This is a genomic window from Streptomyces sp. URMC 126, assembly GCF_051386555.1.
Lineage (GTDB): Bacteria > Actinomycetota > Actinomycetes > Streptomycetales > Streptomycetaceae > Streptomyces.
Window position 1 is genome coordinate 1 of sequence record NZ_JBPQTX010000014.1, and the last position, 46,595, is coordinate 46,595.

The 46,595-nt window shown below is 74.3% G+C and carries 37 protein-coding genes; 22 read left to right on the top strand and 15 right to left on the bottom strand.

Going from position 1 to position 46,595, the window contains the following annotated elements:
* Positions 1-262 precede the first annotated feature (262 nt).
* Together ACSNOK_RS03310 and ACSNOK_RS03315 are read right to left on the bottom strand one after the other, a co-directional pair.
* Positions 263-5,029, bottom strand: a complete 4,767-nt coding sequence (locus ACSNOK_RS03310; RefSeq protein WP_436779008.1) for an ATP-dependent helicase — start codon at positions 5,027-5,029, stop codon at positions 263-265.
* A gap of 58 nt (positions 5,030-5,087) precedes the next feature.
* A complete protein-coding gene (locus ACSNOK_RS03315) occupies positions 5,088-6,038 on the bottom strand; it encodes a hypothetical protein (RefSeq protein ID WP_436779009.1) in 951 nt (316 codons plus the stop codon).
* Positions 6,039-6,228: 190 nt separating this feature from the next.
* On the opposite strand from ACSNOK_RS03315, the gene ACSNOK_RS03320 reads away from it, so the two are divergent.
* From ACSNOK_RS03320 to recX, 3 genes are all read left to right on the top strand, one after another.
* Entirely contained in the window at positions 6,229-6,423 is a 195-nt protein-coding gene (locus ACSNOK_RS03320) for a DUF3046 domain-containing protein (RefSeq protein ID WP_436779010.1), read from the top strand.
* 295 nt (positions 6,424-6,718) lie between these two features.
* Positions 6,719-7,837, top strand: coding sequence for a recombinase RecA (gene recA, locus ACSNOK_RS03325; protein WP_436779011.1), 1,119 nt, complete (start codon positions 6,719-6,721; stop codon positions 7,835-7,837).
* Positions 7,838-7,843: 6 nt separating this feature from the next.
* Positions 7,844-8,482: a recombination regulator RecX gene (gene recX, locus ACSNOK_RS03330; RefSeq protein ID WP_436779012.1), complete on the top strand. Its 639-nt coding sequence runs from the start codon at positions 7,844-7,846 to the stop codon at positions 8,480-8,482.
* A gap of 52 nt (positions 8,483-8,534) precedes the next feature.
* Here the strand turns inward: recX and ACSNOK_RS03335 are convergent, their stop codons facing one another.
* From ACSNOK_RS03335 to ACSNOK_RS03370, 8 genes are all read right to left on the bottom strand, one after another.
* Entirely contained in the window at positions 8,535-8,924 is a 390-nt protein-coding gene (locus tag ACSNOK_RS03335; protein WP_436779013.1) for a rhodanese-like domain-containing protein, read from the bottom strand.
* Positions 8,921-9,430, bottom strand: a complete 510-nt coding sequence (locus ACSNOK_RS03340) for a cysteine dioxygenase (RefSeq protein ID WP_436779043.1) — start codon at positions 9,428-9,430, stop codon at positions 8,921-8,923. The genes ACSNOK_RS03335 and ACSNOK_RS03340 overlap by 4 nt, the downstream gene beginning before the upstream one ends.
* Before the next feature lie 154 nt (positions 9,431-9,584).
* Complete coding sequence (locus ACSNOK_RS03345; protein WP_436779014.1) at positions 9,585-9,698, bottom strand: putative leader peptide; 114 nt, start codon at positions 9,696-9,698, stop codon at positions 9,585-9,587.
* 5 nt (positions 9,699-9,703) lie between these two features.
* Positions 9,704-11,527, bottom strand: a complete 1,824-nt coding sequence (locus tag ACSNOK_RS03350; protein ID WP_436779015.1) for an FAD-dependent oxidoreductase — start codon at positions 11,525-11,527, stop codon at positions 9,704-9,706.
* A gap of 166 nt (positions 11,528-11,693) precedes the next feature.
* Complete coding sequence (locus ACSNOK_RS03355; protein WP_436779016.1) at positions 11,694-12,569, bottom strand: amino acid ABC transporter permease; 876 nt, start codon at positions 12,567-12,569, stop codon at positions 11,694-11,696.
* Positions 12,566-13,216: an amino acid ABC transporter permease gene (locus tag ACSNOK_RS03360; protein WP_436779017.1), complete on the bottom strand. Its 651-nt coding sequence runs from the start codon at positions 13,214-13,216 to the stop codon at positions 12,566-12,568. Before ACSNOK_RS03360 ends, ACSNOK_RS03355 begins: the two co-directional genes overlap by 4 nt.
* Positions 13,217-13,309: 93 nt before the next feature.
* The gene (locus ACSNOK_RS03365) at positions 13,310-14,230 is read right to left on the bottom strand and encodes a glutamate ABC transporter substrate-binding protein (RefSeq protein ID WP_436779018.1); all 921 of its coding nucleotides are present in this window, start codon (positions 14,228-14,230) and stop codon (positions 13,310-13,312) included.
* Between the two features lie 95 nt (positions 14,231-14,325).
* A complete protein-coding gene (locus ACSNOK_RS03370; RefSeq protein WP_436779019.1) occupies positions 14,326-15,120 on the bottom strand; it encodes an amino acid ABC transporter ATP-binding protein in 795 nt (264 codons plus the stop codon).
* A 289-nt stretch (positions 15,121-15,409) separates the two neighbouring features.
* On the opposite strand from ACSNOK_RS03370, the gene ACSNOK_RS03375 reads away from it, so the two are divergent.
* Entirely contained in the window at positions 15,410-16,114 is a 705-nt protein-coding gene (locus tag ACSNOK_RS03375; protein ID WP_436779020.1) for a response regulator transcription factor, read from the top strand.
* Positions 16,115-16,121: 7 nt separating this feature from the next.
* A complete protein-coding gene (locus ACSNOK_RS03380) occupies positions 16,122-17,522 on the top strand; it encodes an ATP-binding protein (RefSeq protein WP_436779021.1) in 1,401 nt (466 codons plus the stop codon).
* A gap of 40 nt (positions 17,523-17,562) precedes the next feature.
* Here ACSNOK_RS03380 and ACSNOK_RS03385 read toward each other — a convergent pair whose 3' ends face one another.
* The gene (locus ACSNOK_RS03385) at positions 17,563-18,558 is read right to left on the bottom strand and encodes a TAXI family TRAP transporter solute-binding subunit (RefSeq protein ID WP_436779022.1); all 996 of its coding nucleotides are present in this window, start codon (positions 18,556-18,558) and stop codon (positions 17,563-17,565) included.
* Positions 18,559-18,736: 178 nt separating this feature from the next.
* On the opposite strand from ACSNOK_RS03385, the gene miaB reads away from it, so the two are divergent.
* Complete coding sequence (gene miaB, locus ACSNOK_RS03390; RefSeq protein WP_436779023.1) at positions 18,737-20,260, top strand: tRNA (N6-isopentenyl adenosine(37)-C2)-methylthiotransferase MiaB; 1,524 nt, start codon at positions 18,737-18,739, stop codon at positions 20,258-20,260.
* Between the two features lie 28 nt (positions 20,261-20,288).
* Complete coding sequence (locus ACSNOK_RS03395) at positions 20,289-20,996, top strand: class III extradiol dioxygenase subunit B-like domain-containing protein (protein ID WP_436779024.1); 708 nt, start codon at positions 20,289-20,291, stop codon at positions 20,994-20,996.
* A gap of 27 nt (positions 20,997-21,023) precedes the next feature.
* Here the strand turns inward: ACSNOK_RS03395 and ACSNOK_RS03400 are convergent, their stop codons facing one another.
* Entirely contained in the window at positions 21,024-21,278 is a 255-nt protein-coding gene (locus ACSNOK_RS03400) for an antitoxin (RefSeq protein WP_436779025.1), read from the bottom strand.
* A 40-nt stretch (positions 21,279-21,318) separates the two neighbouring features.
* Positions 21,319-21,597: a hypothetical protein gene (locus tag ACSNOK_RS03405; protein ID WP_436779026.1), complete on the bottom strand. Its 279-nt coding sequence runs from the start codon at positions 21,595-21,597 to the stop codon at positions 21,319-21,321.
* A gap of 182 nt (positions 21,598-21,779) precedes the next feature.
* On the opposite strand from ACSNOK_RS03405, the gene miaA reads away from it, so the two are divergent.
* From miaA to hflX, 6 genes are all read left to right on the top strand, one after another.
* Positions 21,780-22,718 carry a tRNA (adenosine(37)-N6)-dimethylallyltransferase MiaA gene (gene miaA / locus ACSNOK_RS03410; RefSeq protein ID WP_436779027.1) on the top strand — a complete coding sequence of 313 codons (939 nt, stop codon included), beginning with the start codon at positions 21,780-21,782 and terminating at the stop codon, positions 22,716-22,718.
* Between the two features lie 106 nt (positions 22,719-22,824).
* Entirely contained in the window at positions 22,825-23,295 is a 471-nt protein-coding gene (locus tag ACSNOK_RS03415) for a hypothetical protein (protein WP_436779044.1), read from the top strand.
* Between the two features lie 80 nt (positions 23,296-23,375).
* On the top strand, positions 23,376-24,260 hold the full coding sequence (dapF, locus tag ACSNOK_RS03420; RefSeq protein WP_436779028.1) for a diaminopimelate epimerase: 885 nt from the start codon (positions 23,376-23,378) through the stop codon (positions 24,258-24,260).
* Positions 24,261-24,450: 190 nt separating this feature from the next.
* Positions 24,451-26,595, top strand: a complete 2,145-nt coding sequence (locus ACSNOK_RS03425; RefSeq protein ID WP_436779029.1) for a RelA/SpoT family protein — start codon at positions 24,451-24,453, stop codon at positions 26,593-26,595.
* A 114-nt stretch (positions 26,596-26,709) separates the two neighbouring features.
* On the top strand, positions 26,710-28,179 hold the full coding sequence (locus tag ACSNOK_RS03430) for a M1 family metallopeptidase (RefSeq protein WP_436779030.1): 1,470 nt from the start codon (positions 26,710-26,712) through the stop codon (positions 28,177-28,179).
* Between the two features lie 152 nt (positions 28,180-28,331).
* Positions 28,332-29,819: a GTPase HflX gene (gene hflX / locus ACSNOK_RS03435; RefSeq protein ID WP_436779031.1), complete on the top strand. Its 1,488-nt coding sequence runs from the start codon at positions 28,332-28,334 to the stop codon at positions 29,817-29,819.
* A 63-nt stretch (positions 29,820-29,882) separates the two neighbouring features.
* Here hflX and ACSNOK_RS03440 read toward each other — a convergent pair whose 3' ends face one another.
* Positions 29,883-31,109, bottom strand: a complete 1,227-nt coding sequence (locus tag ACSNOK_RS03440; RefSeq protein ID WP_436779032.1) for a trypsin-like serine peptidase — start codon at positions 31,107-31,109, stop codon at positions 29,883-29,885.
* A gap of 253 nt (positions 31,110-31,362) precedes the next feature.
* Here ACSNOK_RS03440 and ACSNOK_RS03445 point away from each other — a divergent pair, with 253 nt between their 5' ends.
* The 3 genes from ACSNOK_RS03445 (at position 31,363) to ACSNOK_RS03455 (ending at position 37,410) form a co-directional block, all read left to right on the top strand.
* On the top strand, positions 31,363-33,351 hold the full coding sequence (locus tag ACSNOK_RS03445) for an aminotransferase class III-fold pyridoxal phosphate-dependent enzyme (RefSeq protein WP_436779033.1): 1,989 nt from the start codon (positions 31,363-31,365) through the stop codon (positions 33,349-33,351).
* Positions 33,348-35,303, top strand: coding sequence for an IucA/IucC family protein (locus tag ACSNOK_RS03450; protein WP_436779034.1), 1,956 nt, complete (start codon positions 33,348-33,350; stop codon positions 35,301-35,303). Before ACSNOK_RS03445 ends, ACSNOK_RS03450 begins: the two co-directional genes overlap by 4 nt.
* Before the next feature lie 94 nt (positions 35,304-35,397).
* Complete coding sequence (locus ACSNOK_RS03455; protein ID WP_436779035.1) at positions 35,398-37,410, top strand: ATP-dependent DNA helicase; 2,013 nt, start codon at positions 35,398-35,400, stop codon at positions 37,408-37,410.
* A 182-nt stretch (positions 37,411-37,592) separates the two neighbouring features.
* On the opposite strand, the gene lexA is transcribed toward ACSNOK_RS03455, so the two are convergent.
* On the bottom strand, positions 37,593-38,378 hold the full coding sequence (gene lexA, locus ACSNOK_RS03460; RefSeq protein ID WP_436779036.1) for a transcriptional repressor LexA: 786 nt from the start codon (positions 38,376-38,378) through the stop codon (positions 37,593-37,595).
* Positions 38,379-39,280: 902 nt separating this feature from the next.
* On the opposite strand from lexA, the gene nrdR reads away from it, so the two are divergent.
* The 6 genes from nrdR (at position 39,281) to ACSNOK_RS03490 (ending at position 46,362) form a co-directional block, all read left to right on the top strand.
* Positions 39,281-39,835 (top strand): transcriptional regulator NrdR, encoded by a 555-nt coding sequence (gene nrdR / locus ACSNOK_RS03465; RefSeq protein WP_436779037.1) that lies wholly within the window; start codon positions 39,281-39,283, stop codon positions 39,833-39,835.
* Between the two features lie 117 nt (positions 39,836-39,952).
* On the top strand, positions 39,953-42,826 hold the full coding sequence (locus ACSNOK_RS03470; protein ID WP_436779038.1) for a vitamin B12-dependent ribonucleotide reductase: 2,874 nt from the start codon (positions 39,953-39,955) through the stop codon (positions 42,824-42,826).
* Positions 42,827-43,260: 434 nt separating this feature from the next.
* A complete protein-coding gene (locus tag ACSNOK_RS03475) occupies positions 43,261-43,866 on the top strand; it encodes a YdbC family protein (RefSeq protein ID WP_436779039.1) in 606 nt (201 codons plus the stop codon).
* A gap of 131 nt (positions 43,867-43,997) precedes the next feature.
* Positions 43,998-44,657, top strand: a complete 660-nt coding sequence (locus ACSNOK_RS03480; RefSeq protein WP_436779040.1) for a histidine phosphatase family protein — start codon at positions 43,998-44,000, stop codon at positions 44,655-44,657.
* 11 nt (positions 44,658-44,668) lie between these two features.
* On the top strand, positions 44,669-45,583 hold the full coding sequence (locus ACSNOK_RS03485) for an ADP-ribosylglycohydrolase family protein (protein ID WP_436779041.1): 915 nt from the start codon (positions 44,669-44,671) through the stop codon (positions 45,581-45,583).
* Positions 45,584-45,633: 50 nt separating this feature from the next.
* On the top strand, positions 45,634-46,362 hold the full coding sequence (locus ACSNOK_RS03490; protein ID WP_436779042.1) for a ribonuclease HII: 729 nt from the start codon (positions 45,634-45,636) through the stop codon (positions 46,360-46,362).
* Positions 46,363-46,595 lie beyond the last annotated feature (233 nt).

The window sequence follows — 46,595 nt, forward strand, 5'->3', positions numbered from 1 at the left end:
GTGCGGGGCGGGCCTGGGTGGGTTTGTCGGGGTCGGCCGGATTGCTCCGGTCTTACTTCATGGGCTGGACCTCATGGTCATGGCCCCGGCCTCCTGGATCTGGCGTCAGGGGCCCGGGCTCATGGATCCGGTCCGGTCTCAGGGAGACCGGCTTAACGGGCCCGGCTTCGGGGGCTTGCCTCGTGGGCGGGGCCGAGGCTGAGGCCGCAGCCGATCCGGGCCGACTGCCCCCTGGCCGGAGCGGACGTATGCCCTGCCCCGGTCAGGGCGCCCGCAGCCGCAACCCCTTCGGCGTCGCGTGGAAGCCCGCCGACTCCAGCAGCCCGCTCAGCGGGGAACCGAGGGCCGGGGCCCCGTTGATCCGCTCCACGGTGACCGTGCCGAGCGCACCCGCGCGGGCCGCGCCGGCCAGGGCCTCGGCGGCCTCCCGCAGACCGGGGTCGTCGGCGTCCGCCGGTGCCGTGCCGTCCCCGCCCGCCGTGCCGGGCCAGGCCAGCAGGGTCTTCCCGCCGCGTTCCATGTACAGGGCGAGCGCGCCGTCGAGGAGGACGACGAGCGAGCCCGCCTTGCGGCCCGGTTTGTGCGAGGCACCCGCCGGCGGGTCGGGCCACGGGAGCGCGGCGCCGTAGGCGTTCGCGGGGTCGGCGGCGGCCAGGACCACCGCGCGGCGGCGGGCCGGACGGCCGGGCGCGGGCGGGACGGGGCCCGCCGCGCCGCCTTCGGCGCGCTCGCGGGCGGTGGCGGCGGCGCGCAGCCGGTCGATCGCGCCCTCCATGGCGAACTGGGCGGCGCCCAGGCCCTCGACGACGTAACCGCGGCGGGCCTGCCCGCTGTCCTCGAAGGCGGACAGCACCCGGTAGGCGGCGGAGAAGCCGCCCGCCACGCCCTCGGCGGCGACGGCGCCGCGGGTGACCACACCGTGCCGGTCGAGGAGGGTGCGGGCCAGGGCGTGGGCGCGGTGGGTGGTGTCGCCCTCGGGCTCCGGGAGCAGCGACCAGCGGCCGGCGACGGTCGGGGGGCCGCCGCGGGACGCGGTGGGCCGGCCGGTGGCGGCCAGGGCGGTGCGCGCGGCGAGCGCGCCGTAACGCCCGCGTGGCACCGCCCGTTTGGCGCGGTGCGCGGTCGAGCCCGCCGTGCGGCCCGAGCCGAGGAGCGCGCGCAGCGGCGCGAGCGTGTCGTTGGTGAGCCGGCCCGTCCAGGCGAGGTCCCAGACCACGTCGGCCAGCCGGGCGTCGCTCGGCGGCGATCCGTCGGGCTCCTGGTGCGCCGCGCGGACGCGGTCGGCGATCTGACGGAAGAACAGGCCGTAGCCGCCGGAGAGCGCGTCGAGCACCGCGCGGTGCAACGGCGTGAGCTCCAGCGGGTGCGGCTCGGGCAGCAGCAGCGGCGCCGTGTCGGCCGGCAGGAGGGAGACCCAGCCGTCCTTGCCGGGGAGGGCGCCCGCGCCGGCCCAGACGACCTCGCCGGCGGCGGTGAGTTCGTCCAGCAGCGCCGGGGAGTAGTCGGACACCCGCGCGGGCAGGACGAGCTTCTCCAGGGCCGACGCGGGGACGGGCGCGCCCTGCAACTGCTCGACGGCGCGCAGGAGTCCGTCGACGCCCCGCAGCTCGTGGCCCCCGATGTGCTGCCACTGGGGGAGGAAGGCGGCGAGCGCCGTGGGCGGCACGGGCTCCAGCTCCTGCCGGAGCGCCGCGAGCGAACGGCGGCGCAGCCGGCGCAGGACCGTGGCGTCGCACCACTCCTGGCCGATGCCCGCGGGGTGGAACTCGCCCTGGACGACCCGGCCGCCGGCCGCCAGGCGTTGCAGGGCCCCGTCCGTGACCGCGGTGCCGAGGCCGAAGCGGGCGGCGGCCTGGGCCGAGGTGAACGGCCCGTGCGTACGGGCGTACCGGGCGAGGAGGTCGCCCAGCGGGTCCTTGACGGGCTCGGTGAACGCTTCCGGGACGCCCACCGGCAGGGCGGTGCCCAGGGCGTCGCGGAGCCGCCCCGCGTCCTCGACGGCCGCCCAGTGGTCGCGTCCGGCGATCCGTACCCGCAGGGCGCGGCGGGTGGCGGACAGCTCGTCCGCCCACGCCGGTTCGGCGCCGCGCTCGGCCAGCTCCCCGTCGGTCAGGGGGCCGAGGATCCGCAGCAGGTCGGCCACGCCCTCGGCGTCCTTGACCCGGCGGTCCTCGGTGCGCCACTGGAGCTCGGCCTCCAGCTCGGCGAGGACGTCGGCGTCCAGCAGCTCGCGGAGCTCGGCCTGGCCCAGCAGCTCGGCGAGCAGCCGCGAGTCGAGGGAGAGGGCGGCGGCCCGGCGCTCGGCGAGCGGGGAGTCGCCCTCGTAGAGGAACTGGGCTACGTAGCCGAACAGCAGCGAGCGGGCGAACGGCGACGGCTCGGGCGTCGTGACCTCGACGAGGCGCACCCGGCGGGCCTCGACGTCGCCCATGAGCTCGGTGAGCCCGGGGACGTCGAAGACGTCCTGGAGGCACTCGCGGACGGCCTCCAGGACGATCGGGAACGATCCGAACTCGCTCGCCACCTCCATCAGCTGGGCCGCCCGCTGCCGCTGCTGCCACAGCGGGGTGCGCTTGCCGGGGTTGCGGCGGGGGAGCAGGAGCGCGCGGGCGGCGCACTCGCGGAAGCGTGCCGCGAACAGCGCGGAGCCGCCCACCTGGTCGGTGACGATGCCGCCGATCTCGTTGCGGTCGAAGACGACGTCGGCCGCCCCGACCGGGGACTGCCCGTCGTCGTACTCGGTGCCCTGCCGGGCCGGGTCGGTGTCGAGCAGGTCCAGGCCCAGCAGATCGGCGTCCGGCAGGCGCAGCACGATGCCGTCGTCGGCGTGCATCACCTGGGCGTCCATGCCGTAGCGCTCGGCGAGCCGGGCGCCGAGGGCCAGCGCCCAGGGGGCGTGCACCTGGGCGCCGAACGGGGAGTGGACGACGACCCGCCAGTCGCCCAGCTCGTCCCGGAAGCGCTCGACGACGATCGTCCTGTCGTCGGGCACGTGGCCGCAGGCGCGGCGCTGCTCGTCGAGGTAGGCCAGGACGTTGTCGGCGGCCCAGGTGTCGAGCCCGGCGGCGGTGAGCCGGGCGCGGGCCTCCTCCGGGGCGGCGCCGCCGATCTCGCGGAGGAACGCGCCCAGCTCCCGGCCCAGCTCCAGCGGGCGGCCCAACTGGTCGCCCTTCCAGAAGGGCAGCCGGCCGGGGACGCCCGGGGCGGGGGTGACGAGGACGCGGTCGCGGGTGATGTCCTCGATGCGCCAGGACGTCGTTCCCAGGGTGAACACGTCGCCCACCCGGGACTCGTACACCATCTCCTCGTCCAGCTCGCCGACCCGGCCGCCGCCCTTCTTGGGGTCCGAGCCGGCGAGGAAGACGCCGAAGAGGCCGCGGTCGGGGATGGTGCCGCCGCTGGTGACGGCCAGGCGCTGCGCGCCCGGGCGGCCGGTGACCGTGCCGGCGACGCGGTCCCAGACCAGCCGGGGCCGTAGCTCGGCGAAGGCGTCGGACGGATAGCGCCCGGCGAGCATGTCGAGCACCCCGGTGTAGGCGGACTCCGGCAGCGCGGCGAACGGGGCGGCGCGCCGCACCAGGGCGAGCAGTTCGTCGACGTCCCAGGTGTCCATGGCCGTGATGGCGACGATCTGCTGCGCCAGCACGTCCAGCGGGTTGGCGGGCACGCGCAGGGACTCGATGGCCCCCTGGCGCATCCGCTCCGTCACCACGGCCGCCTGCACCAGATCGCCCCGGTACTTGGGGAAGACCACACCCGTGGAGACCGCGCCGACCTGGTGTCCGGCGCGGCCGACGCGCTGGAGGCCGGAGGCGACCGACGGCGGCGACTCGACCTGGACGACGAGGTCGACGGCGCCCATGTCGATGCCCAGCTCCAGGCTGGAGGTGGCGACGACGGCGGGCAGCCGGCCCGCCTTGAGGTCTTCCTCGACCAGGGCGCGCTGCTCCTTGGAGACCGAGCCGTGGTGTGCCCGGGCGAGGACCGGCGGGGCGCCGTGGGCGGCGCCGGACTGGGCCATCAGCTCGGCGGGGGCGTGGTGCTCGGGCAGCGGCTCGCCGGTGGCGCGTTCGTGGGCGATCTCGTTCAGCCGGTTGCACAGCCGCTCGGCCAGGCGGCGGGAGTTGGCGAAGACGATCGTGGAGCGGTGCGCCTGGACGAGGTCGGCGATGCGCTCCTCGACGTGCGGCCAGATCGACGGCTTCTCCCGCTCGTCCCCCTCCTGGACGGGCGAGGCGCCCAGCTCGCCCAGGTCTTCCACCGGGACGACGACGGAGAGGTCGAACTCCTTGCCCGAGGGCGGCTGGACGATCTCCACCTTGCGCCGGGGCGACAGGTAGCGGGCCACCTCTTCCACCGGGCGGACGGTGGCGGACAGGCCGATGCGCCGGGCCGGGCGGGGGAGGAGCGTGTCCAGCCGCTCCAGGGAGAGGGCGAGATGGGCGCCGCGCTTCGTCCCGGCGACGGCGTGCACCTCGTCGAGGATCACCGTCTCCACCCCGGAGAGCGCCTCCCGCGCGGCGGAGGTGAGCATCAGGAACAGCGACTCGGGGGTCGTGATCAGGATGTCCGGGGGGCGGGTGACCAGGGCGCGGCGCTCGGCGGCCGGGGTGTCGCCGGAGCGGATGCCGACCCGGATCTCCGGCTCGGGCAGCCCGAGCCGGACGGCCTCCTGCCGGATGCCGGTGAGCGGGCTGCGCAGGTTGCGCTCGACGTCGACCGCGAGGGCCTTGAGCGGCGAGACGTACAGGACCCGGCAGCGCTTGGCGCGCTCGGCGGGCGGCGGGGTGCTCGCCAGCCGGTCCAGCGAGGCGAGGAAGGCGGCGAGCGTCTTGCCGGAGCCCGTGGGGGCGACGACCAGCACGTCCGAGCCCTCGGAGAGGGCCCGCCAGGCACCGGCCTGGGCGGCCGTGGGCGCGGGGAAGGCGCCCGTGAACCAGGAGCGGGTCGCGGGGGAGAAGCCGTCGAGGGCCGCGCCCCCCGCGGGGGGCGTCGCCGAACCGGCCGGGTCGGCCGCGTCTTCCGTCATGCCCCCCATCGTGCACCGAGGCACTGACAATGCCCCGAAGCCGCCGGGAAAGCGCAGGTCAGCGCCGTTCGGCGCAGGCCCGGGGGGCCGGCAGGCAGGCGCCGCGGCCGTGGGCCCGCAGGGTCAGGAGCGCCTCGATGGTGGCCACCGGACGCCCTTCCAGGGCGGTGCCGGGCGCCCAGGCGCGCCGCCGCAGCGGCCAGCCGCCGTCCTCCTGCTGGGCGGCGGCGAGGTGGTCCAGCGACCGTTCGAGCTCGCTGTCGGTGAACCACGGCCGGGCCCGGGAGTCGGGACTCCGCGCGAAGTCGTGCGGGTAGTGCGCGGGCGGCCGGGTGCCCTCCGCCGCGCCCGGCCGGTCCGGGTCCAGGACGGCCAGCCGCTGCTCCCGCACCACCCGGCCGAGCCGGTCGGCGGCGGCCTCGGCCCGCTTGCGGTCGGGGACGCCGTCGAGGAACGCGACCGCCGCCTCGACCTCGTACGGGTGCGGCCGGCCGCCGAGGGTGAGCGCCTCGATCGCGGCCCAGCAGAAGTCCGTGGCGCGGAACAGCCAGGCGTGCCACACGGCGTTGCGGTGCAGCAGGCCCACCACCGGGCCGGTGGTCAGCAGGGAGCCGGTGGTGGCCCGGGCACCGGCCGCCGGGTGCCAGGGGGCGGCCGGCCACCCGGCGGACGCGGGGTGCAGGGCGGGCAGGGCGCCGTCCGGGGTGGAGACCGCGGTGAGGAAGCGGCAGACGGCCTCGGCCCGGCGGTCCCCGCAGCGGCCGATCTCGTCCAGGACGCGCAGCGCGTGCGCGGTGTGGTGCGGCTGGCTCACCGGACCGCGCAGGTCGGGGTCGAGCGCGTGCCCGTAGCCGCCGTCGTCGCCCCGGTAGGCCGTGAGGGCCGCCTCGACGGCGTCGGGGCTGCCGTCGCGGAAGTGGTAGGCGAATCTGCGCTGTTCGAGGACGCGGGCGGTCAGCCAGATGAAGTCTTCGGCGCGGGCTGCGGGGGATGCTCCGGACGGTGCCATGGAACAGACCGTAGGGCCCGGAACGCCCCCGGTCAGCGGCTCGCGCCCGGCTGCACCCGCAGGGGCGTCGGACGCGGGGCACGCGGTTGACGTGCGGGGTCCCGGGGCCGCCCGGTGCGGCGGAACCGGGCGGCGGCCTCGGTTCGGTCGGCGTGTCCGGCTCCGGCGGGTGACGGCTTACCCTGCGTACATGCGGTTGACGGACTTCTGGCAGCGAATGGCCGACCACTTCGGGGCGGCGTACGCCGACTCCTTCGCACGTGACCACGTGATGTCGGAGCTGGGCGGCAGGACGGTGCGCGAGGCGCTCGACGCGGGCTGGGAGGCCAAGGACGTGTGGCGTGCGGTGTGCCGGGCGATGGAGATCCCCGCCGACCGGCGCTGAGCCCGCCGACGGGCGTGCCTGTTTCCGGGGCTCGCCCGGTCTCTGCCCTGCCTGCCCCCCGGCCCCGCCCCTGTGCCCACCTTCCTTCCGGCTCCGCACGCGCGCCGGATTCCCGTTCCCCCGGATCCGCGTGGCGCGTTTGACACAAAAATCGAACATCCATTCTCATGGATGGTCCGGGCCGGTGGATGCATGGTGTTTCTCCAGGTCAGCGCGGTGCCCGGGCCCGTTGTCAGTGGCAGGCGCTAGCGTCGTGGACGTGAAGCGATCGACTCAAACGAACCGGGTGGAACCCATGGCAGGCACGGACCGCGAGAAGGCGCTCGACGCCGCGCTCGCGCAAATCGAACGGCAATTCGGCAAGGGCGCCGTGATGCGCCTCGGTGAGCGTCCCAACGAGCCCATCGAGGTCATCTCCACCGGGTCGACCGCTCTCGACGTCGCCCTCGGCGTCGGCGGGCTGCCCCGGGGCCGCGTGGTGGAGGTCTACGGCCCGGAGTCCTCCGGTAAGACGACCCTCACTCTGCACGCGGTCGCCAACGCGCAGCGGGCCGGCGGCACGGTGGCCTTCGTCGACGCGGAGCACGCGCTCGACCCGGAGTACGCCAAGAAGCTCGGCGTCGACATCGACAACCTGATCCTGTCCCAGCCGGACAACGGCGAGCAGGCGCTGGAGATCGTCGACATGCTGGTGCGCTCCGGCGCGCTCGACCTGATCGTCATCGACTCCGTGGCCGCCCTGGTGCCGCGCGCGGAGATCGAGGGCGAGATGGGCGACTCGCACGTGGGTCTCCAGGCCCGGCTGATGAGCCAGGCGCTCCGGAAGATCACCAGTGCGCTCAACCAGTCCAAGACCACCGCGATCTTCATCAACCAGCTCCGCGAGAAGATCGGCGTGATGTTCGGCTCCCCCGAGACCACGACCGGTGGCCGGGCGCTCAAGTTCTACGCCTCGGTGCGCATCGACATCCGCCGCATCGAGACCCTGAAGGACGGCACGGAGGCGGTCGGCAACCGCACCCGCTGCAAGGTCGTCAAGAACAAGGTCGCGCCGCCCTTCAAGCAGGCCGAGTTCGACATCCTCTACGGCCAGGGCATCAGCCGCGAGGGCGGCCTGATCGACATGGGTGTGGAGCACGGCTTCGTGCGCAAGGCCGGTGCCTGGTACACGTACGAGGGCGACCAGCTCGGCCAGGGCAAGGAGAACGCCCGTAACTTCCTCAAGGACAACCCCGACCTCGCCAACGAGATCGAGAAGAAGATCAAGGAGAAGCTGGGCGTGGGCGTGAAGCCCGAGACGCCGGGCGGCGAGCCGGGCGCGGACGCGGCGGCCGCCGGTGCCGAGGCCGCCAAGGCCGTGCCCGCCCCGGCCGCCAAGGCCACGGGGAAGGCCAAGGCCGCGGCCAAGGGCTAGCCGCCCATGACACGGCGAAGCGACTGGCCCGAACAGGCCGTTGAGCACCGCGCCGGCCACCGCGGCCCGGGGGAACGCGGTGACCGTACGGGCGGTGGCGCCGCGTCCCCGTCGAGGGCCGGAGACGGGGCACCACCGCCTCCCGAGGAGCAGGCGCGGGCGATCTGTCTGCGCCTGCTCACCGGCAGCGCGCGCACCCGGAAGCAGCTCGCGGAGGCGCTGGCCAAACGGGGGATCCCCGACGAGGTGGCGGAGGAGGTGCTGTCCCGCTTCGAGGAGGTGGGGCTGATCGACGACGCCGCGTTCGCCGACGCCTGGGTGGACTCCCGGCACCGCGGCCGGGGGCTGGCCCGTCGCGCCCTGGCCCGGGAGCTGCGCACCAAGGGCGTCGACGCGGCGCTGGTCGACGAGGCCGTCGGCCGGCTCGACGCGGACCAGGAGGAGCGGACCGCCCGCGAGCTGGTCGAGCGCAGACTGCGCACGACCCGCGGTATGGACCGGGAGAAGCGGTTGCGGCGGCTCGTCGGCATGCTCGCCCGCAAGGGCTACTCCGAGGGCCTCGCCCTCCGGGTCGTGCGGCGGGCGCTGGAGGAGGAGGGCGACGACCCCGAGGCGCTGGACGCGTACCTGCCGGCGGAGGACTAGCGGAGGGGCGAACGGCGCGGCGGGCGCGCCCGCACGCACCCGGCTCGTCGGGTCAGCGGGCCACCGGCAGCCCCGCCGCCCGCCAGGCCCGGAAGCCGCCCACCAGGTCGGTGGCCCGGTACAGCCCCAGCCGCCGCAGGGAGACGGCGGCCAGCGACGAGGCGTACCCCTCGTCGCAGACCACCACCACCGGCAGGTCGTGCCCCGTGGCCTCCGGGGCCCGGTGCTCGCAGAGGGGGTCGAGCCGCCACTCCAGCTCGTTGCGCTCCACCACCAGCGCCCCGGGGATCGTCCCGTCGCGCTCCCGCAGGGCTGCGTAGCGGATGTCCACCAGCAGCCCGCCGGCCGCCTGGACGGCGGCGGCCTCGGCCGGGGACACCCGGTCCAGCTCCGCGCGGGCGGCGGCGAGCAGTTCCTCGACCCGCAGGCCCGGGCGCCTCACTCCCACTCCTCCGGCCGCTCGACCTGTTCCAGCCGCAGCAGCGACCCGGACCTGCCGTACCGCCGCATCATCGGCAGCGGCGGGTAGTAGGCGTGCGCGGACACCGCGTGCCCCGACCCCGGGTTGAAGACCTGGTGCACATGGTGCGGGCCGAACGCCCGGCCGTCCCGCTCGGCGAGCCTGCGCTCGCGGTCGATGCCGTCCGCCAGCTCCAGCGTCTTCCACCCCTCGGTGGGCAGCCGGGCGGCGAGCCACTGCTCGGTCAGGACGCCCCCGGCGGTCACGAAGGCACCGTACGAGCCCCCGTGGTCGTGCCAGCCGGTGCCGGCGCCGGGCGGCCAGCCGATGAGCCATGCCTCGCACCCGCCCGGACCGTCCAGCCGGATCCAGGTACGGCCGGCGGGATCGAGGGGGAGCGACGAGACGAGGGCGGAGTCGGCGGCCACGCTCCGTACGTAGGCGAGGAGTTCGGCCTCGGAGGGCGCGCCGGACCGGGGCGCGGGCATGCCCCGGGGCGCGGCGGGGAGGGCAGGAGGGCGGACAGGAGAAGGCAAGGAAACCGTCCTGGAAGATCGCGTGGAGGAGCGCGCCGGGGCCGGGACGCGCCCGCGCACGACGCGGGCGACCGGGCCGTCGGAAGCGGCGCGCGGGGTCGGCGGATCAGCAGGACGGACGACAGACACAGCCCGCGTAGCGGAGCAGGTCCACATGGACCCTCCGCCAGAAACGCGCGCCTCCGTCAGTCACGTTCCGGAGTGAACCACGACCGCCCATCCGGGTCAACGCTTGGCCGAAGCCTCACGAACGGCGGCCCCGGCGCCGTCCCCTTCGGGACGGACCTCGTCCGGGCGCGCCTCCACCGCGCCCGCCGGTCCGCTCCCTGACGCGCCCTCCGACGCCCCCTTGACGAGGTCCGTGCCCGCCGACGGGGCAGGCCCCGGCGCGCCGCCGCGCGTGGCGTCCGCGCACGCGTAGAGCTCCGCGGCCCGCACCCCCGAGAGCGCGGCCACCAGGTACCCGTCCGGCCGGACCACCAGCACGGTGTGCGCCGCGGCCCCCGGATAGCCCTCCGCCACCAGCAGTTCGGCCCGCATCGGCAGCCCGCCCACGGCGGCGGCCAGCCGGGGCATCAGCCCCGCGCCCAGCCAGTGCCGGCGCTCCCAGACCCCCGTCCCCGGGGCGATCAGCACCACGAGCAGATCGCCGTCGAGCCGGTCGTGCAGCCGGACGGACGAGCCGTCCGGAGCCGTCACCGGTACGTCCTCCACCGGCGCCCCGACCGGGGTGCCGACGGGGACCGAGCTCGCGGGCGGCGCCGACGGCGCCAGGGGCGTACGGCCGTACAGCACCGGCCCGGCCAGCGCCCCCCGCCCCAGGTGACCCTCCGTCAGGATCGCGTCGTGGCCGCGCACCGAGCCCGGTACGACGGTCCGCCGGACCGCGCGCCAGCCGCCCGCGCCCCGGACCGCGGGCAGCGCCCGGTCGGCGGACCGCAGCAGACAGCCGACCGCCTCCCTGCGCTCCACCTCGTAGCTGTCGAGCAGCGCCTCCGAGGCGCCGTGGTGCCAGGCCAGGGCGAGCTTCCAGGCGAGGTTCCCGGCGTCCCGCAGCCCTTCGTCGAGCCCCTGGGTGCCGAAGGTGCCCAGCAGGTGGGCGGCGTCCCCGGCGAGGAAGGCGCGCCCGTCGCGCCAGCGGCGCGCGAGGCGGTGGTGCACGGCGTACACGCCGGTGTCCAGCAGCTCGTAGGGGGGCACGTCCCCGCACCACGCCCCCAGTGAGTCGTGGACGTGGCCCAGCAGGGCCTCCGGGGTGACCAGTCCGCCGTCCGGCGGCAGCAGCCAGTCGAGCCGCCAGACCCCGTCGGGCAGGGGGCGGGCCGTCACCTCCACGCCGCGCAGCGGCGACCGCTGAAGCACGGCCTCGCCCGGCCAGGGCAGCTCGGTGCGCAGCGCCGCGACGGCGTACCGTTCGACGTTCGTACGCCCGGGGAAGCGCGCGTCCAGCAGCTTGCGCACGGTGGACCGGGCGCCGTCGCAGCCGACGAGGTAGCGCGCCCGCCACGCCACCCCGTCCTGGGTCTCCACGGTGACCCCGCCGCCGTCCTGCCGGAGCGCCGTCACCCGGCCGCCGGGGACGATCCGCGCGCTCGTGTGGGCGGCCAGCGCCGCCCGCAGCTCGCGGACCAGCGCGTGCTGCGGCAGGTGCAGCGGCGGCGGCTCGGCGGGGCCGCCGCCCGGCTCCCCGGCCGGCGCGCCCTCGTCGGCCGGATGCTCGTCGGCGGGGAACGCCTCGTCGTCCGCCGGGAGTTCGTCCCCCTTGCCCGTGTCGGGGCCGGCGAAGGCCACCCGGGCCACCGTCGACCGCCGGCGCAGGGTGCGCCAGCCGGTCCAGCGGGCGCCCTCCGCGGTGGTGCAGCCGAGCCGCTCCAGCATCGCGGCGGTGTCCGGCCGCAGCACGGCGGTGCGGGCGAGCCGCCGTTCCGCGAGGTCCGCGTCGTCGGCCGGTCTCTCGTCCAGGACGACGACGGGCACCTCGTGACGGGAGAGGGCCAGGGCGAGCGCGAGGCCGACGGGGCCGGCCCCGACGACGATCACCGGATCCACGGCGCGAGGGTGGTGAGGAGACGGAGCGCGATCACAGAACGTATGCAACCCATTGCCGGTGCTTGCGTCAAGTGATCAGTGGTCCTCCGGCGGCGCGCCGGTGGCGTACGCCCCCCGGTCCGCGCGGGGACCGGGAGCCGTCGCGTGCCACCGGGGCACCACCCGCTCAGGCGGCCGGACCTGCCCCGGGGGCGGTCCCGAGCTCCGCGGACGCGGGGGGAGCGGGAGGGGCGCCCTTACGGGAACGCTTCGTGCGCCGTTCGATCCAGTTGGCGATGCCGGACAGGGCGAGGCAGAGCAGGATGTAGATCGAACCGAAGACGATGACCATCGGGATGAACGGGTAGACCCCGCCCACCGGGTCCTGCTGCGACGCGAACTTCTTGCCCACGAAGAGCAGTTCCTCGTAGAGGATGATGAAGCCGAGGGAGGTGTCCTTGAGCGTCACCACCAGCTGGCTGATGATCGAGGGCAGCATCGAGCGGACGGCCTGCGGGACGAGGATGCCCGTCATGACCTGCGTCTTGCGCAGCCCGATGGCGTAGGCGGCCTCGCTCTGGCCCTTCGGGAGGGCCTTGATGCCGGAGCGGAAGATCTCGGCCTGGACCGACCCGTTGTACAGGGTCAGGCCGATGACCAGGGCCCACATGGGTTCGGTGGTGAAGACGGCCGCGGAGAGCAGGAAGATCATGATCAGCAGCGGCATGGCGCGGAAGAACTCCACGACCACGGTGGCCGCCCAGCGCACCGGCGCGTGGTCGGAGAGCCGCGCCGTGGCCAGCAGCGCGCCGAGCGCGAGGGAGAGCACCGCCGCGTAGGCGAACGTCTCCAGCGTGGTCAGCAGGCCTTCGAGGATGCGTTCCTGCGTGTCGTTGTACTGGTAGGTGTCCCACAGGCTGTGCTGGAACTGCCCGGTCACGTCCAGCCGGTGGACGACGAAGGCGAGGAGGCCGAGGATCGCGAGGGCCGCGACGGCGCCGTACACCCGGTTGCGGACGCGAGCCTTGGGGCCGGGGGTGTCGAAGAGGACGTTGGTGCTCATCGGGCCACCGCCATCCGGCTCTCCAGCAGCCGGAAGAGGCCGCTGATCACGAAGGTGATGATGAGGTAGCAGATCGCGATCCAGAGGAAGATGACGTAGATGTTGTACCCCTCGTCCGCGTTGAGCTGCTTCTGGAGGGCCCCGAGCTCGGCCACGTTGAAGCCCGAGGCGATGGCGGTGTTCTTGGCGAGCGCGATCATCAGGCTGCCGATCGGGGGTATCGCGGTCCGCAGCGCCTGCGGAAGCACCACCTGGCCCAGGGTCTGACTGAATGTCATCCCGATCGACCGGGCGGCCTCGGCCTGCCCCATCGGCACGGTGTTGATGCCGGAGCGGACGGCCTCGCAGATGAACGCCGAGGTGTAGCAGCCCAGCGCCAGCACGGCGAGCCAGAACGAGTCCCAGCCCTTGAGGCCCAGCGCCGGCAGCCCGAGGGTGACGGCGAGGAAGAGCAGCACGAGCGGGGTGTTGCGCAGCAGCGTCACCCAGGTCGTGCCGAAGACGCGCAGCGCGGGCACCGGAGAGACCCGGAAGGCGGCGATCAGGGTGCCCAGTACCAGGGCCAGCAGTGCGCTCAGCACCGTCAGTTCGACAGTGTTGAGAAAGCCTTCGCGGAACTCCGCGAAGTGGTCCGTCAGAACGTTCAAGTCACTTCTCCGGAATCGCGTGGCGGTCGTGCCAGGGGCCCCGGGACCCCGTCGGGGGTCCGGGGGCGGCCCGGTCGGCGGCGGTCGGTGGCGTCAGTACCGGTCGACGGCGGGCGGCTCCTGGGCGGGCGCGCCCGACTGGCCCAGGGTGGCGTCGTACGCCTTCTTCCAGTCGCCGTTCTTCATGTGGGCTTCGAGGGCGTTGTTGACCGCGTCGCGCAGGGCCTTGTCGCCCTTCTTCAGGCCGACGCCGTACGGCTCCTTGGAGAACGGGCTGCCGACGACCTTGAGCTGGCCCTTGTTCTGCGCGGCGTAGCCCTTGAGGATCGCGTCGTCGGTGGTGACCGCGTCCACGGTGTCGTTGATCAGCTCCTGCACGCAGAGCTGGTAACCCTGCTGGGCCTTGACCTCCTTGGCGCCGTACTTCGCCTCCTTGATCCGCTTGAGCGGGGTGGAGCCGGTGGCCGAGCAGACCCGCTTGCCCTTGATGTCGTCCGGGCCCTTGATGTCGCTGTCCTTCTTGACGAGCAGGTCCTGGCCGGCGATGTAGTACGGGCCGCCGAAGTCGATCTGCTTCTTGCGCTCGTCGTTGATGGTGTACGTGCCGACGTACAGGTCGACGCCGCCGTTGGCGATCTGCGTCTCCCGGGCCTCGGAGGTCACCGTCTTGAACTTGATGTGGTCCTCGTCGAAGCCGAGATCGGCCGCGATCATGCGGGCGATCTCCACGTCGAAGCCGGACCGCTTCTTGTCGTTGGGGTTCTCGAAACCGAGGAAGGGCTGGTCGGCCTTGGTGCCGATGGTGATCGTCTTGCCCTTGATCTTCTCGAAGACGGACGAGCCCTTGACGTCCGCCGCGGTGTTCACCTTGTACGTCGGGACGGCCGGCGCCGAGGAGCCGGACTTGGCGCCGTCCTGCTTGTCGTCGGTCTCGCGGTCCTTGCCGCAGGCGGTCGCGGACGCGGCCAGCGCCACCACCACGGCGGCCACGGCGGCGGTCTTCCGGAGCTTCATCGTGAACATCCTTTGTCTCTGCGGGCGTTCGCCCTGCGGGGGAGGACGGTGCCGGACGGCGTGGGGGTGTGGGGTGGCGCGGGGCCCGCGGGGGCTCAGTGGTGGAGGATCTTGGAGAGGAAGTCCTTGGCCCGGTCGCTGCGCGGGTTGCTGAAGAAGCTGTCCGGCCGCGCCTCCTCGACGATGCGGCCGTCGGCCATGAAGACCACGCGGTTGGCGGCGGAGCGGGCGAAGCCCATCTCATGGGTGACGACGACCATCGTCATCCCGTCCCGGGCGAGCTGCTGCATCACCTCCAGCACCTCGTTGATCATCTCCGGGTCCAGGGCGGAGGTCGGCTCGTCGAAGAGCATCACCTTGGGGTCCATGGCCAGCGCGCGGGCGATGGCCACGCGCTGCTGCTGGCCGCCGGAGAGCTGGGCCGGGTACTTGTCCGCCTGGGCGCCGACGCCCACCCGGTCGAGGAGGGCGCGGGCGGTGGCCTCGGCCGTCTTCCGGTCCTTCTTCCGGACCTTGATCTGACCGAGCGTCACATTGTCCAGAACGCTCTTGTGCGCGAACAGGTTGAAGGACTGGAAGACCATGCCCACGTCGGCGCGGAGCCGCGCCAGCTCCCGGCCCTCCTGGGGCAGCGGCCGGCCGTCGATGGTGATCGAGCCGGAGTCCGTCGTCTCCAGCCGGTTGATCGTCCGGCACAGCGTCGACTTCCCGGAACCGGACGGGCCGATGACGACGACCACCTCGCCCCGGGCGATGGTGAGGTCGATGTCCTGGAGGACATGCAGTTGCCCGAAGTGCTTGTTGACCTTGTCCAGGACGACCAGTGGCTCCCCGGCGGGGGCGGTGTCCTCGGCGGCCTTGGCGTCCTTGGTCACCGGTGCTTCGCTCATCGGCGTTCCTCGCTCCGTCCTCCTCGAATGAGAGGACAGTAGTGAGCCGCCCCGACCAGCGTCATTACATCTGAGCTGAAATTGAGCATAACGATCCGGCTGCGGCCGTACACCGTGCGTGAGGGGGGCGTGAAGCGCGTGCGGGGGCGTACCGGCTGGATAACGGAAGCCCCCGGGCGGGCCGCACCCCCTTGACGCGCGCCGCGTCCATCGGCGTGGATGCGGTGTTGCCGAACGCAGACGAACACAGGCGAAGCAGGCGACCGCAGACGGAGGACGACGGAGGACGATGAGACTGCTGCTGGTGGAGGACGACGACCACGTCGCCGCGGCCCTGTCGGCCGTACTGGCCCGGCACGGCTTCGCCGTCACCCACGCCCGGAACGGCGAGGAGGCCCTGCAGGCCCTGCTGCCGGGCGACGGCGCGCCGTTCGGGGTCGTCCTGCTCGACCTCGGGCTGCCCGACCAGGACGGGTTCGAGGTCTGCGGCAGGATCCGCAAGCGCACCGGCACTCCCGTCATCATGGTCACCGCGCGGGCCGACACCCGTTCCAAGATCCACGGCTTGAACCTGGGCGCGGACGACTACGTCGTCAAGCCGTACGACACCGGCGAACTGCTGGCCCGTATCCACGCCGTCGCCCGGCGCACCCCGCCGGGGCCGGGCGCCGGACCCGGGCCGGACGAGGCGCCGGGCAGCACCCTCCGACTGGGCGGCCTGACCATCGAACTGCCCACCCGGCGCGTCTCGGTGGACGGGCTGGCGGTCCCCCTCACCCGCAAGGAGTTCGACCTGCTGGCGCTGCTCGCCCAACGCCCCGGTGTCGTCTTCCGCCGGGAGCAGATCATCAGCGAGGTGTGGCAGACCAGTTGGGAGGGGACGGGACGGACGCTGGAGGTGCACATCGCGTCACTCCGGGGCAAACTCCGCATGCCCGCCCTGATCGAGACGGTCAGGGGCGTCGGGTACAAAATCGTCGTCCCCTCGGCGTGACACCCCTGTGCGCGCCCGACTCCTCCCCCTGCTCATCGTCCTCATGGCCGGCGTGCTGATCGCCCTCGGCCTGCCGCTCGGCGCCGGCCTGGCCAATGTGCAGCAGCAGCGCCTGGTGGTCGACCGGATCGACGACACCGCCCGGTTCGCCTCGCTCGCCCAGTACGTCACCACCCGGCCGTTCGAGACCGCCGCCGACGTGGACGAACGACTGTTCACCCTGCGGGCCGAACTGCGCCGCTACGAGGACCTGTACGACATACGCGCCGGCGTCTTCTACCGGGACGGCAGCGCCATGGCCGCCGCCCCGCACAACTGGGCGGGGCCGCCCGACGCCGAGGGGCGGCGGGCCTTCCAGGAGGCGCTGGCCGGCCGGCGCAGCCACGACCCGGAGCAGGTCTGGCCCTGGGACCGCCGCCGGCTCACCGTCGCGTCCCCGGTGATCCGCGACGGTGACGTGGTCGCGGTGGTCGTCACCGACTCGCCCACCGGGGCGCTGCGTTCCTGGATCCTGCACAAGTGGCTGCTGATCCTGGTGGGGGAGTCGGCGGCGATGCTGCTCGCCGTCGTCGCCGCGTTCCGGCTCACCGGCTGGGTGCTGCGGCCCGTCCGCACCCTGGACGCCGCCGCGCACGGCGTGGCCGGCGGCCGGCTGAGCTCCCGGGTGGCGGCCGACAGCGGCCCGCCGGAACTCCGGCGGCTCGCCCGCTCCTTCAACGAGATGGCCGACAACGTCGAGGAGTCCCTGGAACAGCAGCGGGCGTTCGTCGCGGACGCCTCGCACCAACTGCGCAACCCGCTCGCGGCCCTGCTGCTGAGGATCGAGCTGCTGGCGCTGGACCTGCCCGAGGGGCACGAGGAGATCGCCTCCGTGCGCACCGAGGGCAAACGGCTGGCCCGGGTGCTGGACGACCTCCTCGACCTCGCGCTCGCCGAACACGCCGCCGGGGACCTCCAGCTGACGGACATCGCGGAGCTCGTCGCCGACCGGGTGGGCGCCTGGTCGCCGGTGGCCGAACGCGAGCGGGTGGCCCTGGTCTATACGGGCCCGGCGGCGGCCACGGGCTGGGCCGACCCCGTCGCGCTGTCCAGCGCGCTCGACGCCGTCGTGGACAACGCCCTCAAGTTCACGCCGGAGGGCGCCCGGGTCGAGGTCGCCCTGGAGGCGGCGGGGGACCGCGTCGTCATCACGGTCGCCGACGAGGGGCCGGGCCTGACGGACGAGGAGCTCGCCCGCGTCGGCGACCGCTTCTGGCGCAGCGGCCGGCACCAGAACGTCTCGGGGTCCGGCCTGGGCCTCTCCATCGCCCGCACCCTGCTCACCGCGGGCGGCGCGGGCCTCGCCTACGCGCGCAACGAGCCGCACGGACTGCGGGTCGCCATCGACGTCCCGCGCGAGAAGCCGTAGCCAGGCGCCCCCGCCCCCGCCCCCGCACGCCGTACGCCCGTCAGGGCTTCGACGACACGTAGTAGCGCCGCGCCCCCGCGTGCAGGGGCAGCGGGTCGGTGAAGACCGCCGTGCGCAGGTCCACCCGCTGCGCCGCGTGCACCACCTCGCCGATCCGGTCCCGGCTCCCTATCACCGTGCGCGTCACGCCCTCGGTGAGGCGCGCGTCGGTGTCCTCGGTGGTGATGAGCAGGTTCGCGATCGCGATGGTCTTCACCACCTCGGAGGCCCGCATGGCCGGGTAGGCGTCCACCGGCATCACCGCGGCCCGGTAGAAGCGGGTCTCGCGGCCCAGTGTGCGCAGCGGGCCGATCAGGTCCCCGAGCTGCACCAGCCGTACGGGCATCCGGCGGCTGAGCGACAGGACGGCGTTGGTGGGCAGCCCGCCGGACCAGAAGAAGGCGTCGATCTCGCCCTTCTCCAGGAGGTCCGGCATCCGGTCGATGCCGACCTGGACCGGGGTGATGTCCTTGGCGAAGTCCAGGCCGGCGGCCTGGAGCAGCCGCCTGGTGATCAGCTGCACCCCGGAGCCCTCGGCCCCCACGCCGACCCGCAGCCCCTTGAGGTCCCGGACCGTCTGGGTCGCGGCGTCCTTGCGCACCACGAGCTGCATGTAGTCGTCGTAGAGGCGGGCGCAGGCCCGCAGCCGGCCGCTTCCCGGACGCTCGTTGTCGACGTAGTCCGCGGCGGCGTCGGCGGTCGCGATCGCGAAGTCGGCGTCGCCCGACGTGAGCTGCCGCAGATTGTCGACGGAGCCGGTGCTCAGGCGCAGCCGGACGTCCAGGTCCGGGAGGTCCCGGGCCAGGTCCTCCTTGAGCAGCGCGCCGTACTTGGTGTAGACGCCGGACGGCACCCCCGTGGCGACGGTGACGCGCCCGCCGGGCGCCGGGTCCTCCGGCGGGGCGGCCAGCGACCAGGTCAGCAGCGCGAGCAGGACGGCGGACAGGCCACCCGCCCATACGGTGCGACGCCTGACCAAGGGGGTACGGGGTGCCATGGGCGGATCCTGCCAGCGCGCGCCGGGGGACGCCAGGCCCGCGCGGGGGCGGACCCGCTCCGCGCGGACGGGAACCCGCGGGGGTCGGGCCGGGCGCCGGAACCGCCGCGGGCGCGGAGCGGAGCCCGATGTTCCGGGACGGAGGAGGTCATCCGGCACACCGCCTACCCTTGTACGCATGACCAGCAGCGACCGGAGCCACGACGTGCCCTCGACCAAGACCTATCTCATCCGCACCTACGGGTGCCAGATGAACGTCCATGACTCCGAGCGGCTCTCCGGCCTGCTGGAGGACGCGGGCTACGTCCGCGCCCCCGAGAACACCGCCGAGGGCGACGCCGACGTCGTCGTCTTCAACACCTGCGCCGTCCGCGAGAACGCCGACAACAAGCTCTACGGCAACCTCGGCCGGCTCGCCCCGATGAAGACCCGGCGCCCCGGCATGCAGATCGCCGTCGGCGGCTGCCTGGCGCAGAAGGACCGCGACACCATCGTCAAGAAGGCGCCGTGGGTCGACGTCGTCTTCGGCACGCACAACATCGGCAAGCTGCCCGTGCTGCTGGAGCGCGCCCGGATCCAGGAGGAGGCGCAGGTCGAGATCGCCGAGTCGCTGGAGGCGTTCCCGTCCACCCTCCCGACCCGGCGCGAGAGCGCGTACGCCGCGTGGGTCTCGGTCTCCGTCGGCTGCAACAACACCTGCACCTTCTGCATCGTCCCCGCGCTGCGCGGCAAGGAGAAGGACCGCCGCCCCGGCGACATCCTCGCCGAGGTGGAGGCGCTGGTCGCCGAGGGCGTCAGCGAGATCACCCTGCTCGGGCAGAACGTCAACGCCTACGGCTCCGACATCGGCGACCGCGAGGCGTTCTCCAAGCTGCTGCGCGCCTGCGGCAAAATCGAGGGCCTGGAGCGCGTCCGCTTCACCTCGCCGCACCCGCGCGACTTCACCGACGACGTGATCGCCGCGATGGCCGAGACGCCCAACGTGATGCCGCAGCTGCACATGCCGCTCCAGTCGGGCTCGGACACCGTCCTGAAGGCGATGCGCCGCTCGTACCGCCAGGAGCGCTTCCTCGGCATCATCGACAAGGTGCGCGCCGCCATGCCGGACGCCGCGATCTCCACCGACATCATCGTCGGCTTCCCCGGCGAGACCGAGGAGGACTTCGAGCAGACCATGCACGTGGTCCGCGAGGCGCGCTTCGCCCAGGCGTTCACCTTCCAGTACTCCAAGCGCCCCGGCACTCCTGCCGCGACCATGGACGGCCAGATTCCCAAGGAGGTCGTGCAGGCGCGCTACGAGCGGCTGGTGGAGCTCCAGGAGCGGATCTCCTGGGAGGAGAACAAGAAGCAGGTCGGCCGGACCCTGGAGATCCTGGTCGCCGAGGGCGAGGGCCGGAAGGACGACGCCACCCGGCGGCTCTCCGGCCGGGCGCCCGACAACCGCCTCGTCCACTTCACCAAGCCCGACGAGCCGGTCCGCCCGGGTGACGTGGTGACCGTCGAGATCACCTACGCCGCCCCGCACCACCTGCTGGCCGAGGGCCCGGCCAAGGGCGTGCGCCGCACCCGGGCCGGCGACGCCTGGGAGAAGCGCAACGCCGCCGCCGCGGCGAAGCCGAAGGGCGTGCTGCTCGGCATCCCGACCATCGGCGCCCCCGCGCCGTCCCCGGCCCCGGCCGCCGCGGGCTGCGGCTGCGACTGAGCGGGGGAAGGGCGCTAGGGTTCCGGACATGCTCGTCGCCGCCGCCGTGTGCCCCTGCCCGCCGCTGCTCGTACCCGAGGTCGCCGCCGGTGCGGCCCCGGAGCTCGACCCGCTGCGGGCCGCCTGCCTGGACGCCGTCGCCGTCCTGGCCGCCGCCCGGCCCGACCGCCTCGTCGTGGCCGGGCCCGCCGGTCCGGGCGGCGAGGGCCGCTACGCCGAGGGCGCGCGCGGTTCGTTCCGCGGCTTCGGGGTGGCCCTGGACGTGCGGCTGGGCCGGGGGGACGCCGACGGCCGGCCGCTCCCGCTGTCGCTGGCCGTCGCCGCCTGGCTGCTGGAGCGCACCGGCTGGTCGGCCGCCCCGGTGACCGGGCTCGGCGTGGCCGAGTCCCTCGACCCCGCCGGCTGCCTCGCCGCCGGCCGGGAGCTGGCCGCTCCGGAGGACCGCGTGGCGCTGCTGGTCATGGGTGACGGCAGCGCCTGCCGCACGGTGAAGGCGCCCGGCTACCTCGACGAGCGCGCGGAGGGCTTCGACGCGGCCTGCGCGGCGGCCCTGGGCGCCGCAGACACCGCCGCCCTCGCCGCCCTCGACCCCACGACCGCCCGCGAGCTGCGGGCCGCCGGCCGGCCCGCCTGGCAGGTGCTCGCGGGCGCGGCGGAAGGCGCCGGGCTGAGCGGCCGGCCGCTGTACGAGGAGGCGCCGTACGGGGTGGGGTACCACGTCGCGGTGTGGTCCTGACCCGGGAGCCGTATACGGGCGCGGTGGTCAGGAGGCTTCGGAGCCCCGGGACCCGGTGTCGCCCTTGGGGCCCTCGGACTCGGCCAGCCGGCCGAGCGCCTCCTTGGCCTTGCCGGTACCGGTCCTGATCTGGCTGCTGTACTTGCCGTCGGTCTTGGAGTCGACCATCCGCGCGGCCTTGTCCAGCCCCTGCTCGATCTTGTCCCCGTGCTGCTGCACGAGGCCGCCGACCTTGTCCTTCACCGGACCGATCCTGGCCTTCAGATCGTCGAACAGGCCCATGGGCACCTACCCTCGCTCTCTCCCGCGCGCGGTCCGCGCGCTACTGGCGGGCGCCTTCACCGGCCTCGCTGTCCGCCGCCTCGTCCGCGGACTGCTGCTTCGGGATGTCGACTCCCTCGCCGCCCTCGGCCGCCCCGGCGTCCTCGGCGGAGCCGGTCGCGGCGGCATCGGCCGCGGGGGCCGCCGGGGTCTCGGCCGCCTCGGGGGCCGCCTCCTCCGCGCCGGCGCCGTCGCCCGGTTCCGCCGTCCGGGTGGCCGCCGCCGCCTCCTCCGTTGACGACTGCGACGGCTTGCGGCGAAGCCATGAAAACACGCCCATATCTACTCCATTACCTTACTGGTGTGAGCGAAATCCCGGGTCGCCCGGAGCGTCCCATTGCGCCGCTCGCGGGCTCCGGCCTGCGAACCGGCGGTCGGAACCTCGCAACAGGCAACGAGGCCGGGGGCGTCGCGTCACGTCGCTCGTTCGAGGGGCGGCCCGGTGTTTGCGAGACTGGTGAGGTGAGAAACGCAGCCCCCGCACCGCAGGTCATCGCCGTCGTAGGCCCCACCGCGGCCGGCAAGTCCGACCTCGGCGTCGCGCTCGCCCGGCACCTCGACGGCGAGGTCGTCAACGCCGACTCCATGCAGCTGTACCGCGGCATGGACATCGGCACCGCCAAGCTGACGGCCGAGGAGCGGCAGGGGATCCCCCACCGGCTGCTCGACATCTGGGACGTCACCGAGGCGGCGAGCGTCGCCGAGTACCAGCGGCTGGCCCGCGCCGAGATCGACCGGCTGCTGGCCGAGGGCCGCACCCCCGTGCTCGTCGGCGGCTCCGGCCTCTACATCAAGGGGGCCATCGACGCCCTGGAGTTCCCGGGCACCGACCCGGCCGTCCGGGCCCGCCTGGAGGACGAACTGGCCGAGCGCGGGCCCGGCGTGCTGCACGCCCGGCTGGCCGCCGCCGACCCGGAGGCGGCCCGCGCCATCCTGCCCGGCAACGGCCGCCGCATCGTCCGCGCCCTGGAGGTCATCGAGATCACGGGGAAACCGTTCACCGCCAACCTGCCCGGCGAGACGGCCGTCTACGACACCGTGCAGATCGGCGTCGACGTCGAGCGGCCCGAGCTCGACGAGCGGATCACCACGCGCGTCGACCGCATGTGGGAGGCCGGCCTCGTCGACGAGGTGCGCGCGCTGGAGCGGGCGGGGCTGCGCGAGGGGCGCACGGCGTCGCGCGCGCTCGGTTACCAGCAGGTGCTCGCCTTCCTCGCCGGCGAGTGCACCGAGCGCGAGGCGCGCGACGAGACCGTACGCGCCACCAAGCGTTTCGCGCGCCGTCAGGACTCCTGGTTCCGCCGCGACTCCCGCGTCCACTGGCTCAGCGGCGCCGCCGACCGGCGCGCGGAACTCCCGGCACTCGCGCTGGCGTTGGTCGAACGGGCGGTCACAGCCTGATCACGTGATGGCATCGGGACGCGCCGCGTGTCATCCGGGTCAGTCGGACCGTGCCATCATCAGTCTTCGATCGAGCCGTGAAGTCCGGTTGGGAGGGCGCGTGGCGATGGAGGCCGGCCCTCGTGACAGACCGCAGCGACCGCTCCCGGCGGTGCCCGGGGACGACGCCGGCGGCCTCTCCCCGGACGGCCCGGACGCCACGGACGGTTCCGTCCCCGAGGGCGGCGACGGCGGGACGGCGGAGTCCTTCCGCGAACTGCGGCCGCCGCGCCGGCTCCGCGTCTGGCAGGTCGCGCCGATCGTCGTGCTCGCCGTCACCGGCTCGCTGATGTTCGCCTTCCCGCTCGCCTTCGAGGTCGGCGACGGCGGTCCGGTCGTCGCCATGCTCGGCCTCCTCATCTGCGGCTGCGCCGCCGGCTGGGGCGTGATGGCCGCCCGCCGCGTCGGCTACACCTGGCCCGGCCTGCCCCCGCGCGGTTCCGGACGCCGTCCGGACTGGCGGTACGTGGCCGCGTACGCGACCGTCGTCGTCCTGGTGACCGTGCTGGCCGTCTGGCGCGTGGCGCGGCTGCGCTGAGCGGCCCCGGGGCCGCCGGCCGGAGACGCCGGGCCGGGACCACCGGAGGGCACCGCCGCCGCCCGCCGTACCATCGACACGTGAGCACCGCGCAGATCCCCTTCCTCAAGGGCCACGGCACCGAGAACGACTTCGTGATCATCCCGGACCACGACGGGCTGACCGACCTCTCCCCGGCCGCCGTCGCGCGGCTGTGCGACCGCCGGGCCGGCATCGGCGCCGACGGCGTCCTGCGGGTCGTCCGGTCGGCCGCGCACCCCGAGGCGCGGGCCATGGCCGCCGAGGCCGAGTGGTTCATGGACTACCGCAACAGCGACGGCAGCGTCGCCGAGATGTGCGGCAACGGCGTCCGCGTCTTCGCCCGCTACCTCCGGCGGGCCGGCCTCGTCGACGCGGGCGACGTGGCCATCGCCACCCGGGCCGGCGTGCGCCACGCGCACATCGCCAAGGACGGCCCCGACGGCGAGCCGGGCCCCGTCACCGTCTCCATGGGCCGGGCGGCCCTCCCCGCCGGCGAGGTCACCGTGACCGTCGGCGACCGCAGCTGGCCCGCGCGCAACGTCAACATGGGCAACCCGCACGCCGTCCTCTTCGTCGAGGACCTCGCCCACGCCGGGAAGCTGTTCGACGCCCCGGCCGTGAGCCCGGCGGACGCCTACCCGGACGGGGTCAACGTCGAGTTCGTCGTCGACCGGGGCCCCCGCCACGTCGCCCTCCGCGTCCACGAGCGCGGCTCCGGCGAGACCCGCTCCTGCGGCACCGGCGCCTGCGCCGTGATGGTCGCGACGGCCCGCCGCGACGGCGCCGACCCGGCCGCCGACGGCCGGCCCGCCACCTACACGGTGGATGTTCCCGGCGGACGGCTGGTCATCTCCGAGCTCCCGGACGGCACGGTCGAGATGACCGGCCCCGCCGTGATCGTGGCCGAGGGACACGTCGACGCCGCCTGGCTGACCGCCTCCTGACGGCCCGGAGCCCCGACGGCAAGCCGTTCCCGGCCGTCTCGTCGGATCTACGGATGAACGCCTCCCTCGAATGGGTGATCCGGTTCACTCTGCGCGAGAGGGGGTGAGCGGTGCGTGATGGGCTCGGTAGCATCAAGCACCGGCCCGGACGGCGTGCGCCGACCGCCGGTCGACGCTGCCGGAGGTGCCCATGAGCGCAGAGGCCACGAACGAACGCCCCAGCCGCCGCAGGCGCGGCCCCCGGATCGATCTGAGACGGCTGGGCCGCGCGGCGCTCGGCGGCTCGGGCGCCCGGGGCCGGCTGCCGGACGCCCTGGAGCACGTGGCCAAGGCCCACCGGGCCCACCACCCCGGGGCCGACCTGGACATCCTGCGCCGCGCCTATCTGTTCGCGGAGTCCTCGCACCGGGGGCAGACGCGCAAGAGCGGCGGCCCGTTCATCACCCACCCGCTGGCCGTCACGCTGATCCTCGCCGAACTCGGCGCGGAGACCACGACGTTGACGGCCTCGCTGCTCCACGACACCGTCGAGGACACCGAGGTGACCCTCGATCAGGTCGGCGAGCTGTTCGGCGCGGAGGTGCGGTTCCTCGTCGACGGCGTCACCAAGCTGGAGAAGGTCGACTACGGGGCCGCCGCCGAGCCCGAGACCTTCCGCAAGATGCTGGTGGCCACCGGCAACGACGTCCGCGTGATGTCCATCAAGCTCGCCGACCGGCTGCACAACATGCGCACCCTCGGCGTGATGCGCCCCGAGAAACAGGCCAGGATCGCCAAGGTGACGCGGGACGTGCTGATCCCGCTCGCCGAGCGGCTGGGCGTCCAGGTCCTCAAGGCCGAGCTGGAGGACCTGGTCTTCGCCATCCTGCACCCCGAGGAGTACGCCGCCACCCGGGAGACCGTCCTCGCCCACGCCGATCGCCCGGACCCGCTGCAGGCCACGGCGGCGCGGGTGCGCGCGGTGCTCCGCGAGGCGGGGGTCGCCGCCGAAGTCCGGGTCCGGCCCCGGCACTTCGTCTCCGTCCACCGGGTGCGGCTCAAGCGCGGCGAGGTGACCGGCTCCGACCTGGGGCGGCTGCTCGTCCTCGTCGCGGAGGACGCCGACTGCTACGCCGTCCTGGGCGAGCTGCACACCTGCTTCACCCCGTACATCTCGGAGTTCAAGGACTTCATCGCCGTCCCCAAGTTCAACCTGTACCAGTCGCTGCACACCGCCATCGCCGGGGAGGCCGGCCAGGTGGCCGAGGTCCTCATCCGCACCCACCGGATGCACCGGGTCGCCGAGGCCGGCGTGATCGCCCTCGGCAACCCCTACGCCGCCGGCGAGGACCCCGACGCGGCGGACGGGGAGCGCGTCGACCCCACCCGTCCCGGCTGGCTCTCCCGCCTCCTGGAGTGGCAGCGGTCCGCCCCCGACCCCGACACCTTCTGGACCTCGCTCCGCGACGAGCTCGCCCAGGACCGCGAGATCACCGTCTTCCGCGCCGACGGCGGCACCATCGGCCTCCCGGCCGGCTCCAGCTGCGTCGACGCCGCGTACGCCCAGTACGGGCAGGGCGGCCACACCTGTATCGGCGCCCGGGTCAACGGCCGGCTGGTCGCCCTCGGGACCGTCCTGCGCGACGGCGACACCCTCCAGTTGCTGATGTCCCCGGACACCGCCTCCGGGCCGTCCCCCGGCTGGCGTGAGCACGCCCGTACGCCCGCCGCCCGGATCGCCATCGGCCGCTGGTTCGCCACCCACCCGGCGCCCGACCCGGCGGCGGACGCCGGCCCCGTCGGCGCGGCTCCCGGGCCGTCCCAGCCCCCGGCCGTCCGGCCCGGCCCCCGCGACCCGGCGCCCGCCGCCCGGGAGCCGGTCGTGGTCGGCTGCGCCGAGGCCGGGCTCGCCGACGCCAGCGTGCGGCTGGCCGGCTGTTGCACCCCCGTGCCGCCGGACGAGGTCACCGGCTTCGCCGTGCGCGGCGGCGCCGTGACCGTGCACCGCGCCGAGTGCCCGGCCGTGGCCCGGATGACCACGGCCGGCCGGCGACGGATCGCCGTGCGCTGGCGCCGGCCCGACGGCTCCGGGCCCGGGGACTTCCGCGTCACCCTGTGCGCCGAGTCGTTCAGCCGCCCGCACCTGCTCGCCGACCTCACCGAGGCCATCGCGGCGGAAGGCGTCGCCGTCATCTCCGCGGCCGTCGAGCCGCCGCACGAGCAGCGCGTCCGCCACACGTACACACTCCAACTGCCGGACGCCGCCCACCTGCCCGAGCTGATGCGTGCCATGCGCCGGGTCCCCGGCGTGTACGACGTGGGGCGCGCCGGCCGGCCCGCCGCCACGCCCCTGTGAGTCCGGGGAGCGCCGTGACCCCAGGGGCGTACGCGCCCCCGAGGCGCCGCCCGTACGGGTGGGACCGCGCGCGCCGCCCCCCGCCGGCCCCGGCGCGCTGATAGCGGTGGACGCATGCCGCACTCTCCCGGGCCACGCCCCCCGCAGCACCGCCGCCGGCTCCGCCGCACCGCCCTCGCCGCCGCCGTGCCGCTGCTGCTGCTGACCGCCGCCGCGCCGCCGCCCGTCCCGCTGGGCATCGGCGACCGGCTCTTCCCCCACCTCGGCAATCCGGGGTACCACGTCACCGAGTACGCCCTCGCCTTCGACTACCGGGGGAACGACAAGCCGCTGGACGCCGTCACCACGATCGAGGCCCGGTCCACCGAGCGGCTGGAGCGGTTCAACCTCGACTTCGCCCGCGGCACCGTGCGGTCGGTCGAGGTGAACGGGGCGAGCGCCGCGTTCACCCCCGTAGAGGAGGACCTCGTCGTCACCCCCGCCCGCCCGGTGCGCCGCCACACCCCCTTCACCATCACCGTCCGCCACACCAGTGACCCCCGGGGCAGCCGCGAGGGCGGCTGGGTCACCACCAAGGACGGCCTCGTCATGGCCAACCAGGCGGACGCCGCGCACCGCGTCTTCCCCGGCAGCGACCACCCCTCAGAGAAGGCGGACTTCACCTTCCGGATCCGCGCCCCCAAGGAGCTCACGGTGGTCGCCAACGGCGTCGCCACCGGCCGCACCACCCGGGGCGCGACCACCACCTGGACGTACCGCACCCGCCACCCCATGGCCACCGAGCTGGCCCAGGTCGCCATCGGCCGCTCGGCCGTCCTTGAGTCCACCGGCCCGCACGGCCTCCCGCTGCGCAGCGTGGTGCCGGCGGGCGAACGGGAGCGGCTGGCGCCCTGGGTCGCCAAGACCCCGGAGCACCTGACCTGGCTGGAGCGGCGGCTCGGCCCCTACCCGTTCGAGAACTACGGCGTGCTCCTCGCCGGGGCGACGACCGGCTTCGAGCTGGAGACCCAGACCCTCTCCCTCTTCGAGAGCGACCTGTTCACCAAGCGGTCCCTCCCGGCCTGGTACCTGGAGTCGGTCATGGTCCACGAGCTGGCCCACCAGTGGTTCGGCGACAGCGTCACCCCCCGCACCTGGGGCGACCTCTGGCTCAACGAGGCGCACGCCACCTGGTACGAGGCCGAGTACGCCGAGCACAAGGGCGGCCGCAAGCTGGTCGACCGGATGCGCCGCGCGTACCAGTACTCCGACCTCATGCGCGTCGACGGCGGCCCGCCGGCCGCCCTGAAGCAGCCCGCCCCCGGCAAGAAGGTCGCCATCTTCCGGCCGGTCGTCTACGACGGCGGCGCCCTGGTGCTCTACGCCCTCCGGCAGGAGATCGGCGCCCACGCCTTCGAGGAGCTGGAGCGCGCCTGGGTCGACCGGTACGCGGACCGGACGGTGACCACCGCCGACTTCGTCGCCCTCGCCTCGAAGGCCGCCCACCGGGACCTCTCCGGCTTCCTGCGCCCCTGGCTGTACGACGCCGCCACCCCGCCCATGCCCGGCCACCCCGACTGGAAGGTCACCCGGAAACCCGCGTGACGGCCCCCACGCGGCATGGGACCATCGTCGGGTCGGCGGGCGCGGCGCGGGTCCCGGGAATCACCGGGGGCCGTCGGGCGTTGTCGACGTGTGGGCCCCCGCCGGGGGCACCACCGTGCGCTTCAGCACGACCCGACGAAGCAAAGGATCACATGACCTCCACTTCTTCCCTTCCCCAGGACCGGCAGAGCCTCCCGGAGAGCCTTCGGGCCGACGCCCTGATGGAAGAGGACGTCGCCTGGAGCCACGAGATCGACGGGGAGCGGGACGGGGACCAGTACGACCGCTCCGAGCGCGCGGCTCTGCGCCGCGTCGCGGGCCTGTCCACCGAGCTGGAGGACGTCACCGAGGTCGAGTACCGGCAGCTGCGCCTGGAGCGCGTGGTGCTGGTCGGCGTCTGGACGTCCGGCACGGTGCGGGACGCCGAGAACTCCCTGGCGGAGCTCGCCGCGCTCGCGGAGACCGCGGGCGCCCTCGTCCTCGACGGCGTGATCCAGCGCCGCGACAAGCCGGACCCGGCCACGTACATCGGCTCCGGCAAGGCCCAGGAGCTGCGGGACATCGTCCTGGAGTCCGGCGCCGACACCGTCGTCTGCGACGGTGAGCTCAGCCCCGGCCAGCTCATCCACCTCGAAGACGTCGTCAAGGTCAAGGTGGTCGACCGGACCGCCCTGATCCTCGACATCTTCGCCCAGCACGCCAAGTCCCGTGAGGGCAAGGCGCAGGTCTCCCTCGCGCAGATGCAGTACATGCTGCCCCGGCTGCGCGGCTGGGGTCAGTCGCTGTCCCGGCAGATGGGTGGCGGTGGCTCCGGTTCCTCGGGCGGCGGTATGGCCACCCGCGGTCCCGGTGAGACCAAGATCGAGACGGACCGGCGGCGGATCCGCGAGAAGATGGCGAAGATGCGCCGGGAGATCGCGGAGATGAAGACCGGGCGCGACATCAAGCGCCAGGAGCGCCGCCGCAACAAGGTGCCCTCGGTCGCCATCGCCGGCTACACCAACGCGGGCAAGTCCTCGCTGCTCAACCGGCTCACCGGCGCCGGCGTCCTGGTGGAGAACGCCCTGTTCGCCACCCTGGACCCGACCGTCCGGCGGGCCGAGACGCCCGGCGGCCGGCTCTACACCCTCGCCGACACCGTCGGCTTCGTCCGCCACCTGCCGCACCACCTCGTCGAGGCGTTCCGCTCCACCATGGAGGAGGTCGGCGACTCCGACCTCATCCTGCACGTGGTGGACGGCTCGCACCCGGCGCCGGAGGAGCAGCTGGCGGCGGTCCGCGAGGTGATCCGCGACGTGGGCGCGCTCGACGTCCCCGAGATCGTCGTGGTCAACAAGGCCGACGCGGCCGACCCGCTCACCCTGCAGCGCCTGCTGCGCGTCGAGCGGAACGCGATCGCGGTCTCCGCCCGCACCGGCGAGGGCATCGACGAGCTGCTCGCCCTCATCGACGAGCGGCTGCCCCGCCCGGCGATCGAGGTCGAGGCGCTGGTGCCGTACACCCAGGGCTCGCTGACCGCGCGGATCCACTCCGAGGGCGAGATCCTCTCCGAGGAGCACACCGCGGAGGGCACCCTGGTCCGGGCCCGGGTGCACGAGGAACTGGCCGCGGAGCTGCGGCCGTTCGTCCAGGCCGCCTGAGCGACGCCATAGGCGAAGGGCCCGCCCCCCTCGGGGGACGGGCCCTTCGCCGTACGCGGTTCGTCAGCGCGTCGCCGCGAACTTCTTGCTGACGGCCTGGTAGATGCCCTTGGCCTCCGGGCCCAGGTGCGGCCCTGCGAGCCAGCGGCTGTCGGACGGGCCGACGGAGGTGTTGGACACCAGCACCGCCTTGCCACCCGGGCCGACGCGGAACCAGCCGCCGCCCGAGGAACCGCCGGTCATCGTGCAGCCGATGCGGTACATCGTCGGCTGCGCGCTGTCCAGGGTGAGCCGCCCCGGCCGGTCGACGCAGTCGTACATCCGCTGGCCGTCGAACGGCGGCGCGGCCGGGTAGCCCCACGCCCCCATCGACGGGATGGACTTCACCCGCGGCGCGTCGAAGTCCACGGCCAGCGCGCTGCCGACGGTCTCCTCCAGCGACTTGCCCGAGCCCTGCTCCGGCTTCACGTGCAGCACGGCGAAATCGTACGGGGCGCCCGCGCCGCCGCTGGACGCGCCCTGGGCGATCCACTGGCTGGAGGTCTGCGCCCAGTCCGCCCACCACACGCCGTACGGCGCGACCTGCCGCGCCGGCGCGGTGTTCACCCGCGAGGCGGGCAGGCCCTGGTTGTTGTAGGACGGCACGAAGGCGATGTTGCGGTACCAGCCGCCCTTCTGGCCCGCGTGCACGCAGTGGCCCGCCGTCCACACCATGTTGGACTTGCCCGGGTGTGCCGGGTCCTTGACGACCGTCGCCGAGCAGACCATGTGGCCCTGGGGGCTGTCGAAGAAGACCTTGCCGACCGGTGCGGCGTTGTGGCTGTACGGCCGCTTCACCTCACGGGCCTTGACCGGGCGCGGCTCCGGGTCGGTGACGCCCTGGTCGCCCTGGGACGAGTCGCCCGGGGGAGTGCCCGGCGCGTCCTTGACGGTCTTGTCACTGGAACGGGCGTCCTTCATCGAGTCGGGCTTCCAGTGCCCCTCGATGATCGGGTTGATGAAGTCCCGGGCCTCCCGCAGCCACCGCTCCTTGTCCCACTTCTTCCAGGCGCCGCCCTTCCACTTGTCCAGGTCCTGGAGGGTCAGCCCCTTGGGCAGCTTGAGCCCCTCCAGGCCCTGCGCGCTCGCGGACGCGGTGGGCTTGTCGCCGCCGCCCGCCTTGGCCTCGTCGTCGGACGGGCCGCAGGCGGTGGTCAGCGCCAGCACGGACGCGACGGCGACCGCGGCCAGAGCGCGCGGCCCCCGCCGGCGTCCCGGCCTGCGGTCGACGGGCGGGCGTTGGGATGACATGGAGTGTTCTCCCCCGTTCGGTGACACGTGTGCGGGTGCGCGCGTCCGCCCGGGGACGGACTTGTCATGCACCGCCCCGGTGACGGGGCAGGGACACCCTACGCCGCCGCCCCGGGGGACGGGCCGGGGCGGCGCGCCGGTTCCGGTGTGGCACGCGCCGCACCTTCTCGGGCGCGGGCCGTGTTCCGGACGGCCCCGCGTCGTTGGTACGTACGGGGGACGTCCGGCGTTCAACAGGAGGAGGACACAGGTCGTGGCCTTGACCCAGCCACCGGCAGTGCTCTCGGCGGGACGGGGCGGCCCGCGCCGGGAGGCCGCGGCCCGCGCGTACGCCTGCCCGCTGCCCGTCGTCCCGGTGCGCGCCCGGGGCCTGACGGTCGAGGCGGCCGACGGCCGCCGCTACCTCGACTGCTTCCCGGGCGGCGGCGCGCTCGTCCTGGGTCACCACCACCCGGTCGTCCGGGAGGCCGTCCGCTCGGCGCTCGCCCGTGGCGTTCCGCCGGCCGAGGTCTTCGCCGACGAGCTGCGGGCCACCCTGCCCGGCCGGCTGGCGGACGGCGCCCGGCTCCGCTTCTGCGCGCCGACCCGGGAGGCGGCGCTCGCGGCGGCGCGGGCGCTGGCCGACGGGCTCGTCGAGATCGTCCCCGGTGAGGAGGGAGCCGACGGATTCCGTGGCGGCGGCCTCACCGTCGTCGGCATGACCGCCGGCCCCGCCGGGGCCTTCGGCGGTGCGGGTTCCCTCGGGGCACGGGACGTCGCCGCGGCCCGGGCGCTCGCCGGACGTCCGGGGGCCGCGCCTGTCGGGAGCGGCGGGGACGAGCCTCCGGCCGGCGGCGCCGCCGTCGCGCGGGCGCTCCCCGGCAGCTCACCCGGCCGGGACGGAGAGGACCGCCCGACCCGCGCCGCCGCCGCACCTCGGGTGCCGTCCGGCGGTTCCGTGGGCCCTGCCCGGGCCGTGCCCGGCGAAGCAGGAGGAGGCGGCCGTACCCTCCTCGTCGCCGACGAGACGCGCACCGGCCTCGGGCGGACGGGCGCCTTCTGGGGTGTGGAGCACACCGGCCGCGTCCCCGACGCCATGATCCTGGCCGGCGCGATCGGCGGCGGACTGCCGCTCGCCGTCCTCGTCCACGGCGACGACGTGCCCGCCGCCCTCCCGGCGGAGGACGCCCACGGCAACCGGCCGGCCCTGGCGGCCGGCGCGGCCACGCTGCGGTACGTCCGGGAGAACGGCCTGGCCCCACGGGCCGCGGCCCTGGGCGCGCGGATGCTGCTCCGGCTCCGCCGGGCCGTCGCGGACCACGCCGCGGTCACCGGCGCCCACGGCCGCGGCCTGCTGCTGGACGTCACCTGTGCCGACGCCGCCGCGGCCGAGGCGGTCCGCCGCGCCTGCCTCCGCCGCGGCCTGCTCGTCGGAACGGACGGCGACGATCCGCGCCTGCTGCGCCTCCTGCCGCCCCTCACCATCACCGACGAGCAGGCGGAAGCCGTGCTCGACCGCTTCACCGACGCGGTCGGCGCGGTAGGCGGGGGATCCCGGGCGGGCGGCCCGGTGGCGGTGCCGGCCGTACGGCCGATGTCCCCGACGGCTGCAACCCCATCCGGTCCGGCTGATCGAGGGCTCGCTGCGGGAACCGCGCCAGGACGAGTGGTCTCCGGAGGACGCCGGGCGGACACCACGACACGCGGGACCGTCGGTGAAACCCCCACCGGAGCGGCGCCCCCCGGAGCACCGGGCGCCATCGGCCCGGCCCCGGCCGCCCCTACGGGCTCGGCCACGCCCACAGGCTTGGGCTCCGCCACCGGCTCGGCTTCGGCCTGGGCCTCGGGTACGGCCTCGGTCTCCGGCTGCGTCTCGATCGCGGTCACCGACCCCGCCTCGGCTTCCGGCCGCGCTCGGGCCGCGGCCTCCGGCCCGACCTCGACCGCCGGTTCCGTCGCAGCGTCGGCCCCCGGCCCGGCGGCCACCGTCGAACCCGTCCCGGCCGCTTCCCCCGGCCCATCCTCGACCGCAGCCGCAGCCGCAGCCGCAGCCGCAGCCGCAGCCGCAGCCGCAGCCGCAGCCGCAGACCCGGCCTCGACCCCGGCCGTCGGCCCGGCCTCGGTTCCCGCCGCACCGGCATCCGGCGGCACTTCGGCGAAGTCTTCGGGCATTCACCGCCCCACGATCCCACGGCACCCCGTCAGCCCGCGGAAGGAGGCAGGCGAGGCCCCGCCCGACGGCTCGGCCCGCCGCACCGTATGAACGCACGCCCCGCCACGTCGGTGACTCCGGTAGCTCGCGCATTCCAGGCGCCATCGCAGACGCCTGGCGCACCGGGCATCCCCCGTCCCGCGCCGCGGAACGGTGAGCGGGCGACCGGCGTCCCGGCAGACCCATGTGCCTCCGCCGAGTCCTCCGACCGCCTCGACTGCCCGGAGCACCCCGACCCCCTCGACCACCCCGATCCCGCGACGGCGGCCGACAACGCGGCCGTCGACGGCCTCCTGCGCTGCTGGGTACGCGAGCACGACGTCGACCGCCCGCCCGGCGGCTGCCTGCAACTCCCGCTCGCCACCGACGGAAACGTCCTGCACGTCCCCGTCCGCTACTGGTCGCCCACCGGGCGGCACCGCTTCGGGGCCCCGACGCTCCTGCGCGCCCCGGACGACGCCCCCGCCCTCGACGCCGTCACCCTGGCCGCCCTCCTCGGCCGCGAGGCCGTCTACGCCAGGGGCGGGGGGAGCGTCGCCGCGCTGGCCGGCCGGGTCGCCGACTCCGTACGCCGGGCGGCCGTGTTCGTCGAGGAGCGCCGGGCCCGCCCGGCCGACCCCGCCACCGACGCCTTCTTCCTCCACGGCGAGCAGGCGTCGTTCCAAGGGCACCCCTGGCACCCCGCGCCCCACAGCCGAGAGGGCTTCACCGCCGCCGAGTCCCCGCGCCACGCGCCCGAGTGCCGGGGCGGCTTCCCGCTGCACTGGCTGGCCGTCCACCGGTCCGTCCTGGCCGCCGACTCGGCCTGGACCGAACGCGGCCGGCCCGTCGAGGCGGCGACGCTCGCCGCGCGGCTCCTGCCCGCGGAGCACGGGCCGCACCTCCCGCCCGACACCGTGCCGCTGCCCCTCCACCCGTGGCAGGCCCGCGACGTCCGCTGCCGCCCCGCCGTCGCCGAGCTCCTCGACGCCGGACTCCTCCACGACCTGGGGCCGCACGGGGCGCCCTGGTACCCGACCTCGTCCGTCCGCACGGTGCACCGCCCGGACGCCCCCGTGATGATCAAGCTCTCGCTCGGGGTGCGCCTGGCCGGCCGCACGCGGGAGCTCGGCCGGGCGGAACTGCGCCGCGGCGTCGCCCTGCACCGGCTGCTGCGCGGCGGCCTCGCCGAGCGCTGGCGCGCGGCCTGCCCCGGCGGCCTGGGCTTCGACGTGGTCCGCGACCCGGCCTGGCTCGCCGTCGACACCCCGGAAGGCGCCCCGGCGCCCGGCCTCGCGGCGGTCCTCCGCCACAACCCCTTCGGCCCGGGCGACGACGCCGTCTGCCTCGCCGGGCTGACCTCGCTCCGCCCTTGGCCGGGCCGGACGGCACCGGCCGGGCACCCGGCCGTGTCCTCCCGCCTCGCCGAGACCGTCCAGCGGCTCGCCCTGCGCACCGGCCGCCCGGCCGCGATGATCGCCGTCGAATGGTTCCTGCGCTATCTCGGGGCGGTCGTCCGCCCGCTCCTCTGGCTCGACGGCGAGGCGGGCGTCGTCCCGGCCGCGCACCAGCAGAACACCCTCGTCCTGCTGGACCGGGACGGCTGGCCGGTCGGCGGCCGGTACCGCGGCGGCCAGCGGGCCGCGTTCCGGGAGTCCGCGCGCGAGGCGCTCACCGCCCGGCTGCCCGCGCTCGCCGTCCCGGAGGAAGAGGACGCCTTCCTGCCGGACGGAACGGCCGACGAGCGGTTCGCCCACGACCTCGGCTGTGACAACCTCCTCGGCCTGATCGGCGCCTTCGGCTCCCAGCGGCTCGCCGACGAACGGATCCTGCTCGCGGCCCTGCGCCGGTTCCTCGCCCGCGCCGCCACCGGGCCGGACGCGACGCGCTCGTCCCTGCCGCGCCGCCTGCTGGACGCGCCCACCCTGCGCTGCCCGGCCCACCTGCTGGGCGAGCTGGCCGGGGACGGCGCCGGGCCGCCGTACGTCACGATCGCCAACCCCCTTGCCCGGCCCGGGCGATGAGACGGGCGGGCGCGGTGGCGCCGGGTGGCGGAGCGGGGCGCTTGTCGCGGACGGGGCCCGCGATGTCGGTGCCGCCCCGTAGGCTGGTGAGGCTATGACTGCCACCCCCGCGCCCTCCGCGTCCCCCGCCCCGTCCGGGTCCCGGCCCGACCTCACCGCCCTGCTGCACGCGGCCGTCACCGCGGTCGGCGGCACCGAGCGCCCCGGCCAGGTCACCATGGCCGAGGCGGTCGCCGAGGCCATCGACGGCACCTCGCACCTGCTGGTCCAGGCGGGCACGGGCACCGGAAAGTCCCTCGGCTACCTCGTGCCCGCCCTGGCGCACGGGGAGCGGGTGGTGGTCGCCACCGCGACCCTCGCGCTCCAGCGCCAGCTCGTCGAGCGCGATCTGCCGCGGACCGTCGAGGCGCTGCACCCGCTGCTGCGCAGGCGCCCCCAGTTCGCCATGCTCAAGGGCCGGTCCAACTACCTCTGTCTGCACCGGCTGCACGAGGGCGTGCCGCAGGAGGAGGAAGACGGCCTCTTCGACCCGTTCGAGGCGGCGGCCCCGACCAGCAAGCTCGGCAAGGACCTGCTCCGCCTGCGCGACTGGTCGGACGAGACGGAGACCGGCGACCGGGACGACCTCACCCCCGGCGTCTCGGACCGCGCGTGGTCCCAGGTCTCGGTCACCTCGCGGGAGTGCCTGTCCGCCTCCAAGTGCGCCTACGGCGCGGAGTGCTTCGCCGAGGCGGCCCGGGAGCGGGCCAAGCTCGCCGATGTCGTCGTCACCAACCACGCCCTGCTGGCCATCGACGCCATCGAGGGCGCCCCGGTGCTGCCTCAGCACGAGGTGCTGATCGTCGACGAGGCCCACGAGCTGGTCTCCCGCGTCACCGGTGTGGCCACCGGCGAGCTCACTCCGGGGCGCGTCAACCAGGCCGTCCGGCGCGCCGCCAAGCTGGTGGACGAGAAGGTGGCCGACGCCCTCCAGACGGCGGCCGAGAGCTTCGAGCGGCTGATGGAGCTGGCCCTGCCCGGGCGGCTGGAGGAGATCCCCGAGGACCTCGGCTACGTCCTGGTGTCGCTGCGGGACGCGGCGCGGACGGTCGTCTCGGCGCTCGGCACGACGCGCGACAAGTCCGTCCAGGACGAGGACGCCGTCCGCAAGCAGGCCCTCGCGGCCGTGGAGAACGTGCATGCCGTCGCGGAGCGCATCGTGGCCGGCTCCGAATACGACGTGGTCTGGTACGAGCGGCACGACCGATACGGCGCGTCCCTCCGGGTGGCCCCGCTCTCGGTCTCCGGGCTGCTGAGGGAGAAGCTCTTCAACGAGCGGTCCGTGGTCCTCACCTCCGCCACCCTCAAGCTCGGCGGCGACTTCAACGGGGTGGGCGCCTCGCTCGGCCTCGCCCCCGAGGGCGTGACCGGCGAGGACCTGCCGGAGTGGAAGGGCGTCGACGTCGGCTCGCCGTTCGACTACCCCAAGCAGGGCATCCTCTACGTCGCCCGGCACCTGTCCCAGCCGGGCCGGGAGGGCGGCCGGGCCGACATGCTGGACGAGCTGACCGAGCTCATCCAGGCGGCGGGCGGACGGACGCTCGGCCTCTTCTCGTCGATGCGCGCCGCGCAGGCCGCGGCCGAGGCGCTGCGCGGTCGGCTCGACACGCCCATCCTGCTCCAGGGCGAGGACACCCTGGGCGAGCTGATCAAGAACTTCTCCGCCGACCCGGAGACGTGCCTCTTCGGCACGCTCTCGCTCTGGCAGGGCGTCGACGTGCCGGGGCCGAGCTGCCAGCTCGTCGTGATGGACCGGGTGCCCTTCCCGCGCCCGGACGATCCGCTGATGAGCGCCCGGCAGCGGGCGGTGGAGCAGGCGGGCGGCAACGGCTTCATGTCCGTCGCCGCGACGCACGCGGCCCTGCTCATGGCGCAGGGCGCGGGGCGGCTGGTCCGGGCCACGGGCGACCGGGGTGTGGTGGCGGTGCTCGACCCGCGGCTGGAGACGGCGCGCTATGGGTCCTTCCTGCGCGCTTCCCTGCCGGATTTCTGGTACACGACCGACCGCAATCAGGTCCGCCGCTCACTGGCGGCCATCGACGCGGCGGCGAAGGCGGAGAATCGCTGATCCGGGTATTTCCGGTCGCAATGCGGGGGGCGGGGGAATTCGAGGGCGACCCGTTCCTCCGCTGCCCTCTCCGTTCCTCCCGCTCGCCCCTCGGCCCGCGCGAAAAGGGTGAGGCGGCCGGCCGCGGGCAGCGGCGAGCCCCGGAACCGGCGCAGTGATTCCGGGGCCCGGTTTCGGTCCGCTCAGACCCGCCGCAGTACGGCCACGACCTTGCCCAGGATCGTGGCCTCGTCGCCGGGGATGGGCTGGTACGCGGAGTTGTGCGGCAGCAGCCAGACGTGGCCGTCCTCGCGGCGGAAGCGCTTGACCGTCGCCTCCCCGTCGAGCATCGCGGCCACGATGTCACCGTTCTCGGCGACCGGCTGGCGGCGGACGGTCACCCAGTCCCCGTCGCAGATGGCGGCCTCGATCATGGAGTCGCCGACCACCTTGAGCACGAACAGCTCGCCGTCGCCCACCAGCTGCCGGGGGAGGGGGAAGACGTCCTCGACCGACTCCTCCGCGAGGATCGGGCCGCCCGCGGCGATCCGGCCGACGAGCGGCACGTAGGACGCGGCGGGTTTGCCGGTGGTGTCCGTCGGCTGGGAGCTGGGCTGGTCGGAGCCGCGCACCTCGTAGGCGCGGGGGCGGTGCGGATCCCGGCGCAGGAAGCCCTTGCGCTCCAGGGCCATCAGCTGGTGCGCGACCGAGGAGGTGCTGGAGAGCCCGACCGCCTGGCCGATCTCCCGCATGGACGGTGGGTAGCCACGCCGCTGCACCGAGTCCCGGATGACCTCGATGACGCGCCGCTGCCGGTCCGTGAGGCCGGAGCTGTCCGCGCGGATTCCGGGCGGCCGCCCGGGAAGCGAGCGGGCGGGCTTCTGGCCCTCGCTGTTCATGCCGGTGTCGTTCATCGGGTGTGCCTGGTCGAGTCGGTTCTGGGAGCGGTCCTGGGCGGTGATGGTGGCGCTGTTTGCGGTGGTGGTCACGTCGGCCCCTCTCGAAATGTTCTCCCTGGCTGGACAACGGTAGTTGCTTTCGAAAGGTTGCGCCAAACACACGTTCGAGTGAAATATCGACGATTCGCTGACTTGATCAGGCGTGAGGGTGTACGAGCCAAGATCAATTCAGCTCGCGACCGGCTCCGGCCTCTTCGTCCGCCCCCTTTGAAGAGGACTTCCACCGGCGCGTTTCCGGGAAATTCCGGGGGCGTCCGTCCTCGGCTCCCGTACCCCCGCCTTCCCTGGTGCGGGGAATTCCGAATTCACGGTTCCGGCGGCCCGGTCCGTTCCGGTGGGAGCGCGCGGGCGATTCCCCGCCGTGCGGCGGGCGCGTTCCGGGAGAGGTGTGTCCCGGGGTGTACCCGTCGTGTGGTGCGTCGCGGTCGCATCAGTGTGGCATCCACCCGCGCGTCGGCGCCCCCGAGGGTCCCCCGCCGCCCCGCTCGCGTACCCTCGACGTCGACCCCGTCGCTCCCGCCGCCCCTCGGTCGCGTCCGGTTCCGCGATCACCGAAGCGGACCGCGCGGACGGCCGTCCACGGGTCCCGCGACGGGCCGCGCGCCCCGCCCGGCGGCCGGGCGCTCCCCGGCCTTCCGAAGGCCGTCCGACGCCTCTCCCGAGGCCCTTTTCCGGCCCTCCCCGTCGGCCGCGCCCCGCGACACGCGCTGGGCCCGCTTGGCGACCGGACACCAGATCTAGTGGTTTGATGGCGGCAGCCGCCCACAAGTTGTGGTCGGTGGCCGATCCCGGTCATCCCCACCCATGGCCATCGCCTATGCTTGGGGCTGCTTCGCGGGGGCCCTGTGGTCAGGGCCGGCCGGAGCCGTGGATCGTGCACGTCCCCCGGGCTTCCCGGGGATCTCGTCGAGGGTGAAGGAAGGTGGAGAGCCATGCACTGCCCCTTCTGCAGGCACCCCGACAGCAGGGTCGTCGACAGCCGGACCACGGACGACGGCTGCTCGATCCGCAGGCGCCGCCAGTGCCCCGACTGCTCCCGCAGGTTCACGACGGTCGAGACCGCGTCCCTGATGGTGATCAAGCGGAGCGGCGTGACCGAGCCGTTCAGCCGCACCAAGGTGATCTCCGGTGTGCGGAAGGCGTGCCAGGGCCGTCCCGTCACCGAGGACGCCCTGGCCAAGCTCGGCCAGCGGGTCGAGGAGGCCGTGCGCGCCACCGGCAGCGCCGAGCTCACCACGCACGACGTCGGCCTCGCCATACTCGGCCCGCTCAAGGACCTCGACCTCGTGGCCTATCTGCGGTTCGCGTCCGTGTACCAGGCGTTCGACTCGCTCGACGACTTCGAGGCGGCCATCGCCGAACTGCGCGGCAGCGCGCCCGCTGCCCCCGGAGGCGCCGGCCAGGAGGGCCGGGACGGCCCCGCGAAGGACGCCGGCGGTCGCGGCGGGGACCTCGGCGTCCCCGCGCCCGCCACGGCCGCCGACTGAGCGGCCCCATACGAGACCTGCCCGGTGCGCCCCCTGTGCACCCGGGCGAACGACACACATCGCGCCATGGAAGAAATGTGCGCTCAAGGGCGTTTTCGCCCGGTAGAGGGAGGCGGCATGACAGAGACGACGAGCGGCCCGGCACGAGGTTCCCGCTCCAAGGGGAACAAGGGCGCCAAGGGTCTGCGCATCGAACGCATCCACACCACCCCCGGCACGCACCCGTACGACGAGGTGGTCTGGGAGCGTCGTGACGTCGTCATGACCAACTGGCGCGACGGCTCCATCAACTTCGAGCAGCGCGGCGTCGAGTTCCCCGACTTCTGGTCGGTGAACGCGGTCAACATCGTCACGAGCAAGTACTTCCGCGGCGCGGTCGGCTCCCCCGAGCGCGAGGCCAGCCTCAAGCAGCTGATCGACCGCGTGGTGCTCACCTACCGCAAGGCCGGTGAGGAGCACGGGTACTTCGCGTCCCCGGCGGACGCCGAGATCTTCGAGCACGAGCTGACCTACGCCCTGCTCCACCAGGTCTTCAGCTTCAACTCGCCGGTCTGGTTCAACGTCGGCACCGCCCAGCCGCAGCAGGTCTCCGCCTGCTTCATCCTCTCCGTCGACGACTCCATGGAGTCGATCCTCGACTGGTACAAGGAAGAGGGGATGATCTTCAAGGGCGGCTCGGGCGCCGGCCTGAACCTCTCCCGCATCCGCTCCTCCAAGGAGCTCCTCTCCTCCGGCGGCAACGCCTCCGGCCCGGTGTCGTTCATGCGCGGCGCCGACGCCTCCGCCGGCACCATCAAGTCCGGTGGCGCCACCCGCCGCGCGGCCAAGATGGTCGTCCTCGACGTCGACCACCCGGACGTCGAGGCCTTCATCGAGACCAAGGTGAAGGAGGAGGAGAAGGTCCGCGCCCTGCGCGACGCCGGGTTCGACATGGACCTGGGCGGCGACGACATCACCTCCGTCCAGTACCAGAACGCCAACAACTCCGTCCGCGTCAACGACGAGTTCATGAAGGCCGTCGAGACCGCGTCGAAGTTCGGCCTGCGCTCCCGCCTCACCGGCGAGGTCATCGAGGAGGTCGACGCCAAGGCGCTGTTCCGCAAGATGGCCGAGGCCGCCTGGGCCTGCGCCGACCCCGGCATCCAGTACGACGACACCATCAACCACTGGCACACCTCGCCGGAGTCGGGCCGCATCACCGCGTCCAACCCGTGCAGCGAGTACATGCACCTGGACAACTCCTCGTGCAACCTCGCCTCCCTCAACCTGATGAAGTTCCTCCGCGACGACGACCAGGGCAACCAGTCGTTCGACGCCGAGCGCTTCGCCAAGGTCGTCGAGCTGGTCATCACGGCGATGGACATCTCCATCTGCTTCGCCGACTTCCCGACCGAGAAGATCGGCGAGACCACCCGCGCCTTCCGCCAGCTGGGCATCGGCTACGCCAACCTCGGCGCCCTGCTGATGGCCACCGGCCACGCCTACGACAGCGACGGCGGCCGCGCCCTGGCCGGCGCCATCACCTCGCTGATGACCGGCACCTCCTACCGCCGCTCCGCCGAGCTGGCCGCGATCGTCGGCCCGTACGACGGTTACGCCCGCAACGCCGACGCCCACCAGCGCGTCATGAAGCAGCACGCGGACGCCAACACCGCCGCCAAGCGGATGGACGACCTGGACACCCCGGTCTGGGCCGCGGCCACCGAGGCCTGGCAGGACGTGATCCGCCTCGGCGAGAAGAACGGCTTCCGCAACGCCCAGGCGTCCGTGCTGGCCCCCACCGGCACCATCGGCCTGATGATGGACTGCGACACCACGGGCGTCGAGCCGGACCTGGCCCTGGTCAAGTTCAAGAAGCTCGTCGGCGGCGGCTCGATGCAGATCGTGAACAACACGGTCCCCAAGGCCCTCAAGCGCCTGGGCTACCAGCCCGAGCAGGTCGAGGCGATCGTCGCCCACATCGCCGAGCACGGCAACGTGATCGACGCCCCGGGCCTGAAGACCGAGCACTACGAGGTCTTCGACTGCGCCATGGGCGAGCGCGCGATCTCCGCCATGGGCCACGTGCGCATGATGGCCGCCGCGCAGCCGTTCCTCTCCGGCGCGATCTCCAAGACCGTCAACCTGCCCGAGTCGGCCACCGTCGAGGAGGTCGAGGAGGTCTACTTCGAGGGCTGGAAGATGGGCCTGAAGGCCCTCGCGATCTACCGCGACAACTGCAAGGTCGGCCAGCCGCTCTCCGCCAAGAAGAAGGAGGAGGCCAAGGCCGAGGAGCCCGCCGCCCCCGCCGCCGCGGAGAAGGTCGTCGAGTACCGCCCGGTCCGCAAGCGGCTCCCGAAGGGCCGCCCGGGGATCACCACCTCCTTCACGGTGGGCGGCGCCGAGGGCTACATGACGGCCAACTCCTACCCGGACGACGGCCTGGGCGAGGTCTTCCTCAAGATGTCCAAGCAGGGCTCGACCCTCGCGGGCATGATGGACGCCTTCTCCATCGCCGTCTCCGTCGGCCTTCAGTACGGTGTGCCGCTGGAGACCTACGTCTCGAAGTTCACCAACATGCGCTTCGAGCCGGCCGGTATGACGGACGACCCGGACGTGCGGATGGCGCAGTCGATCGTCGACTACATCTTCCGCCGCCTGGCGCTGGACTTCCTGCCGTTCGAGACCCGCTCGGCGCTCGGCATCCACTCGGCCGAGGAGCGTCAGCGCCACCTCGACACCGGCTCCTACGAGCCGGCCGACGAGGACATGGACGTCGAGGGCCTCGCCCAGTCCGCCCCGCGCCACGTGGAGGCCCCGAAGCCGGAGGCCGCCCCCGCCGCGGCCGCCGTCCCGGCGCCGAAGCAGCCGCACAACTCCACCGAACTGATGGAGATGCAGCTGGGCCTGAACGCGGACGCGCCGCTGTGCTTCTCCTGCGGCACCAAGATGCGCCGCGCGGGCAGCTGCTACCTCTGCGAGGGCTGCGGCTCGACCAGCGGCTGCAGCTGACCTCACCGGGCCGCCGGTGAGAGCCGGCGGTCAGCCTGACGAAGGGGACCGGCCACAGGCCGGCCCCCTTCGCCGTATGCCCGGGTGCCGCCCCCGCCCCGCGCGTCCGGGCGGTGGCGCGCGCTCCTCCGTCGCGCGGGGCGCGTTTCCGTCCGCCGGGGGAGACGGCCTCCCGTCATCGGCGCATTCGTGCCGCCCGCGCGTCTACGAGGCGGGGTGCGACGGGCGGATGCGGAGGCGCGGGGGACGACGGCCGGGCCGGGGGAACGCTCCGGTGGCGCCTCCGGTGAACGGCGAGCCGGGGGACCGGAGTTGACCCCGGGGCCGGAGGCGGCCGGTGAGGTGCGGCCGGACGCCGGTGTGCCGCGCGGACCGCTCCGAGGCGCCTGGTCGCGGCGTGATGCGAGCCACTTCCGGCGCCGTACGATGGCGGCGTGCTGATCAAGTGGATTCGCTGCGTCGTGGTGGACCGCCGGGGTTTCGACCGGGCGCAGCGGAAGTGGGCGGGGCTGCTGGGGGAGCCGGGTTTCCTGAGTCAGGGGGGCGGGTGGAGCCGGGGCCGCCCCGATGTGGTGCACCTCTTCGGCTTCTGGGAGAGCAGGGCGTTCTACGACGCGTTCATGGCGCGATCGCACGACAGGCTGGCGGCGGCCCAGGCGGGCACGTACAAGGACGTCCGGGTGCGGCTGTTCGAGTACTCCCTGGACGTGAAGGTGGGCTTCCGCCCGGAGTTCACCGACGCGGACGTGGTGCGGATCGCGCACTGCCGCGTCAGGGAGGAGCGGGAGGAGCACTTCCGCGCCATGCAGGAGAAGGTGTGGAACCCGGCGATGGCGGGCTCGCCCGGGATGCTGCGCGGCATGCTCGGTGCCGCCCCCGGCCCGGAGTTCCTGGTCCTCTCGATGTGGAACTCCGAGGGCGAGCACGGCAAGTACCGCGCGGAGCGCGTGGAGCGGCTGGCGTCGCGCGCCGGGATGGAGGCGGACGTGGAGTCCGTGGACGGGGATGTGGTCGGGGTGGAGCCTTCCTGGACCGTGTGAGGGGTGTGGCGGCGGGCCGGGGGAGACCGTGGACGGGCGGTGCCGGCGCCGGAGACGGGCCGACCGGGTCACCGGAGCGCCCCGGGTGCGGCGGGCGTCCGTCACCGGTGGTCCCGCATTAGGGTGGCGTCATGGCACGGCCCCGGCGCATCGTCCTCCTCCGGCACGGCGAGTCGGAGGGCAACATCGACGACACCGTCTACGAACGCGAACCCGACCACGCCCTCGCCCTGACGGCCCTCGGCCGCCGGCAGGCCGAGGAGGCCGGGGCCCGGCTGCGGGAGGTCTTCGGGGACGAACCCGTCTCCGCCTACGTCTCCCCCTACCGGCGGGCCCACCAGACCTTCCACGCGCTGGGCCTCGACCCCGCCCGGGTCCGCGTCCGCGAGGAGCCCCGGCTGCGCGAGCAGGACTGGGGGAACTGGCAGGACCGCGAGGACGTCCGCCGGCAGAAGGCGTACCGCGACGCCTACGGGCACTTCTTCTACCGCTTCGCCCAGGGCGAGTCCGGAGCCGACGTCTACGACCGGGTGGGCAGCTTCCTGGAGAGCCTCTGGCGCAGCTTCGACGACCCCGGGCACCCGCCGAACGTCCTGCTGGTCACCCACGGGCTGACCATGCGGCTGTTCTGCATGCGGTGGCTGCACTGGACCGTCGCGGAGTTCGAGAGCCTGTCGAACCCGGGCAACGGGGAGAGCAGGATGCTCCTCCTGGGCGCCGACGGGCGGTACCACCTGGACCGGCCGTTCGAGCGCTGGTGTACCCCTGAATCGTACGGCTTCACCGATTAGAGTTCGCTGCGATGACCGCTGACCGAATCCACCGGGCCCTCGCCAGCCTGCGCGGGCTGGCCGTGGGCGACGCCCTCGGCTCCCAGTTCTTCGTCCCCGCCCACTACCCCGCCCTCAAGCGCCGCGAACTGCCGCCCGCCCCCTGGCAGTGGACCGACGACACGGAGATGGCCTGCTCCGTCGTGGCGGTGCTCGCCGCCCACGGCCGCGTCGACCAGGACGCCCTGGCCCGGTCCTTCGCCGACCACCACGACTTCGACCGGGGCTACGGCCCGGCCGTCAACCGGATGCTCCGGCTGATCAGGGAGGGCGGCGACTGGCGCGAGCTCGCCGCGTCGCTGTTCAACGGGCAGGGCTCCTGGGGCAACGGCGCGGCCATGCGCATCGCCCCGCTCGGCGCCTGGTACGCGGGCGACCCCGAGCAGGCCACGCACCAGGCGGAGATCTCCGCCTACACCACGCACCAGCACCGCGAGGCGGTGGCGGGCGCCATGGCCGTCGCCGCCGCCGCGGCCGTCGCGGCGGAGGCCGACGGCACGCCCGTCACCGGCGAGTGGCTGCTGGACGAGGTGATCGCCCTCGTCCCGCGCAGCGCCGTGCAGGCCGGGCTGCGGCGGGCCCGCGACATGCTCGACTACGACGACGCCACCACCGTCGCCGCCGTGCTCGGCTGCGGCCGCCGGACCAGCGCGCACGACACCGTGCCCTTCGCCCTGTGGTCCGCCGCGCGCCATCTCGGCGACTACACGACCGGTTTCTGGACGACGGCGGCGGTCGGCGGGGACGTCGACACCACCTGCGCCATCGTCGGCGGGGTGATCGCCGCGTCCGGCCGCGGCAGGCCCCCGGCCGCCTGGCTGGAGGCCACCGAGGCCCTCCCCGGCTGGGTGCCGGCCGCGCCGGAGGGGCCCGCGAAGGAGGAGTGAGGGGGCCGGGGCGGCACGGGCGGCCTCCGGGGCGTACCCTTGCTGGCGCCATGCCCTACGAACCGCCTACCCACAGCGTCGAGCGCTCCCTCCGGGCGACGACCGGAGCCAGGATCGTCGCCGGCGTCGACGAGGTCGGCCGGGGCGCCTGGGCCGGCCCGGTCACCATCTGCGCGGCCGTCACCGGCCTCCGCCGCCCGCCGGAGGGGCTCACCGACTCCAAGCTGCTGACCCCGAAGCGCCGCCGGGCGCTCGCCGGACAGCTGGAGTCGTGGGTCACCGCCTACGCCCTCGGCCACGCCTCCCCGGAGGAGATCGACGAGCTGGGGATGACGGCGGCGCTCCGGCTGGCGGCCGGGCGGGCCCTCGACGGCCTCCCGGTGCGGCCCGACGCCGTCATCCTCGACGGCAAACACGACTACCTCGGCGAGCCGTGGCACGTCCGCACGGTCGTCAAGGGAGACCAGTCCTGTGTGGCCGTCGCGGCCGCGTCCGTGATCGCCAAGGTGCGGCGGGACGCGCTGATGGCGGAACTGGACGCCGACCACGCGGAGTTCGGGTTCTCCGGCAACGCGGGGTACCCCTCGCCCGTCCACCGGGACGCCCTGGAGCGGCTGGGACCCACGCCGCACCACCGGCTGTCCTGGGCCTATCTGGACGCGCTGCCCCGGTGGCAGCATCTGAAGCGACCGCGTCTCGCGGCCGGGGGGCCGGAAGGCCCCGCGGACCGCGGAGCGGCCGCCCTGGAAGCCGGCGGTCAGCTCGGGTTCGACTTCTGACCGCGGAAGTGCCACCCGCCGATGCGACTCGCACCGGCGTTTGATAGACATCCACCCATGCCTCTCATCCCCGAGGAGCCTCAGATTCACGAGAGTGTCCCGGGTCCCCGCGCAGTCCCGGCCGCCGGCCGTACCGCGTCGACCCCCCGCCCCGTTCCCGGCCCCCGCCCGGCCCCCCGGCCCGGCCCCCGCGCCGCCCGCCCGGTGCCCGCGCCCCCCGGGCCGCGCACCCC

Bases quoted from the DNA above. Each gene is read 5' to 3' on its own strand.
- ACSNOK_RS03310 (WP_436779008.1), bottom strand. From the start codon at position 5,029: ATGACGGAAGACGCGGCCGACCCGGCCGGTTCGGCGACGCCCCCCGCG.
- ACSNOK_RS03315 (WP_436779009.1), bottom strand. From the start codon at position 6,038: ATGGCACCGTCCGGAGCATCCCCCGCAGCCCGCGCCGAAGACTTCATC.
- ACSNOK_RS03320 (WP_436779010.1), top strand. From the start codon at position 6,229: ATGCGGTTGACGGACTTCTGGCAGCGAATGGCCGACCACTTCGGGGCG.
- recA (WP_436779011.1), top strand. From the start codon at position 6,719: ATGGCAGGCACGGACCGCGAGAAGGCGCTCGACGCCGCGCTCGCGCAA.
- recX (WP_436779012.1), top strand. From the start codon at position 7,844: ATGACACGGCGAAGCGACTGGCCCGAACAGGCCGTTGAGCACCGCGCC.
- ACSNOK_RS03340 (WP_436779043.1), bottom strand. From the start codon at position 9,430: ATGCCCGCGCCCCGGTCCGGCGCGCCCTCCGAGGCCGAACTCCTCGCC.
- ACSNOK_RS03345 (WP_436779014.1), bottom strand. From the start codon at position 9,698: ATGGGCGGTCGTGGTTCACTCCGGAACGTGACTGACGGAGGCGCGCGT.
- ACSNOK_RS03355 (WP_436779016.1), bottom strand. From the start codon at position 12,569: ATGAGCACCAACGTCCTCTTCGACACCCCCGGCCCCAAGGCTCGCGTC.
- ACSNOK_RS03365 (WP_436779018.1), bottom strand. From the start codon at position 14,230: ATGAAGCTCCGGAAGACCGCCGCCGTGGCCGCCGTGGTGGTGGCGCTG.
- ACSNOK_RS03370 (WP_436779019.1), bottom strand. From the start codon at position 15,120: ATGAGCGAAGCACCGGTGACCAAGGACGCCAAGGCCGCCGAGGACACC.
- ACSNOK_RS03375 (WP_436779020.1), top strand. From the start codon at position 15,410: ATGAGACTGCTGCTGGTGGAGGACGACGACCACGTCGCCGCGGCCCTG.
- ACSNOK_RS03385 (WP_436779022.1), bottom strand. From the start codon at position 18,558: ATGGCACCCCGTACCCCCTTGGTCAGGCGTCGCACCGTATGGGCGGGT.
- miaB (WP_436779023.1), top strand. From the start codon at position 18,737: ATGACCAGCAGCGACCGGAGCCACGACGTGCCCTCGACCAAGACCTAT.
- ACSNOK_RS03395 (WP_436779024.1), top strand. From the start codon at position 20,289: ATGCTCGTCGCCGCCGCCGTGTGCCCCTGCCCGCCGCTGCTCGTACCC.
- ACSNOK_RS03400 (WP_436779025.1), bottom strand. From the start codon at position 21,278: ATGGGCCTGTTCGACGATCTGAAGGCCAGGATCGGTCCGGTGAAGGAC.
- ACSNOK_RS03405 (WP_436779026.1), bottom strand. From the start codon at position 21,597: ATGGGCGTGTTTTCATGGCTTCGCCGCAAGCCGTCGCAGTCGTCAACG.
- ACSNOK_RS03415 (WP_436779044.1), top strand. From the start codon at position 22,825: ATGGAGGCCGGCCCTCGTGACAGACCGCAGCGACCGCTCCCGGCGGTG.
- ACSNOK_RS03425 (WP_436779029.1), top strand. From the start codon at position 24,451: ATGAGCGCAGAGGCCACGAACGAACGCCCCAGCCGCCGCAGGCGCGGC.
- ACSNOK_RS03430 (WP_436779030.1), top strand. From the start codon at position 26,710: ATGCCGCACTCTCCCGGGCCACGCCCCCCGCAGCACCGCCGCCGGCTC.
- hflX (WP_436779031.1), top strand. From the start codon at position 28,332: ATGACCTCCACTTCTTCCCTTCCCCAGGACCGGCAGAGCCTCCCGGAG.
- ACSNOK_RS03440 (WP_436779032.1), bottom strand. From the start codon at position 31,109: ATGTCATCCCAACGCCCGCCCGTCGACCGCAGGCCGGGACGCCGGCGG.
- ACSNOK_RS03450 (WP_436779034.1), top strand. From the start codon at position 33,348: ATGAACGCACGCCCCGCCACGTCGGTGACTCCGGTAGCTCGCGCATTC.
- ACSNOK_RS03455 (WP_436779035.1), top strand. From the start codon at position 35,398: ATGACTGCCACCCCCGCGCCCTCCGCGTCCCCCGCCCCGTCCGGGTCC.
- nrdR (WP_436779037.1), top strand. From the start codon at position 39,281: ATGCACTGCCCCTTCTGCAGGCACCCCGACAGCAGGGTCGTCGACAGC.
- ACSNOK_RS03470 (WP_436779038.1), top strand. From the start codon at position 39,953: ATGACAGAGACGACGAGCGGCCCGGCACGAGGTTCCCGCTCCAAGGGG.
- ACSNOK_RS03480 (WP_436779040.1), top strand. From the start codon at position 43,998: ATGGCACGGCCCCGGCGCATCGTCCTCCTCCGGCACGGCGAGTCGGAG.
- ACSNOK_RS03485 (WP_436779041.1), top strand. From the start codon at position 44,669: ATGACCGCTGACCGAATCCACCGGGCCCTCGCCAGCCTGCGCGGGCTG.
- ACSNOK_RS03490 (WP_436779042.1), top strand. From the start codon at position 45,634: ATGCCCTACGAACCGCCTACCCACAGCGTCGAGCGCTCCCTCCGGGCG.